This window comes from Janthinobacterium sp. NKUCC08_JDC, assembly GCF_019345575.1.
GTDB classification, from domain to species: domain Bacteria; phylum Pseudomonadota; class Gammaproteobacteria; order Burkholderiales; family Burkholderiaceae_D; genus Janthinobacterium; species Janthinobacterium aestuarii.
Genome location: NZ_JAHKQW010000011.1, coordinates 1 through 56,252 on the forward strand (window position 1 = coordinate 1; position 56,252 = coordinate 56,252).

Genomic DNA, 56,252 nt, shown 5'->3' on the forward strand with positions numbered 1-56,252 from the left:
CTCGGCCTTGATTTCGCCATAAAAATAGTCGCGCGGGATGTTCAGTTGCGTCGGGCCCATTTCCGACATGGCGCGGTCAAAGCAGCGTCCCGTGAATTCCGCCATGCGGGCAGGATTCGTCACGTGGCCCTGGTATTTCGTGAATTCCTCGAACATCGGCAGCTGGTTCGCTTCCTGGAAGCCGCCCAGGCCCATGCTCATGGTGCCCGTCTCCGGCGTGATGATGACCACTGGCGTATGCGCCCAGTAGGCGGCGGCAATGGCTGTCACGCAATTGCTGATGCCGGGACCGTTCTGGCCGATGACGACGCCATGGCGGCCCGAGACACGGGCGTAACCGTCAGCCATGTGGCCGGCGCCCTGCTCGTGCACGACGGGGATCAAGCGGATGCCGGCCGGGGCAAAGATATCCATCGGGTCCATGAAGGCCGAGCCCATGATGCCGAACATGTCGGTCACGCCATTGGCGGCCAGGGTTTCCACGAACGCTTCGGAGGGCGTCATCTTTTGCGGGCCAACAGGTATCGCGGCTGCGGCGGCTTTTTGGTCGGACAAATCGGTCATGGCTCAGTCTCCTTACGGTTTTATGAAAAATCGGTATATTTTGTTCCGATATTTGAAATACGTGTTCAATTTAACGGTTGCGAAATGCGCTGTCAATGAAAATTCATGAAAAATCGGACTGTTTCATTCCTGAATCCGGAATCCATGCATGTGCACCGCTGCTGAAACAACAATGGCGGCTTATCCGCAACAGACAAGCCGCCATCGTTCCCTGCCCCGCCGTGCTTAGAACTTCAAACGCATGCCGGCCGTGAAGGCGCTCGAGTTATGCCCAGGCAAAGGCACGCTGCCGCCGCTCGATGCGTCGCCGACGAAATTGGTGCCCGCGCCATCGTTGTTGATGCGGCCGTACGAGGTGTACAGATTCGTGCGCTTGGACAAGGCATAGGTGTAGCCGATGGCCAGCTGGCGCCCGCCGCGGCGCGCATTCGTGCGGTCATCCTTCTTGATGTAGGACGCCATCACGCTGCCCGCCGCGCCCACGGGGGCCGACGCGCCCAGCATGTAGCTGCGGAAATCCGTGCCCGCGTCATCCTTGTCCGTCTCATACGCGGCGTGCAGCTTGGCGGGGCCGAAGTCGTAGGTGCCGCCCAGCAAGGTGACTTTGGCCGTGTTCAGCGCCGTATCCTTGCGGTTGTCATGGGCGAGGGTCAGCACCAGCGGGCCGTTGGCGTAATCGATGGAAAAGTCGATGGTGCGGCCCAGGGTGTTGCTGTCCGGCTTTTCGCCGAGGCCAACCATCACGGCGGCCGACAAGCCGTTTACCTTCGGCGTCTCGTACATGATCGAGTTTTTCGTGCGCAGGCTGGCCACGCTCATCAGGTTGATCGAGGCGCCCGTCATGCCCGTCTCGAACGGGTCGATATTGTCCAGCGCGGTAAACAGCGGGTTGTGCTGCAAGCCCAGGTTCACGGCGCCGAAGCCGCCCGACAGGCCCACGTAAGCCTTGCGCCCGAACAGGGCGCCCTGACGGTTGGCGCCCGTATCCACGTCGAGGCCATTTTCCAGCAAGAAGTTGGCTTTCAGGTTGTTGCCCAGGTCTTCCGTGCCCTTGAAGCCGATGCGGCTGCCCGACTGCACGCCGGTGGCCAGCTTGGTGACGGAACCGTCCGCGCCGCCGTGTTCGGACGTCAGGCCCGCGTCGAGCAAGCCGTACACGGTGACGGACGATTGGGCGCTGGCGTTGCCGGCGAAGGAGGCCAGGATGGCTGCCGCTACGAGTGTGTGTTTCATGTCATCTCCAGGTATTGTGGTTTTTATAAACGCTTGAAACGATAATCAACTGCCTTGCTACAAATCGGGCTCAGGCGATCAGCCCGGCCATCGGCGACGAGGGTGAGGCGCTCATGACGCCCGCTCTCCGGGGGATGCGTCCGGCCAGATAGGCCTCGCGTCCGCCCTGCACTGCCAGTTTCATGGCGCGCGCCATGCGGACCGGTTCGCGCGCCGCCGCGATGGCGGTATTCATCAGGATGCCGTCGCAACCGAGTTCCATGGCGATGGCCGCGTCCGACGCCGTGCCGACACCGGCGTCGACCAGCACGGGCACACGGGCTTGCTCGATGATCAGGGACAGATTCCACGGATTCAGAATGCCCATGCCCGAGCCGATCAGGGACGCCAGCGGCATGACGGCGATGCAGCCGATGTCTTCCAGCATGCGCGCCTGGATGGGGTCGTCGCTGCAATACACCATCACCTGGAAGCCGTCGCGCACCAGTTCCTGCGCCGCCTTTAACGTTTCCGGCATGTTCGGGAACAGGGTCTTTTCATCGCCGAGCACTTCCAGCTTGCACAGCTGGTGCCCGCCCAGCAGCTCGCGCGCCAGCTGCAAGGTATAGACGGCGTCGCGCGCGTTGTAGCAGCCGCCCGTGTTGGGCAGGATCGTGTATTTCGATGGCGGTATGAAATCGAGCAGGTTCGGCTCACCCTTTTCCTGGCCGATATTCACGCGCCGGATGGTGACGGTGACAATCTCGGCGCCGCTCTCTTCGATGGCCAATCGCGTTTCCTCGAAATCCTTGTATTTACCCGTGCCCACCAGCAGGCGCGACTGGTAGGTGGTACCGGCCAGGGTCAGCCCGGCCGGTGGCTGGCTGGGGGTGGCGTCGTCTCTCATCGTGGTGCTCTCCTAAGTTAAAGCTGGGGTCAGACCCGGCGGGTCTGACCCCGGAATGCCTCTGCCGCAGACTGCGGTGCCAAACGTTGCCCGCAAAACGCAAAATCGACTTCCGGCCGCCGCCCCGACACAAGGTCGGCGATCGCCCTGCCCGCGCCGCAGCCCATGGTCCAGCCCAGGGTGCCGTGGCCCGTGTTGAGGAACAGCTGGCGGTAGCGCGTGGTGCCGATGTACGGCACGTTCGATGGCGTCAGGGGACGCAAGCCGGCCCAGTAGACGGGGTCGCTGTAATCGCAGGCATCAGGGAACAGCGCCTGCACTCTGCGCGTGATGGCGGCGCAACGCACGGGGTTCAGTTCGCGCGTGTAGCCGCTCAGCTCGCACGTGCCGGCCACGCGCAGGCGCTCGCCCAGGCGCGAAAACACCAGTTTGTGGCCATCGTCCGTCAGCGACACGGACGGTGCGCTGGCGGGGTCACGTATCGGATATGTGGCGGAATAACCTTTGCCCGGATACAGCATCAGGCGGATACCGAGCGGCTGCAGCAGCGGTGCGGAAAAGCTGCCCATGGCCACCACCACGGCATCCGCGTATTCCAGGCGGTGGCGGCCTTGCGCATCGATGCATTCCACGCCCGTGATGCGTTCGCCATCCGCCAGCAAGCGCGTCACCGTCGTGCCGTACTGAAAATCCACGCCGGCCGCAGCCGCGCGGGCCGCCAGCGCCGTGGTAAACAAATGCACGTCGCCTGACTCGTCGCTGGCCGTGAAATCGCCGCCGACGATCTGGCTGCGCGCATGGCGCAGGGCCGGTTCCAGCCGGATCACTTCATCGGCGCTGACGGTGTTGCGCGGGCAGCCCAGTTCGCGCAAGAGCGCGGCGCCCGACTGCGATTTATCGAACTCCTGCTGGTCCGTATAGAAATGCAATATCCCCCGCTCGAGGTGGTCATACGCGATGCCCGTTTCGCGCCGGAGGGCTTGCAGACTCTGGCGGCTGTACTCGGCCAGCGCGACGATCTGGCGCATATTGCGCGACACACGCGATGGCAGACATTCGCGCAGATAATGCAGCGCCCACTGCCATTGCAGCGTATCGAGGCGGGGACGGAACAGCAACGGCGCATCGTCCTTGCCCAGCCAGCGCACGACCTTGCACAGGGTGGCGGGATTGGCCCACGGCTCCGCGTGCGAGACGGAAATCTGCCCGCCATTGCCGAAGCTCGTTTCCTGCGCGGCGCCCGCCTGGCGCTCGAGCACGCGCACATCGTGGCCCGCCTGGCGCAAGTACCAGGCCGATGCCGTGCCGACCACGCCGGCGCCGAGGACAAGGATCTTCATGGCGGGCTCGGCTCGCTTAACGGGTCAGCAGGACGGCGATGGCGACAAAGGCGGCGATCCACACGGTTTCCATCACCAGCATGATCACGGGGCGCCAGCCCAGCGAGGCCAGCGACTGGAACGACGTTTTGACGCCCAGCGCGGCAATGGCGATGACGAGGCAGGCGCGCGAAGCATTGTTGATCCAGCCATTCACTTCCTGCGGAATCAGGCCCAGGCTGTTGGTAATGACGAGCCAGACAAAACCGATCAGGAAAAAGGGCACGAGCGGCGGCGCATCGACTTCGCTTTTGCCTTCCTTGCGCTTGAACATGATCGACAGGCCCAGCACGACAGGCACGAGGCAAGCCACGCGCGTCAGTTTGACGAAGGTGGCGACGTCGCCCGTATGGTTGCTGACCAGGTAGCCGGCCCCCACCACTTGCGCCACGTCATGGATGGTGCCGCCGATAAACACGCCCGCTTCCGTCGGGTCAAAGCCCAGCAGCTTGACCAGCAGCGGGTAAACGATCATGGCCAGGGTGGACAAGGTCGTCACGCCGACCACCGTCAGCAGGGTGAATTTTTCGTTTTCCTTAGTTTGCGGCAGCACGGCGGAAATGGCCAGCGCGGCCGACGCGCCGCAGATGGCGACCGAGCCGCCGGACAATATCCCTTCCGTGATGGGGCGTTTCAGCCACTTGGCCAGCAAGTAGCCAAAGCCCAAAGTCGCCACCAGGCCGCCGACGACGATCAGCAACGGCGTCACACCGACCGAGGCGATCTGGTTGAAGGTGATACGCGCGCCCAGCAGGGCCACGCCCGTGCGCAGCAGCACCTTGCTGCAAAACTCGATGCCGGGCTTGCAGGTGGGGTCCGACGCGAGGAAGTGAAAAGCCAGGCCGAAGAACAGCGCGTACAGCAGTTGCGGGCCCCCGTAATTGCTGGAAATAAAGGTGGCCGACAGGGCGATCACCAGTGCGATGGCCACGCCGGGCCAGCTGCGCAGCACGGCGCGGGGACGCCAGATGGCAACGGCGGAAGACAGGTAGGGAATGTTCTTGTCGACAACGCGTGTTATCGCTGAGGAGTTGGTTTTCATGCGGGTCCGCTCATAATGTTTTAAAAATTGGGACATTTCATCTCGTTTTTTAATAATACACGATGAGCTAGCGAAGTCCATGCTTTTCCATGAAAATCGAAACCGGATGTTCCGGAAACTGACGTTTTAATGATGCCAGTACCGTAAACGACAAGCGGCGCGGCCCTTCGCAGGGACGCGCCGCTCGCTACTGACGAGTTAAACTTTACTTTTTGTTCAGGCGGGTGATCAGGCTGGATGTATCGTAACGGTTGCCGCCCGCTTGCTGCACTTCGGCATAAAACTGGTCCGTCAAAGTGGTCACGGGCAAGTCGCTGCCGTTGCGCTTGGCTTCGGCGAGGCAGATGCCAAGGTCCTTGCGCATCAGGTCGACGGCGAAACCGAAGTCGAACTTGCGTTCGATCATGGTCTTGCCCCGGTTTTCCAGCTGCCACGACTGCGCCGCGCCCTTGGAAATCACGTCGACCACCAGCGCCGCGTCGAGGCCAGCGTTTTCCGCAAAGGCGATGCCTTCGCTCAAGGCTTGCACGAGACCGGCGATGCAGATCTGGTTGACCATTTTTGTGAGCTGGCCGGAACCGGAGGCGCCCATATAGGTGACGGCGCGCGAGAACAAGGCGATGACGGGCTCGGCGCGCGCATACGCTTCCGCGTCGCCACCCACCATCACGGTCAGCTTGCCGTTTTCCGCGCCAGCCTGGCCGCCGGACACGGGCGCGTCGAGGAAGAACACGCCCTTTTCTTTTGCCGCCGCGTGGATGGTGCGCGCCGCTTCGGCCGAGGCCGTCGTATGGTCGATCAGGATGCTGCCCGGCGCCATGGCGGACAGCAGGCCGCCCTCTTCCAGGATCACTTGATACAGGTCGTTATCGTTGCCGATGCAGGTGAAGACGAACTCGGCGCCCGCAGCGGCGGCGGCCGGCGTGGCGGCGCTGCTGCCCTTGTATTGCTCCAGCCAGGCGGCCGCACGGGCCGGATTGCGGTTGTACACGGTGACGTCGTGCCCGCCCGCCGCCAGATGGCCTGCCATAGGGAAACCCATGACGCCCAAACCGATGAATGCCACTTTTGCCATATTGTCCGTCCTGTCGATGTGTGAATCCGATTATTGTTGCACAAATGGCCCGCGCCAGCAGCATCGTGCCGCCAGACGCCAACTCAGACCGCCAGGCATTAGCAATTGGCAAACATCAGCGATTTACATATGCAAGATCAAAATTATCATAAATAATTTATGTTGTATTTTTTTCTATTTAATATTACATTGAACTGGCATTACAAATAAGGAAACTTTTTGCCGCATCCTTTTCCCAACCCTCGTTAAGGAGTCGATCTTGCAAACCTCACTCACCCGCATGAAAATCATCAGCGCCGCCGCCCTGCTGTTCGCCGCCAGCGCCGCACACGCCGACATCACGGTCTTTACCAGCCAGTCCGCCTATCTGGCAGCGGCCGGCAATACCGGCGTCGATACCTTTGATGATTTGCCCATCGATGCACTCGATGGTCCGCTGTTCCGCAGCGCCGGCAGCTATGCCTACACGGCAAGCAGCGTTGGCGTCTCGCCCATCCTGTACGGCGCAGGCACGGGCAGCGACAACTGGCTGAGCACCAATAACCGTGACGACAGCGTGGTGTTCTCCAACTTTTCCAGTGCCGTACGCGGTGTGGGGGGATTCTTCTTCGGATCGAACTTTTCCGGCGAATATGCCAGTGCCCAGAGCATCACGCTGACCGCGCGCAATGCGCTGGGCGAGCTGCTCACCTACGAACTGGTATTGCCGACACAGGCATCGTTTGTCGGCTTCCTGTCGACGGGCGCCTTCTCGGACCTGGCCGTCAGCACGGCCGGACAGATCGGCATCTGGCCGACCATCAATAATCTGTCCGTGTCGGCCGTACCGGAGCCAGCCACCTACGGCATGCTGCTGGGCGGCCTGGGCTTGCTGGGCTTCATGTCGCGCCGCCGCCGGGCCAGCCAGCAGTAAGCAAAGTGGTACCTGATACGGCTGCCGGCAGCCGTATCAGGCCTGCCATCCAGGACACGATCTCGCGCCAGATTGAATGCTTTTCCATACCGCCCATCCTGCTGCCGCTTGCATCCATTGATTGACGCGCAAATGGCCGTGCATGACGGGACGCCTGCCAGCGCCCGATGCGCCTAAAGCGCCTGCCGGCGCAGGCGGCGCAAGCGGCTGACGGTGCGCCAGATCAGGTATGACATGGGCAAGAGCATGATTGCCTGCACGCCCGTCAGCACCATCCGCAACATATCCATCTGGCGGTCGCGGCTGCCCAGCAGATTGAATATCAACAGCAAACTGGTCAAGCCGAAATACATCAGCAAGCGCTGTTGCCTGGCGATCTTCGATGCCGTATCCGTGTAAATCTCATTCGGCTGGCCGTCTGCCGCAGGCTTGCGCCAGCAATAACTACCCCACCAGTAAAACACCAGCTCCCAGCCGGCATCCTGGCACAGCTGGTCATACTCGGCGCTGCGCTTCCATGCAGGAAAGGAGTCGAAACGGTAGACCTCATCGGCGGGTTCGCCCCGGACAAACGTAAACCGGCAAGGCATGCGAAAGCCCGTCAAATGCCAGCCTGCCAGGGCTTGCGAACGCAGCCATTGCTCGATCTCGCCATCATCAAGCTCGATGAACCATTTATAGACATGCGACCGTTGCTCACTCATCCTGTTTCACCTCAGTATTTTGCTAAAAAGGGCGCACTCGCCTCGCCCACGCGCACCATCACCCGCAAGCGCCGCAATTGCGCCAGCAGCACATGGCGCCCCATGTCCGTCATGGTGTAGACCTTGCGCCGCTCGGCTTCCCTCACCATCACGATCAAGCCCTGCTTTTCCAGGTTGGCAAACGCCCCGTACATGGTGCCTGGCCCGATCTTGACGGCGCCCTCGCTGATGGCCTCGACTTGCTGCATGATGGCGTAGCCATGCGCCGGCTCGTTCAAGGCCAGCAAAATGTAATATGTGGCTTCCGACAAGGGCAGCAGCTTGTCTATCGATGCATCCATATTCCTCCCCAAAGGCAATAGCCGATATAGCGTAAATCGTTATATCGTCATCTGATATATCGATAAGTGATATAGCGACTTACGCCATAGTAGCACGGCAGGCTGAAATGTCTGCACTTTTTGATAAGTTCGGAAAGAATTGGCGCCACCGCCGCTATGGGCAGTGGCCGCTACAAAAGAAAAAAATTACACCAGGGCACGCAGGGCCGTCATCAGGGCCGCGCACTCGCCCACGTTGCCGATGCTGATGCGCAGATACTGATTGATACGCGGTGCATTGAAATGGCGCACGATCACGGAACGGGCACGCAAGCCTGCGGCCAGTTGCGCCGCGTCATGCTGCGGGTGGCGCGCAAAGACAAAGTTGGCCACCGACGGCAGCACCTCGAAACCCAGCGCCGCCAGATCCGCCGTCAGCTGTTCGCGGCTGGCGATCACGGCCTGGCGCGTCTGCTGGAAATACGCTTCGTCGTGCAGCGAGGCAACGGCACCGGCCAGCGCCAGCCGGTCCAGCGGATACGAGTTGAAACTGTTCTTCACTCTTTCCAGCGCCTCGATAAGATCAGGATGCCCGAAGGCACAGCCGACGCGCAAGCCGGCCAGCGAGCGCGATTTCGAGAACGTCTGCACCACTAGCAAGTTCGGATACCGTTCGACCAGGGTCACGGCGCTCTCGCCGCCGAAATCCACATACGCTTCATCGACCACCACCACGGCGTCAGGATGATCACGCAGCAGGGTTTCCACATCGGCCAGCGGCAAGTCGACGCCTGTCGGCGCGTTGGGATTGGGGAAGATGATGGCGCCGCACGGCCCCTGGTAGTCTTGCGGGCGGATGCGCATGGCATCGTCGAGTGCTACCGTGCGGTAATCGATACCGTACAGCTTGCAATACACGGGATAGAAGCTGTAGCTGATGTCGGGGAACAGCAGCGGCGCATCGTGCTTGAGCAAGGCCATGAAGGCCAGCGCCAGCACTTCATCGGAACCGTTGCCGACGAACACCTGCGCGCTGTTCAAGCCGTGGTAGTCGGCCAGGGTTTGCTTCAGTTCGCTGGCGGAGGGATCGGGATACAGGCGCAGGCTGTCGTTACTGGCTTCGTGCAGTGCGGCCAGGACTTGCGGCGATGGGCCGTAGGGGTTTTCGTTGGTGTTGAGTTTGACCAGGTCGGGCAGTTTCGGTTGCTCGCCAGGGATATAGGGGGTCAGCTCGCTGACGATGTTGCTCCAGAATCGGCTCATTGCTTTTATTGGTGGGGTCGGGATGGGAGGGGGTAGATTACCATAGGCTGAGCGGGGTCAAGGTGGGTGGCGACGGCGAGGGGTAGCGTGGACGGCATCGGCCGAAGCTGAAGAGGACGCAGCATGAATAGCATGCACAAACTGAGCGATCCGTGGCTGCGGCCTGACGCGCTGGAGCGACAGACACGCCAGCGCAAGATCAATGCATGGCTGCAGGTTGCCGCCAGCCTCAGCAAACAAATCGCTGCCGAATTGCAGACTGCAACAGACCAGCTACAGGGCGAAGGAATGGCCGACCTGCAACGCGCGATGGCACTGGCGCAACGCTTGGCGAGGAATAGCAAGGCCATGCACGATACCCTCGGGACACTGTTTGACAGGGGTGAAAAATGCGAGGAGCATCGAGTGAAAAGCATGGAGGATTGCACCATGGACGAGCAGGTCAATACACTGGCAAAAGACATGGCTGGTGTGAAACTGGACGTTGCTGATTTGAAGGTGGATGTGGCTGGCATCAAGGTGGATGTGGCCGGTCTGAAAACGGATGTGGCTGGCCTCAAGGTGGATGTGGCAGACCTGAAAACGGATGTCGCCGGCCTGAAAACGGATGTCACTGTCCTCACGACGGATGTCAGCAGCTTGAAACTGGACTTGGCGGTGGTGCGCTCCAATTATGCGACCAGATCTGATGTGGCTGAGGCGAAGTCGACTGTCATCCTATCATGCGTGGGGACGATGATTGCGCTGGCAGGTGTGGCGTTTGCGGTGGCGCGGCTGGTGCACTAGCTTGCGTTGGTGGGGGTGCTGGCATTCAAAGCTGAATGGAGGAAAAAACGCCTTGCGCTGCGCGCTTTGGGCGGTTTTTCTACCTGCATTGATACGTCGCAGGCTTTTTTGCATCACTAATAAAAAAAGCTCCCTTGCGGGAGCTTCTCTTATGTATTCTGGCGGAGAGGGTGGGATTCGAACCCACGGTACGATTTAACGTACGCTTGATTTCGAGTCAAGTACATTCGACCACTCTGCCACCTCTCCGTTTACTGCGGTCTATTCATTCAAACTGGCGTGCCGGTTTGAACGAGGCGCTATTTTAGCATGGGTGTTGTTGGGTTGGGTAGGGGTTTATTGGTGATTTGCAATTGAGGGCTGGCATTTAGAACCAAACCCAATTTGACGATTCGGGGAGCCTCGCGCAAGTACGCGCTCGTCTTCGAATCCCACGCGTACGCCCCGCAGGGGGCGTACTCCTTTCCGCCGCCACAAATAAAAAAAGCTCCCTTTCGGGAGCTTTCTCTATTTGTTCTGGCGGAGAGGGTGGGATTCGAACCCACGGTACGATTTAACGTACGCTTGATTTCGAGTCAAGTACATTCGACCACTCTGCCACCTCTCCATTTGCTGCGGTCTTTCCCGCATTGCTGCGAGAAGGCAAGATTATAGCAGCCCGCAGCGAAAAGAAAAGGACTATTTTAGGCCTTCAGATGCGTCAGGCCACCCATGTACGGGCGCAGCACGGCCGGGATCTCGACGCTGCCGTCCGCTTGCTGATAGTTTTCCAGCACGGCCACCAGGGTGCGGCCTACTGCCAGGCCGGAGCCGTTCAGGGTGTGCGCCAGTTCCGGCTTGCCGGCGGCGTTGCGGAAACGCGCTTGCATGCGGCGGGACTGGAAGGCTTCACAGTTCGACAGCGACGAAATTTCGCGGTAGGTGTTTTGCGCCGGCAGCCACACTTCCAGGTCGAAGGTCTTGGTGGCGCCGAAACCCATGTCGCCCGTGCACAGCGACATCACGCGGTATGGCAGGCCCAGGCGTTGCAGAATCGTTTCCGCGTGGCCGACCATTTCATCGAGCACCTGGTACGAGGTGTCCGGATGCACCACTTGCACCATTTCCACCTTGTCGAACTGGTGCTGGCGGATCATGCCGCGCGTGTCGCGGCCATAGCTGCCCGCTTCCGAACGGAAGCATGGCGTATGGGCCGTCATTTTCAGCGGCAACTGGTCGAGCGCGAGGATTTCATCGCGCGCGATATTCGTCAGCGATACTTCCGACGTCGGGATCAGGTAGAAGGTCTCGCCCTCGCCTTCCGCGCCGCCTTTTTTCACCGAGAACAGATCAGCTTCGAATTTCGGCAGCTGGCCCGTGCCGCGCAAGGAATCGGCATTGACCATGTACGGCGTATAGCATTCCGTGTAGCCGTGCTCGTCCACGTGCGTGTTGAGCATGAATTGCGCCAGCGCGCGGTGCAGACGGGCGATGCCGCCCTTCATGACGGAAAAGCGCGAACCGGTCAGTTTGGTAGCCACTTCGAAATCGAGGCCCAGCGGGCCGCCCACGTCGACGTGATCCTTGACTTCAAAGTCAAAAGTGCGTGGCGTGCCGACCTTGCGCACTTCCACGTTGCCCGACTCGTCCATGCCCACAGGCGACGATTCGTGCGGCAAATTCGGCACGGCCATGATGAAATCGCTCAGCTTGGCTTGCACCACGGTCAGGGCCGCTTCATCGGCTTTCAGCTCATCGCCCAGGCCGGCCACTTGCGCCATCACGGCCGAGGTGTCTTCCCCCTTGCCTTTCAGCATGCCGATTTGCTTGGACAGCGCATTGCGCTTGCCCTGCAGCTCTTCGGTGCGCGTTTGGATCGCCTTGCGTTCGGCTTCGAGGGCGGTAAAACCTGCCACGTCGAGCTGGAATTTGCGCGTCGCCAGGCGTTCTGCGACGGTGGCGATGTCTTTACGGAGAAGTTGGATATCTATCATGGGTGGATGGCGGTGCCGATGTATCGAAAGCACTCATTGTACCAAGACCCGTTCAGTTCTTTATGAGTTTTGCACATGGCTGGCCATCGTCATGGCGGCATGGCTGGGCACTCGCGCCCGCTTTACAACCGGCGCTTAGATAAAGGCGGCTTTTTCGGCAGCGGTCAGGCGGCGGGCGCTGACGGTGACGACAGGCATCGTGCTGTCGGCAGCCTGGGCAATCACGGTGCTGCTGGCGCTCACTTCCACGGTGTTCGCGCCGGCGGTGGCGAAGCTGGCGCCGATGGCGATGATGGCGGCGGCGACAAAGGTGATTTCCATGTTTTTCAGTGCGTGCATGATGTGACTCCTGGTTAGTTTGTTTCGTTGACTGCTGCTGGTATGGTGCTACTTTAGCCAACGGCCACAAACAACGCCACCGGCTTGCGACCAGCGGCGAAAAACAGGGAGCGAACGGTGAAAAACGGGGACTGAAGCGTGGAGAATAGTTACAAGGCGTCCTTGACCAGGCGACCGAGACGGTCAATCGCCTGCTCAATGCGCGGCATCCACGGATTGCCGCAATTGAGGCGCAGATAATTGCCGAACTTGCCCGAGGCCGAGAACAACTGGCCAGGCATGTACGCCACACCTTCCGCGATGGCTGGGCCATGCAAGGCCAGCGCATCGATTTGCGGCGGCATCTGCACCCACAGCACGAAACCGCCCTGCGGCTCGGACAGCATGCAGTCCGCCGGAAAGCTGGCCGCCACGGCGTCGGACATGCGGGCGATGCGCTGCACCAGGGTGCGTCGCATCTTGCGCAGTTGCTGGTCGTAGCTGCTGCCTTCCAGAAAATCGGCCAGCACGGCCTGGAAGAAATGGCTGGTGGCGCCGCTCGACACGGTTTTCAGCAAAGCCACTTCCTGCGCGAAGCGGCCGGCCAGCACGTAACCGACACGCGACGCAGGAGTAATCGCCTTGGAAAACGAAGAGCACAGCAGCACATTGCCGCTCGTATCGTAGGCTTTCACGGGCCACGGCCGCTGCGGGGCAAAGCACAAATCTCCATATACATCGTCTTCCACCAGCGGAATATTGAATTCCGACAGCAGCCCCGCCAGCCGCTTCTTGTTTTCTTCCGGCATGACGCAACCGAGCGGGTTGTTGGCGTTCGGCACGAACAAACACGCTTGCACGAGACCGGCGCGCAAGGCAAGCTCCAGCGCGTCGAGCGACGGTCCCGTCTTCGGGTCGGTGGGAATTTCCAGCGCCTTCATGCCCAGGCTTTCGATCATCTGCAGCAGCACGAAATACGTCGCCGACTCGATGGCAATCGTGTCGCCCGGTTTGGCGACGGCACGCAGGCACAGGCTGATTGCTTCCGTGCAGGAATTCGTCACGACGATCTCGTGCGGGTCCAGCTTGCCCCAGTCCAGCGCGCGGCGCGTCACCTGGCGCAGGAAATTGCTTTCGCTGACGTCGTAGCAGCTGACCTTGCTCAATAAAGCGGGCTCGCGCCGCGCCACGGCGCTGATGGTGCGCTGCATGCGATTGATGGGCAGTATCTCGTCGGGCGGCCAGGCCGTGCCCAGCTGTACGATATCGGGCGCCTCGTTTTCCTTCAGCACGCGCATCAACAGGTTGTTGATGCCGACAAAGGCCGGCTCCTTCAAATGCTGGGCGTCCGCGCTGCACGGGCGGCGCGGCGCGCGGTGGCGCACGAAATAGCCGGACTGGGGCCGCGCATCGACTTGCCCCCGGTCTTCCATCAGGCGCAAGGCTTGCATCACCGTGCTGACGGAAATGCGCTTTTGCTGCGCCAGGTGGCGGATCGATGGCAGGCGGTCGCCGGGCGCGAACACGCGCGAGTCGATCAAGGCGCCCAGCTCGTTGGCCAGGTGCTCGTACAGATTCAAATGCGCGCTCATGTTCATCCCTTCAGTATGCGGCTCGCGCACGTGGCCGGCACAGATACAGTTGCCGAGTTTTTTGACAAGCACAGTGTACGACAAGGGACACTGTATTCATCACAATTTCGTTTTCCTGCATCTGTCATGGTTCACCACAAGGGCCTAAGCTGTTCCTGTCAGCACAACAGGAGCGATGCCATGCATACCGACCACGAATTACGCAGCGAACGGCCTTTGCGCCTGGAAAAAGCGCACGCCAGGGTCATCGAATGCCTGTCCGGCACGGCGTGGATCACGGCCTACGCCCAGTTCGAGGATTGCGTGCTGCGCAGCGGCGAACGCTATACGATACCGAATGACGGCCTGGTGCTCGTCGAAGCCGTGGGTAGCGGACACATCCGTGTGCATGGGACGGCCGCACCGCGCCCCGCCCTGCTGCGCTGGCTGAACCTGGCACTGCCTCACACACTGATCACAAGGAATACATGAGTCAAGCAACACTACATCAAGCACCACTGCGCGTCCTCGTCACGGGCGCCGCCGGCATCATCGGCACCGCTTTCTGGAAGCGCCGGCACGGGGAATTCTCCCTGCGCCTGGCCGACCTGCACACAGGCAAACTGGCCGAAGCGCCCTGCCCGGCCATTGATCTTGACGTCGCCGACTATGCCGCCTGCCTGGCCGCCTGCACCGGCGTCGACGTGGTGTTGCACCTGGCCGGCGTGCCGCACGCCGGTGCCGATTTCGATGCGCAACTGCTGCAGCCGAACATCGTCGGCACGCACAACATCTTCCGCGCGGCGCAGGCGCAGGGGGTGAAGAGAGTCGTGCTTGCCAGCAGCGCGCAAGCCATCGAAGGCTATCCGCTGGACGTGCAAGTGCAGGAAAGCATGCCGGCGCGCCCCGCGAACATGTATGGCGCCAGCAAGGCGTTTGGCGAAGGCGTGGCCTCGGCCTTTGCGCACCAGCACGGCATGACGGCGATCGCCGTGCGCATCGCCAACGTGGCCCACTTTGCGCCAGGTCAACAGCACAGCGCACGCGACATCGCCGCCTTCATCAGCGAGCGTGACGTGGTGCAACTGCTGGCCCGCTGCGTGACGGCGGACGTGCCGGCCGGCTACCACGTCGTGCATGGCGTGTCGGACAACCGCTATAAACGCTTGTCGATCGCAGCGACGCGCCAGCTGGTCGGCTATGCGCCGCAGGATGACGGTTTTACCCTGCTGGGGCTGTAACCTCAGCCCTTGCCCGCTGGTTTTCCTGCTTTTCTGTCCAGCTCGCGCAGCCACGCCAATTTATCGGCGATCTTGCTTTCCAGACCGCGCGGCACGGGCTGGTACCAGCCCGGTTCGGCCATGCCGTCCGGGAAGTAGGTTTCGCCAGCAGCATACGCATCGGGCTCGTCGTGCGCGTAGCGGTAGGCATGGCCGTAGCCGAGTTCCTTCATCAGCTTCGTCGGCGCATTGCGCAAATGCACGGGCACTTCCTTCGACTTGTCTTTCTTGACAAACGCCATCGCCGTATTGAACGCGTTATAGCCGGCATTGCTTTTCGCGGCAATCGCCAGGTAGATCACGGCCTGGCCCAAGGCCAGTTCGCCTTCGGGCGAACCGAGGCGCTCATACGTTTCCGCCGCGTCATTGACCATGGTCAAGGCACGCGGGTCGGCCAGGCCGATGTCTTCCCAGGCCATGCGTACGATGCGCCGCGAAAGATAGCGGGGATCGGCGCCGCCGTCGATCATGCGGCAAAACCAGTACAGGGCAGCATCGGGGTTGGAGCCACGCACGGACTTGTGCAACGCGGAAATCTGGTCATAGAAATTGTCGCCGCCCTTGTCAAAGCGGCGCGAATTGAGGGTCAGCGCATTGTCGACGAAGGCCGCGTCGATCTTGGTCGTGCCCGTCGAGCTGGCCGCCGTCTCGGCCTGTTCCAGCAAATTCAGGAAACGCCGCGCATCGCCATCCGCATAGCCGATCAGGGTGTCGGCGGCAGCCTCGTCGAAGGTCAGGTGCGTCAGGGCCGTGGACTGCGCCTTGGCCAGCAACTGCTTCATCTCGTCTTCGTTGAGCGATTTCAACACATACACTTGCGCGCGCGACAGCAGTGCCGAGTTCACTTCAAAGCTGGGGTTTTCCGTGGTGGCGCCGATGAACGTCACCAGGCCCGATTCGACAAACGGCAGCAAGGCGTCCTGCTGCGACTTGTTGAATCTGTGAATCTCGTCGACGAACAATAAAGTGTGCTTACCGAACTGGTCCAGGCTGTGGCGTGCCTGATCCATGGCCGCGCGGATATCTTTTACGCCGGCGAACACGGCCGACAGGGCGATGAATTCGCTGTCGAAGGCGTTCGCCATCAGCCGCGCCAGGGTCGTCTTGCCCACGCCAGGCGGCCCCCATAAGATCATCGAATGGGCCTTGCCCGCCTCGAACGCGAGGCGCAGCGGCTTGCCCACGCCCAGCAGATGCGTCTGGCCGATGACTTCGTTCAGGGTGGCTGGCCGCAAGGCTTCGGCCAAGGGCTGGCGCGGTGCGGTGGAAAAGAGATCCGCCATATTGAGTTACCTAATAAGAATGCAAAGGCCCCGCATTGCTGCGAGGCCGGCTCATACGCAAGGCGCGACAGTCTTAATTGTTGATGACGTCGGCGCCCTTGGGCATGACAAATTTAAAGTGATCGGCAGATAAGGCGGGATTCTTCTGGAAGTTCTTGAACGCCAGTACCGACGTCTGGCCGAACGAATCGCGCAACTCCATCGCTTCCGGCACGCCATTGCGCAGGCCGATGGTGATTTCGTCGAACGTCGTGTCCTTGGCTTTCGGTGTCGCCTTCAGCCATTCCAGGCCATCGCGCGTGCCCGCTTCGGCCAAGGTGAAATTCTTTTCCAGGTCATTGCTGCCGAACAGGATGGCTGCTGGCGAGGAACCGAGCGCGTCGCCCAGTTTCTTGACCGTCACCTGGCTCAAGTCCTTGTCGTAGATGTACAGCTTGTCGCCATCGGCTTGCAGCAGCTGCTCGTACGGCTTCAGATAGGTCCAGATGAACTTGCCTGGGCGGGCGAATTCAAACGTGCCGCTGGCTGGCGTCGACACTTTGGCCTTGCCGCTGGCGTCCGCCTTCTTGACCTGGCGCTGCACGAACTCGCCCTTAGCCGACTTGGTGCCGGCCGCAAAGCTCTTGAATTGCTCAAGCGCGCTGGCCGAGGCGCTGGCCGCAAACAGCAGGCTGCAGGCAACGCTGGCCGCGCCGATCATCATTTTTGCTGCGAAAGTCGTGTTCTTCATTCTGTTTACCCTTGTTCACTACTGGCCGCCGGCACCAGGATTTCCCGGTTGCCATTGGATTGCATGGTTGATACCACCCCGCTCTGCTCCATCTGCTCGAGCAGACGGGCGGCGCGGTTGTAGCCGATGCGCAAATGACGCTGCACCAGCGAAATCGAGGCGCGGCGGTTTTTCAGCACCACCGCCACCGCCTGGTCGTACAGGGCATCGGCCTCGCCGCCGCCCTCGCCCGGCACGCCGCCTTCGGCGCCGTCGCCTTCCAGGGTGCCGCCTTCGAGGATGCCCTCGATGTAATTCGGTTCGCCCTGCAGCTTGAGATGGCTGACAACGCGGTGGACTTCTTCATCGGACACGAACGCGCCGTGCACGCGCATCGGCAAACCGGTGCCGGGCGGCATGTACAGCATGTCGCCCATGCCCAGCAGGGTTTCCGCGCCCATCTGGTCGAGAATGGTGCGCGAGTCGATCTTCGACGACACCTGGAACGCGATACGCGTGGGGATGTTCGCCTTGATCAAGCCCGTGATCACGTCTACAGATGGGCGCTGCGTGGCCAGAATCAAGTGCAGACCGGCGGCGCGTGCCTTTTGCGCGATACGCGCGATCAATTCCTCGACTTTTTTACCCACCACCATCATCAAGTCGGCCAGCTCGTCGATGATGATGACGATGGTCGGCAGTTTTTCCAGCGGCTCCGGCGAATCCGGCGTCAGGCTGAACGGATTCGGGATGTGTTCTTCGCGCTTTTTCGCGTCTGCAATCTTCGCGTTGTAGCCAGCCAGGTTACGCACGCCCATCTTGCTCATCAGCTTGTAGCGGCGTTCCATCTCGTTCACGGCCCAGTTCAGCGCGTGGCCAGCCTGGCGCATGTCGGTCACGACGGGCGCCAGCAAGTGCGGGATGCCTTCGTAGACGGACATTTCCAGCATCTTCGGATCGATCAGAATCAGCCGTACGTCGAGCGGGTCCGATTTGTACAGCAGCGAGAGAATCGTCGCGTTGATGCCCACGGATTTACCGGAACCGGTCGTACCGGCCACCAGCAAGTGGGGCATCTTCGCCAGATCTGCCACGACGGGTTTACCCGCGATATCCTTGCCCAGCGCAATCGTCAGGCTGGACACGCCATCGTTGTAGACCTTGGAGCCGAGGATTTCCGTCAGGCGCACGATCTGGCGCTTGCTGTTCGGCAGTTCCAGCGCCATGTAATTCTTGCCGGGAATGGTTTCCACCACCCTGATCGACGTCAAGGACAGTGAACGGGCCAGGTCGCGCGCCAGGCCCACGATTTGGCTACCTTTCACGCCCGTCGCCGGCTCGATTTCATAGCGCGTGACGACGGGGCCGGGGTAAGCGGCCACTACCTTGGCATCCACGCCAAAGTCCGACAATTTCTTTTCGATCAGGCGGCTCGTAAATTCCAGCGTTTCCACGGAAACCGTTTCCACCACGGGCGGCGCTTCATCGAGCAAGGACAACGGCGGCAACTTGCCATCGCCCAGGTTCTCGAACAGATGGGCCTGGCGCTCCTTTTCCACGCGCTCCGATTTCACGACCGTCACCACCTGCGGCTCGATCTTGACAGGCGGCGCGGCCACATGCTTCTCCACGTGCTTGGCACGCTCGATGACCACCACTTCGTCGCGACGCACGGCGGCCACTTCACCCTGGCGGCGGTCTTCGCGGTCCTGGTAGCGCAGCACGAACCAGTTGACGGCGTCTTCGATGGCGCCGCCGATGCGTTCGGCCACTTGCAGCCAGGATACGTGGAAGAACAAGCTGAAACCGAGGCCGAACAGCAGCAACAGCAGCAAGGTCGCGCCCGTAAAGCCAAAAGCCACGTGGGCCGAGTGCCCGACCAGCTGGCCCAGCACGCCGCCCGGATCGCGCGGCAGCTGCACGTGCAAGCTTTTTGCCATGCGCAGGAATTCGAGTCCCATGCTGCCGATCAGCATGATGGAGAAGCCGACGATGCGGATCAGCATCTCGACATGGTGCTCGCGCTCCACCTCTTCCTCTTCCAGCAGGAAGCGCTTACTCAGGCGGCGATAGCCATGCCATACCGTGCGCAGCAGCCACACGCACCACCACCAGGCGGAAAAGCCGAAGATATACAGCAGCAAATCGGAAAAGGTCGCACCGAGCTTGCCGCCCAGGTTGGCCACCTTGTCGACATTGGTGGCGTGCGACCAGCCGGGGTCGAGCTTGTTGAAGCTGGCCAGGATCAGCACGAAATACAAGGCAAACGCGGCCAGCGCGAACCAGCGCGCCTCGGACAGCAGCCGCACCAGCCGGTTGGGCAGCGGGCGGCGTTCGACCGGTTTTCGGGTGTAGCTATTTTGATTGGCCTGGGCTGGTTTAGTCATTCTGGGAAGCGCTGCAAGGTGAAAAATGTTTCTGAAAGGGAATTTCCCATAATAAGGAAGTATTCTAAGCCATATATGCCCCGGACGGCCCCACGATTCGTCGCTACAGGCGGCTTGGTCTATAATCGTGGATTGCTTGCGCAAGCGCAATACGCCCTTGTTCTTCGCGCGTATGCCCCCAATTCGGATAGACCCCACTCATAGAGAAGCCTCCCATGACCACTACCAAACACGCCCGCGTTTTGATCCTCGGCTCCGGCCCAGCCGGCTACAGCGCCGCCGTCTACGCCGCCCGCGCCAACCTGAACCCGATGCTGGTCACCGGCGTGGAACAAGGCGGCCAGTTGATGACCACCACCGACGTGGAAAACTGGCCTGGCGACCCGATGGGCGTGCAAGGCCCGGACCTGATGCAGCGCTTGCTGCAGCACGCCGAGCGTTTCAATACGGAAATCGTGTTTGACCACATCCACACCACTTTCCTGAATGAAAAACCGATCCGCCTGAAGGGCGACAGCCACGAATACACGTGCGACACGCTGATCATCGCCACGGGCGCATCCGCGCAATACCTGGGCCTGCCATCGGAAGCGGAATTCATGGGCAAGGGCGTGTCCGCCTGCGCCACCTGCGATGGTTTCTTCTACCGCAACCAGGAAGTGGCCGTCGTCGGCGGTGGCAACACGGCCGTCGAAGAAGCGCTGTACCTGTCGAACATCGCCAATAAAGTCACGCTGATCCACCGCCGCGACAAGTTCCGCGCGGAAGCGATTTTGATCGACCGCCTGAACGCCAAGGTTGCCGAAGGCAAGATTGTGTTGAAATATAACCACACTCTGGACGAAGTGACGGGCAACGAAGGCGGCGTGACGGGTCTGAACATCAAGTCGACCATCGACGGCAGGGTCGAAGCGCTCTCCGTGCATGGCGTGTTCATCGCCATCGGCCACAAACCGAACACGGGCATCTTCGAAGGCCAGCTGGACATGCACAACGGCTACATCAAGACCAAGACGGGCTTGGAAGGCATGGCCACCGCCACCAGCGCACCGGGCGTGTTTGCCGCCGGCGACGTGCAAGACCACATCTACCGCCAGGCCATCACCAGCGCCGGCACGGGTTGCATGGCAGCACTGGACGCCCAGCGCTACCTGGAAGGCCAGGAGTAAGCGTCGCATGGCGTCGATGAAAGACTTTGCCGACCTGAAAGCGGTCAGCAAGCAGCTCAAGGAGCAGGCCGACGCGCGCGCCCAGGCTGAAGCGGAGCGAGTCAAGCAGGTCAAGGTGCAGGCCGTGGAGAGCAATCTGTTCAAGGCCAGCATCGGCGGCGTCAAGCGCCTGCCCGAGTCGGACCGCTACGTGCCCAGCCTGCCCAAGGCGGGCGCCATGGCGGCCCAGCAGCCGGCGCGCAAGTTGTCTCCGGAAGAGGACGATGCGGCCGTGCTGCGCGAGTCGCTGTCGGACTTGTTCGAAGTCGACCATTACCTGGAAAACGATCCGGCCCTGAACTACGCCCGCCCCGGCGTGGGATCGGACGTGGTCAAGAAGATGCGCAAGGGCCACTGGCCCATCCAGGATGAGCTGGACTTGCACGGCTTGCGCCGCAACGAGGCGCGCGACGGCATCGGCGCCTTTTTGAACCAGGCGACGCGGCGCAAGCTGCGCTGCGTGCGGGTCATCCACGGCAAGGGTTTCGGCTCGAAAGGCCAGGAACCGGTCTTGAAATCGATGGTGCACAGCTGGCTCGTGCAAAAGGATGAAGTCATCGCCTTTTGCCAGGCGCGCCGCTCTGAAGGGGGCGATGGCGCGCTGGTCGTATTGCTTTCTTCCGCCCTGCAGCCCATCCGCTGAGCACCGCAGCAAGAAATTACAATTCAGTAACAAGTTAGCTCATGCGCACGGCCCCGTTTGTCACCATTCGGGGCCGTGTCATGTTAACCTGTGACAATTATTTCCTGCTTAGCGTCTCGTGCACGCGCTCCACCCATGATGCCACCCCAATTGCCGCCTGGCTCGCTGATCAAGATCATTGAGGTCATCGCCATCCTGGTGGGCGCGTTTTCCGGCTTCATCGAAGCGCGCCGCAAGCGCATGGACCTGGTCGGCGTGTTCGTCGTGGCCTTCATCACGGCATTTGGCGGGGGCACCTTGCGCGACATCCTGCTCGACAAGCGGCCATTGTTCTGGGTCTCGCACCAGGAATACGCGATTCTCATCTTCGTGCTGGCCCTGACGGCCGCGCCCTTGATCCAGCACTTGCGCCAGATCGTCTCGGAACGCCTGATCGTCATCGCCGACGCCATCGGCCTGGGCATGTTCGCCATCGCGGGCGTGGCCGAAGCGACGCGCGCCGGCATGCCGCTCTTCATCGCATCGATGATGGGGGTGATTACAGGGATTTTTGGCGGCGTGATGCGCGACATCGTCTGCAACGAAGTGCCGATGGTGTTTCGCGACGGCAAACCGTATGCGATCTGCGCGTTCTTCGGCTGCTGGGCTTATCTGCTGCAGATGCACTTCGGCGCCGAGCACGACTTCGCGCTGTGGACCAGCGCCAGCGGCATCACGATTCTGCGCCTGATTTGCTGGAAATTCGATATGCGGCTGGGGCGCTGAAGCGCCAACCGGCAACGTTATTCGCGGCGCGTGTCGGCTTACGCGCTGGCGCGCTAAGCCGACCTACGGCACGACACCCATTGCTACGCGTAGGTCGGATTAGGCTCAAAGAGCCGTAATCCGACAACATTGCTGGCCCAGACTTACACCGCGTCCGGGCCGGTTTCGCCCGTGCGGATGCGGATCACTTGCTCCACGTCGCGCACGAAGATCTTGCCATCGCCAATCTTGCCCGTGCGGGCTGCCTTGATGATGGCGTCGACCACCAGTTCCGACACGCTGTCGTCCACCACGACTTCGACTTTGACTTTCGGCAGGAAGTCGACCACGTACTCGGCGCCACGGTACAGCTCAGTATGGCCCTTCTGGCGGCCAAAGCCCTTCACTTCCGTCACGGTCAAGCCCGTCACGTTCACGTCGGCCAGCGCTTCGCGCACTTCGTCGAGCTTGAATGGTTTGATGATGGCGGTAATCTGTTTCATGGTTACTCCTTAAAATTGTTAGATTGTGGACAGATGGCTGCTTATTCGTAGAACTTCGACGTGATCGGATAACGCCAGTCGCGGCCAAAGCCACGGTGCGTGACGCGGATGCCCACTGGCGACTGGCGCCGCTTGTATTCATTGATCTTGATCAGGCGCGTGATTTTCGCCACGTCGGCCGGCGGGTAGCCAGCCTCGATAATCTCGGCGATCGGCCGGTTTTCTTCCATGTACAGCTGCATGATGCCGTCGAGTACGTCGTATGGCGGCAAGGAATCCTGGTCCAGCTGGTCGGCGCGCAATTCAGCCGACGGTCCGCGCGTCAGGATGCGCTCGGGTATCACGTCCGACACGCTGTTGCGGTACGCGCACAAACGGTAGACGAGGGTCTTCGCGATATCCTTGATCACGGCAAAGCCGCCCGCCATGTCGCCGTACAAAGTGCAATAACCGACAGCCATTTCGCTCTTGTTGCCCGTCGTTAGCACGATGCTGCCATGCTTGTTCGACAGGGCCATCAGCAAGGTGCCGCGGATGCGCGCCTGGATGTTTTCTTCCGTCGCATCTTCCGCCAGTCCGGCGAACTCGTCAGCCAGGGTGGCGCGGAAGGCGTCGAAGGTGTGCTTGATCGGAATTTCATCGTAGCGCACATTGAGGCGTTTTACCATGTCGCGCGAATCGATCCACGAGATATCGGCCGTGAATTGCGATGGCATCATGACGGCGCGCACCTTGTCGGCGCCCAGCGCATCGACGGCAATCGCCAGGGTCAGGGCGGAATCGACGCCGCCCGACATGCCGATCAGCACGCCAGGGAAACCGTTCTTGCCGATATAGTCGCGCACGCCCAGCACCAGCGCCTGGTACACCTGCGCCTCGGTGGTCAACGGCGCGGCCAGCGGCTGCGGCACGGGCGTGGCGCCGTCGAATTCGACCAGTTGCAAGTCTTCCTCGAAGTGGCGCAGCTGGGCGCACATCGTGCCGGCCGCATCCATCACGAACGAGTCGCCGTCGAAAATCAGTTCATCCTGGCCACCGACGAGGTTGGCATAGACGAGGGCCATGCCTTGCGCGCTGACATTCTTGCGCATGGTGTCATAGCGCAGATGCTGCTTGTTCATGTGGTATGGCGAGCCGTTCGGCACCAGCAGCACTTGCGCGCCGGCCGCGCGGGCGCGCATCGGTGCGTGCTCGAACCACGTGTCTTCGCAGATATTGATGCCGAAACGCACGCCCTTCACGCCAAACACGAAAGCCTGGTCCGACGACGTGAAGTAACGCTTTTCATCGAACACGGTCGTGTTCGGCAAGTCGTGCTTGCGGTAGGTGCCCAGTACTTCGCCGTTCAGCAGCACGGAGGCGGCGTTGTGGCGCACGCCCTTCTCGTCTTGCAGGGGCAAACCCACCACCACGTGCAGATCCTTGAACTGGGCCAGGTCGGCAGCCAGTCCCGCAAACGCTTCCTGCGTTTTTGCGTAGAATGCATTGCGCAGCAATAAGTCCTCGGGTGGGTAACCGACCAGCGACAGTTCCGGCGTGAGCACGATATCGGCACCCGCTTCAAAGGCGCGGCGGGAAAGGTCGAAGATCTTGGCACGGTTGCCGGCCAGATCGCCGACCGTACTATTCATTTGAGCAATTGCGACTTTGACTGTCATGATGATGATGGATATTTTCGTTCTATTAAACAAGACAGGGGCGCGCAGGCCGGTGGCGGCGCCCCGAGAGTGATGAATGCACACTACAACAATGAATTATCGCACGGCTATCGTCACTACCCTGGCTGAAATTGGCGAAGCGGCCTGGTCTGAACTGCTGGCACGCCAGGCGGAGGCCAATCCCTTCCTTTCCTACGCCTTCTTGCACGCGCTGCACGAGTCCGGCTGCGCCAGCGCGGATACGGGCTGGCAGCCGAATTACCTCGTGCTGTGGCAAGGCGAAACCCTGGCCGCCGCCCTGCCCCTGTACCTCAAAATGCACTCATATGGTGAATACGTGTTCGACTGGGCCTGGGCCGACGCCTATCGGCAACATGGCCTTGAATATTACCCGAAACTGCTGTCCGCGATTCCATTCACGCCCGTGAGCGGCACCCGCCTGCTGGCCCGCGATGGCGAGGCCCGCGCCGCCCTGCTGGCCTTTCTGCAGGCGCAGCAGCAAGCGGCCGACGTATCGTCCTGCCACATCCTGTTCCCGCCGGAAAGCGAAGCGCGCCAACTGGAGCAAGCTGGCTACCTGATGCGTAGTGGCGTGCAGTTTCACTGGCTCAATCCCGGCTACACGGATTTCGAGCAATTCCTCGCTACCCTCGAGCACAAGAAGCGCAAGAATATCCGCGCCGAGCGGCGCAAGGTGCGGGAAGCAGGCGTCACCATGCGCCAGGTACGCGGAACGGAGGCCACGGACGCGGACTGGAAACTGTTCCACCGCTGCTACAGCAATACCTATGCGGAACACCGCTCGTCGCCGTACTTAAGCCTGGAGTTCTTCCGGCGCATCGGTGCCAGCATGCCGCAGAACATCTTGTTGGTGATCGCCGAGCGCGAAGGCCGGGCCATTGCCGCCTCGCTGGTGATCCACACGGCTGACACCCTGTATGGCCGCTACTGGGGCGCGCTCGAGCACGTGCCCTGTCTGCATTTCGAGACGGCGTACTACCAACCGCTGGAGTTTTGCATCGCCAATGGCATCGCCACCTTCGAAGGGGGCGCCCAGGGCGAGCACAAGATGGCGCGCGGCTTCCTGCCGCAAAAGACGTGGTCCGCCCATTGGCTGGCGCACCCGGCCTTTGCCGACGCCGTGCAGCGCTTCCTCGAGCGTGAACGGGGCGGCATCGATGCCTACCTCGACGAGTTGAACGAACACAGTCCGTTTCGCGCATAAAAAAACGCTCCCGGCCATGACTGGCGGGGAGCGTTTTTCTTACTCGATGTTCTTAGGCTTTGGCGGCGTCGGCCTTGAACGCAGCGACGCCGTTCAGGATTTCTTCCTTGGCCACTTCCGGGCCATACCAGCCGTCGATCTTGACCCATTTGCCTTTTTCCAGATCCTTGTAGTGCTCAAAGAAATGCTGGATCTGGCGCAAGCGCAGTTCGTTCAAGTCTTCCGGCTTTTGCCAGTGGCTGTAGATCGACAGGACCTTGTCGACTGGCACGGCCAGCACTTTCGCGTCTTCGCCCGACTCGTCGGTCATTTTCAGCACGCCGATAGGACGGCAGCGCACAACCACGCCCGGGATCAGCGGGAACGGGGTGATGACCAGCACGTCAACCGGGTCGCCGTCCGGCGACAGGGTGTTCGGCACGTAGCCGTAGTTGCACGGGTAATGCATGGCGGTACCCATGAAGCGATCGACGAAGATCGCGCCGCTTTCCTTGTCGACTTCGTACTTGATCGGATCGGCATTCATCGGGATTTCGATGACGACGTTGAAATCGTTCGGCAGGTCGCGGCCGGAAGAGACGTTATTCAAACTCATGGGATTCCTCATTAGCGGGTGGTGTTTTAACCGCGCAATTATAGCGAAGTACAGGCCGCTTGTGCGACGCAGCAGCGGCCCGCCGGCGTTTTGCGCGTCCTGCCAGCAACAGTGACGCGCCCGGCCCGTTGGACTGCGCAGCCTGCCGTTGAGAGTATAAACAGGCCACCGAAAATAATAAGTAGAAACACTTAAGCATTACTACGGTCAGTCCCGAATTAATTCCGTCAATATCCGCCTATTTTCATTTCAATATCACCATGCGGCAAACATGGTTATTATATTTGATATTGCATTTTATGCAGCCAATTATAACAACAGCGCCAGTCTTATTCTCCCCACAATGCGGGCGCATGACGACGCAGCCGCTTCAATACCGCCCTCCAGCCCGGGAATCCCCTCTTCCAGCATAATATTTGCGCTTATTTGAAGCATTTATTTATTCAAATGGCGAACCTTCCAAAAAATGGCGCGACCAGAAGACAATCATCAATTCTGATAAACTGTCACATTCTGGTGTTTCCAAAACTTCGCATACTCTGCAAACAAAGCCTTCGCTAGATTCAATATGGCGCATCACGCGCCACCGATAAATCCTTGCAAAAAGGAATATGATGATTCCCTCTTTCCGGCCCGGGCCTTTATTAAAGGTCACCGGCGTTATTTTCATTCTGTTTGGCCTCGCCCTGCTGGGCGGCGGCATCTGGCTGGCCTCTCTGGGCGGCTCCTGGTACTACCTGCTGGCCGGTATCGGCATGCTCGTTGCCGGCGCGCTGGTGTTCCAGGGCAAGCGCAGCGCGCAACCGTTCATGGCCTTCCTGCTGATCGCCACTCTCATCTGGTCCGTCATTGAAGTGAAATTCGACTGGTGGCAATTGCTGCCGCGCCTCGACATCTGGTTTGCCGCCGCCGTCTGGCTGCTGCTACCCTTCGTCAACCGCCGCCTGGCGCCAGCCGCCGCGGCGAAACAGGGACAAGCGGGCAAGACGGCGCTTTCCGCCGCCGTGGCCCTGACCGTCATCGCCGGTGTCATCGCCCTGTTCCAGGACTACCATGACCTGCATGGCGACGTGCCTGCCGAAAACATGGCCGCCACGGCCACGGCCACGGGCGACCTGGCACCCGGCGTCGAGCACAATGACTGGTCCGCGTATGGCCGCTCCGGCTATGGCGACCGCTATGCCCCGGCCGCGCAAATCACGCCGGCGAATATTTCCGGCCTGAAAGAAGCCTGGACCTACCACACGGGCGACTTCAAGGGACCGAACGACCCGGGCGAGATCGCCAACGAAGTGACGCCGCTGAAGGTCAATGACATGCTGTATTTGTGCACGCCGCACAATATCGTCATCGCCCTGAACCCGGACACGGGCAAGGAAATCTGGCGCCACGATCCGAAGATCAACCGCGACGCGGCCAGCTACCAGCACATGATCTGCCGCGGCGTGGCGTACTGGGACGTGAACGCGGGCCGCGCGAAGAACAATCCAGCCCCCGAAGCTGCCGGCATGGAATGCCCGCGCCGCATCCTGGCGCCAACCATGGATGGCACCATGATCGCCGTCAACGCCGATACGGGCGAGTCGTGCAAGAGCTTTGGCAACAACGGCGTCGTCAACCTGTACAAGAACATGGCGATGATCAAGCGCGGTTTCCTGATGCCGACCTCGCCGCCGGCCGTGTCGCAGAAAATGGCCGTGATCGCCGCCAGCGTGACGGACAACCATTCGACGGAAGAGCCATCGGGCGTGATCCGCGGCTACGATCCCGTCACCGGCAAGCTGATGTGGAACTGGGACCCGGCCACGCCGGAAGATACGCAACCCTTCCCTGAAGGCAAGAACTACACCAACAACTCGCCGAACTCGTGGGGCGTGGCCAGCATCGATGAAAAGCTGGGCATGGTCTACATCCCGATGGGCAATGAAACGCCCGATACCTGGGGCGGCAACCGCAACAAGAATGGCGAGAAATTCAACAGCGCCATCGTCGCGCTGGACCTGGCAACGGGCAAGGTGCGCTGGGTCTACCAGACCGTGCACCACGATATCTGGGACATGGATATCGGCGGCCAGCCGAGCCTGGTCGACATCGACACGCCGAAAGGCAAAGTGCCATCCGTCGTGGCCACGACAAAACGCGGTGACATCTACGTGATCGACCGCCGCGATGGCAGCCTGGTCGTGCCGGCGCCGGAAAAACCCGTGCCGACGAGCAATCCTGCCGCCGGCGACACCCTGTCGCCCACGCAGCCATTCTCGGCCCTGACGTTCCTGCCAGAGCGCAATATCAGCGAAGCGGACATGTGGGGCACGACGCCGTTTGACCAGCTCGCCTGCCGCATCATCTTCAAGGAGCGCCGCTATGAAGGCCCGTTCACGCCGCAAACGGCTGGCAAGGGCGCCGTCATTTCCCCCGGCCCATTGGGTATCTTCGAATGGGGTGGCGCGGCCATCGATCCCGTGCGCCAGTTGTTGATCGTCAACCCTGACTACATGGGCTTCCTGGAAAAACTCGTACCGCGCGCGGAAACGACGGCCAAGGGCGGCACCGGTGGCGAAATGGGCTTGCAGCCGCAGACGGGCGTCCCGTTCGCCGTGGAAATCAAGGCCTTCTTGTCGCCGCTGGGCTTCCCGTGCCAGGCACCGCCGTGGGGCTATGTGGCCGCCGTCGACCTGCGCACGATGAAAAAAGTGTGGATGCACAAGAACGGCACCACGCGCGACAGCGGTCCCGTGCCGATCCCGCTACCACTGGGCGTGCCCAGCCTGGGCGGCATGGTCACCACCGGTGGCGGCGTGACCTTCCTCAGCAGCACGCTCGACTACTACATCCGCGGCTACGACGTCAGCAACGGCAAAGTGATCTGGAAAGCCCGCTTGCCAGCCGGTGGCCAGGCTACGCCGATGAGCTATGTGTCGAACAAGTCGGGACGCCAGTTCGTCGTCGTCATGGCCGGCGGCCACGGTTCGCTGGGCACGAAGATGAGCGATACCCTGGTCGCGTATGCCTTGCCCGAAGGTGCCGCCGTACCGAAAAAGTAAAGCGCGAAGAAGTAAAGTAGCAAGCTAGCAGCGCAAAAAAAAGCCGTTCAGTCTGCACTGAACGGCTTTTTTACGTCTGAAGAAACAAGTGGCTTACAGGATGGTTGCCAAGGCGCACTGCCGGTAATGGGCGGCAGCCTGTTCCGTCTGCTGCAAGGCGTCGTGCATCTGCGCCAGCTTCAGGTGGGCGTCGCGCACCATCTGCGGCTCGTTCGCGTCCGACAAGGCCTGCTCCAGGTGGCGCTGGGCCTTGCCCCACAGTTTTTGCTTGAGGCACAAAGTGCCCAGGGTCAGCGCCAGTTCCGCGTCGAGCGGACGCTGTTTCATCCATTGCTCGCAATGCTCGATCTGCAGCAGCAGGGCCGGCGTGCCGCTTGGCGCCGCCGCTTCGCGGTAGGCGCGCACAACGCGCTCGTCCCAGTCGGCGGCCAGCGACTCTTCGCACACGAGGCGCGCTTCATCGTGCAAGCCGCGCGCATTCAGGGCCGTGGCGGCGCGGCAGGCGATGTACGGCTTGACCCGGTCCGCGCTCGGCACGGTCGACCAGACGCGCATCAGCGATTCCGCGTCATGCGACGGGTCGGACAGCAAATGGTCGTATGCCAGCTCGCGCAGGCGCGACGACAGGGCCGGATGCAGGGCGCGGTGCTTGTCGAGCGAACGCACGAGGCGCAGCACTTCCGGCCAGTTCTTCGCCTGCTGTTCGGCCTTGAGCGACCATTGCAGCGCGTGGATGTGGCGCGTGCCGCTGGCATTGAGTTCGCGCACGGCGGCCAGGGCCGCTTCCGGCTGGTGGTCGTCGACCAGCAATTCCGTCACCGTCATCAACCGGGCCGTCTTCAGGCTGGCATCGCCTTCGACGCGGGACAGCCAGCTGTCGCGGCGTTCGGACTGGCGCATGCGGTGCGCGGCGCGCGCGCCGATCAGCGCGGCCAGGCCGGCGTTTTCTTCCAACTCGGCGGCGCGCAAGGCAGCTTTTTCCGCATGGCCGAAACGGCCTTCGAACAGGGCTTTCAAGGCTTCGCGCAAGCCTTTGTTGCCGTCACGCTCACGCTTGCGCTGGCGGTAGGCCGCCACTTGCGCCGGCATGCGCACGGTGGCGCGCACGGCGCGCACCAGCAGGTACAGCAGCACGAACAGCACGACCTGCAGCAGCAGGAAGAAGTTCAGCGACAAATCGATGCGGTACGGCGGATAGAACAGCACCACGTTGCCGGGGTTGAAACGGGCCGTCACGGCGATACCGATCGCCGCGGCCATCAGGGCGAGTAACCAGAGAAATAGACGCATGGGCTCAGGACTTCGCTTTGTAGTTGCGCACAGCCGTCAGACTGTCGGACAAGGTTGGCATTTCGATGGCCAGGTTGCTGCCCTGCACCTGGCGCAGCAGCGCTTGCGCCGTCTGCGTGCTCTTGGCACGGGTGTCGAAATACTTGGCCAGCGCATCCTGCGCAGCGATCAAGTCGTTACGGAAAGCCGTTTCATTGCGCGACAACAAGGCCATGCGGGCATTGAGCAGGCGCAGCTTGACGTTTTCGCGCAAGAAATACGATTGCGTCGGCGACAGCATCAGCGCTTCCGGCGTATCGACCCGGCGGATACGGATCAACTGACGCACGTCGGCCCACATGTCGCCGCTCCAGGTATTGAAGCCGTCGCGTACTTTTTGCAGCATCGGTTCCGGCGCAGGCGGACCCACCAGCTTGCCGGCGGCATCGCGCACGGGCTTGGCCTTGCCCGGTTTTTCCGGCGCGGCCGGCAAGGCCGGCGTTTCGTCGGACAGCATCGGCAAGGAATCGATCTGGGCGATCACGGCATCGAGGCGCAGGGCTACGCCCGTCGAATCGACGCTAGGCAGGGCCTTGAGTTTTTCCATGTCGCGCCCGATGGCGCGGCGGATGGTGATGAATTGCGGCTTGTCCGAGCGCGACAGGCTGCGGTCCGCGTTTTGCAGGGCGATCAGCGCGCCGGGCACGTTGCCGGCCAGTTGCAGTTGCTGGCTGGCCGTCGACAGCACTTGCTCGATTTCCGTCAGCGCCCACTCGTCGCGGTTCTTCGACAAGTCGTTATACAGTTGTTCCAGGGCCAGCTGCTGGCTTTGCGTTTCGCTCTGGCGGTTTTCCAGCGCGCCCACCTTGATTTCCAGCTCTTTCGTGCCTTCTTGCACGTTGCGCGCCAGCACGCCCGTTTCGGCATTGCTGACATCGCCCTTTTGCAGGCGCTTGGCCACTTCTTCGCGCAGGTTGCGGATCTGCTTGCTGGTCGACCAGCTTTGCGCAGCCAGCAGCACGGCCAGCACGATGACGGCGATGCTCATGGGCTTTTGCAGCTGTTCCAGCAAGGTCGGCGCGCGGCCGGCAGGTTGGTCGGCCGCCTGCGGCGCCGTCTTCACGGCGCTGCCAGGCGTTGCATTCGGTTCGGAGAGTGTAGGCATTTCGTTCATGGTCGTGATTGTAACGCGGCGAGCACTCCTGCGTCGCCTGATCCTGTCAGGGTGACACGGGCAAAACCCAGGGCCGCCGCCGTTTGTGCAATGCGGGCGTGCGGCACGATCAGATGCTGCTGTTGCATTTTCACAACAGCCGTCTTTTCAGCATCCAATTCCTCCAGCAGCGCCAGCAAACCGCGCAGCGCTTCCGAGCTGGTGATGATCCACTCATTATTATGCTGCAACAGCTTTTCCAGGGTCGCCCGCAAGGCCGGCGTCAGCGTCGGCACCTTGCGGCGGTAGGCCGTAACGAACTCGACTTCGGCGCCGGCCGCGCGCAAGCCGTCGGCCAGGTAATCGCGTCCGCCATCGCCGCGCACGATCAGCACGCGCTTGCCGCGCAGGGCCGGCAAGTCCAGCGCCAGCAATAAATGTTCGGAATCGCTGCGCGCCGTGTCAAACGGACTGGTGATGGCCGCGTTGGCCTGCGTGACGCCATGCGCTGCCAGGGCCATCCGGCTGCCCTCGCCCACCACGGCCAGCGGCACGCCTGGCGGCCAGGCGGGCAAGTGCGCAAAGACGCAATCGATGGCGTTTGGCGAGACGAAGGCCACCAGGTCATACTCGCGCAGGCGCGCCAGCACGGCTTGCAAGTGTGCGCATTCGTTCTCGCCCTCAAGCGCGTGGATTTCCAGCAGCGGCAGCAGCTGCACGGGCAAGCCCAGCGCCGCGATGTGGGCGGCCAGCGGCCCCGCTTGTTGCGCGGGCCGCGTGATCACCACGGTGTCAGGCATGCGGCGCCAAGCCTTCATGGTTGTCGGGCGTGACGGCGCACGAGGCGAGGATGCCGGCGGCGTCTTGCCCGCGCAGCAGTTCGGCCACTTGCTCGCCCAGCAGTTCCGGCGCGCTGGCCGGGCCTTCAAGCTCGGCGCTGGCCATGCGCGCGCCGTCCGGCGTGGCGACCATGGCGCGCAAACGCATCTGTTCGCCTTCGACTGTAGCGAACGCGGCCAAGGGGATCTGGCAGCTGCCGCCGAAAATCTTCGACACCTTGCGCTCGGCCGTGACGGCTTGCGCCGTGGCCGCGTGGTTCAGCGGCGCCAGCAGGCGCACGAGGTCGGCGCCGTCCGCGCGCCCGCTGCGGATCTCGATCGCCATGGCGCCCTGGCCTGCCGCCGGCAGGCTGTCTTCCGGCGCCAGCACGGCGCGGATGCGCGATTCGAGCCCCAGGCGCTTCAGGCCGGCGGCGGCCAGGATGATGGCCGCGTAATCGCCACGGTCCAGCTTGCCCAAACGCGTATCGAGGTTGCCGCGCAGGGGCAGTATCGTCAGGTGCGGATAACGGGCGGCGATCAGCGACTGGCGGCGCAGGCTGCTGGTGCCGACGACGGCGCCATGCGGCAGCTCGGCCAGGCTGGCGTAATCGTTCGACACGAACGCGTCGCGCGGGTCTTCGCGCTCGAGGATGGCGGCCAGGGCAAAGCCTTCAGGCAACTCCATCGGCACGTCTTTCAGCGAATGCACGGCCAGGTCGGCACGGCCCTCTTCCATCGCCACTTCCAGCTCCTTGACGAACAGGCCCTTGCCGCCTACCTTGGACAGGGCGCGGTCCAGAATCTGGTCGCCGCGTGTGGTCATGCCGAGAATTTCAACGCTACACTGCGGATACAGGGCGGCCAGGCGCGCACGCACGTGTTCAGCTTGCCACATAGCAAGACGACTCTCGCGCGTGGCGATCACCAGGCGGGCAGGAATATTCAATTCGTTCGGGGTCAATTCAGATGCTTTCAAAACAAGTTCTTTCGCTGTGGCTGTCGTTGTCATTATCGTTGCCATTTCGCCCGTCCGATATCAATTTGTATCGGAATGGCGCCTGGCGTCGCTATAATCGTTATCCCTTGGCCTAGAAGGCCAAGTCAGGCTAGCGTCCATGTTGAAGACCACAAATTTTATCATGCGCCCCCTTCCCTCTGCGGCCAAACGCCCGGTGCGATCCACATTCCCTTGCTTTTACACTTACTTTGGTTCTTTATTATGCTCAATGACGCAGTAGCACCAGAAATAGTTCCAGCGGCCGGCTCCGACAAGGACGCGCCACTGAAAGAAGACATCCGCCTGCTGGGCCGCCTGCTGGGCGACGTGCTGCGGGAACAGGAAGGCGACGCCGTCTTCAATGTGGTGGAAACCATACGCCAGACTTCCGTACGCTTCCGCCGCGAAGCGGACGCGGACGCGGCCCTGGAACTGGACGCCATGCTCAAGGAACTGAGCCGCGAACAGACGATTTCCGTCGTGCGCGCCTTTTCCTACTTTTCGCACCTGGCCAACATTGCCGAAGACCAGCACCACATCCGCCGCCGCCGCGCCCACCTGCTGGCCGGCTCGCCAGCGCAAAAGGGCAGCGTCAGCTTCGCGCTGAAAAAACTGCGCATGGCCGGCGTGCCGCGCAAGACCGTCGACACCTTCTTCCAGGACGCCCTGATCGCGCCCGTGCTGACGGCCCACCCGACGGAAGTGCAGCGCAAGAGCATTCTCGACGCCGAGCACGACATCGCCCGCCTGCTGGCCGAGCGCGACCTGCCGCAGACGCCGAAAGAACGGCAAGCCAACATGCAGCTGCTGCGCTCGCGTGTCGCCACCCTGTGGCAGACGCGCATGCTGCGCTACTCGAAGCTGACGGTGGCCGACGAGATCGAAAACGCCCTGTCCTACTACCGCATCACCTTTTTGCGCGAACTGCCAGGCCTGTATGACGATATCGAGGAAGACATCGCCGCCGAGTACCCGAACGGCGACGGCACCATCGAGCCGATCAATGCCGCCTACGTGCAGATGGGCAGCTGGATCGGCGGCGACCGCGACGGCAATCCAAACGTCAACGCGGGCACCATGCAGCACGCGCTGGCGCGCCACGCCACCACCATCCTCGATTTCTACCTCGACGAAGTGCACGCGCTGGGCGCGGAATTGTCCGTCTCGACCCTGATGGTGGGCGTGAGCGCCGAACTGCAGGCGCTGGCCGACCAGTCGCCGGACGCTTCGCCGCACCGCAGCGACGAACCATACCGCCGCGCCCTGATCGGCATCTATGCGCGCCTGGCCGCCACGGCCCGCGCGCTGGGCGCCACCAACATCCTGCGCAAGGAAGTGGGCGCGGCCGCCGCCTATCCTGACGCGGCCGCGTTTGTCGCCGACCTGCGCACCATCGTCGCCTCGCTCGAATCGCACCACGGCGCGGCCCTCGTGCGCCCGCGCCTGGCGACCCTGGCGCGCGCGGCCGACATCTTCGGCTTCCACCTGGCGTCGCTCGACATGCGCCAGACCTCGGACGTGCACGAGCGCGTGCTGGCCGACCTGTTCGCGAAAAGCGGCGTGGCCGCCGATTACACGTCCCTGTCCGAGGAAGACAAGCAAGCGCTGCTGCTGAACGAACTGGCCCAGCCGCGTTTGCTGTACTCGCCCTACATTGCCTACGCCACGGAAACGGATTCCGAGCTGGCGATCCTGCGCGCGGCGCGCGACATCCGCCAGCGCTACGGCGCGCGGGCCATCCGCAACTACATCATCTCGCACACGGAAACCGTGTCCGACTTGCTGGAAGTATTGCTGCTGCAAAAAGAAACAGGCTTGCTGCGCACCGACTGGAAGGCCGGAGGCGACGGCGACAGCACGTGCGAGCTGATGGTCATCCCCCTGTTCGAGACGATCCCCGACCTGCAGCGCGCGGCCGGCATCATGAGCCAGGTCATGGCCTTGCCCCTGGTAAAACAATTGATCGCCAAGCAGGGACAGCTGCAGGAAGTCATGCTCGGCTATTCCGATTCGAACAAGGATGGCGGCTTCCTCACGTCGAACTGGGAACTGTACAAGGCGGAACTGGCGCTCGTGTCCGACTTTCAAAAGGCCGGCGTCAAGCTGCGCCTGTTCCACGGCCGCGGCGGCACGGTGGGCCGTGGCGGCGGACCCAGCTACGAAGCCATCCTGGCCCAGCCGCCGGGCACCGTCAACGGCCAGATCCGCCTGACGGAACAAGGCGAGATCATCGCCTCGAAGTTTTCCAACGCGGAAATCGGCCGGCGCAACCTGGAATTGCTGGTCGCCGCCACCCTGGAAGCGAGCCTGGCGCCGCAGGAAGCCAATCCGGCCCGCAACAGCCAGCTGGCGCAGTTCGAAGCCGTGATGGCGCAGCTGTCGGACCTCGCCTATCACGCCTACCGCCACCTCGTGTATGAAACGCCGGGCTTTACGGAGTATTTCTTCTCGGCTACGCCGATTGCGGAAATCGCCGAGCTGAACCTCGGTTCGCGCCCCGCCTCGCGCAAGGCCAACCAGCGTATCGAAGACTTGCGCGCCATTCCCTGGGGCTTTTCCTGGGGCCAGTGCCGCTTGCTGCTGCCGGGCTGGTTCGGCTTCGGCAGCGCCATCGAAGCCTGGATCAATCAAGCCGACGGCGATGCGAAAGATGGCAGGATCGCCACCCTGCGCGCCATGTACGCCGAATGGCCGTTCTTTGCCACCCTGCTGTCGAACATGGACATGGTGCTGGCCAAGACCGACCTGGCGATCGCCTCGCGCTATGCGGAACTGGTGGCGGACCAGGGCTTGCGCGAACGCATCTACAAGCGCATCACGGACGAGCATGGCAACACCTTGCGCTGCCTGGAGCTGATCACCGGCAATACGGAACGGCTGGCGGGCAATCCGCTGCTGGCCCGCTCGATCCAGAACCGCTTCGCCTATCTCGATCCGCTGAACCACTTGCAGGTGGAATTGATCAAGCGCAACCGCACCCTGTCCAACGCCGGTAAAGTCGACGAACGGGTGCACCGCGGTATCCAGCTGTCGATCAATGGCGTGGCGGCAGGCTTGCGCAACACGGGCTGATCACGTCAAGCTGCCATCGGCAGGCAGGGGCCGGCACCGCAAGGGCCGGCCCTTTTGCTTGCCCAATGGAAAAATATTCTCAAGAAAGCAACATTTGGTATTACACTAGCGTGGAATATCTTCCCCCCACTCCGGCGCCAGGCGCACCGCAGCGGCCAACCACGACGCCAGGAATGCGGATGAGCAAATGGTCGATTGAAACGCTGGGTGCGGCATGCGCCGCCATCATCCTGGTCGTGCTGGGCTGGCTGGCGGGCGCGGCCTGGCAGGAACTCAACTTCTGGGAACATGTCTGGCTGTCGCTGCTGCTGGCGGCCGCTGGCGGCATCGCACTGTGGCTGCTGCGCGTGCTGCGCAACCACCTGGCCAGCACGCGACTGCAGCTCGACGCCAGCGTCATGCGCTACCGCGACCTGAGCGAGACGGCGCAGGACGGGATGTGGCAAACGGACGCGGAAGGCACGATATTGCATCTCAACCAGCGCCTGTGCGACATGCTGGGCATTCCGGCGGAAAAGCTGCTGGGCCACAAGATGAGCGAATTCCACGATGAAGCGACCTTGCTGCGCCTGTGCCCGCTGAGACGCACGCAGGAACACAGCTGCATGGGCGAACTGCAGTACTGGCACAGCGACGGATCGGAACGCTGGGCCATGATCAGCGGCCGCTGCCTGTACGACCAGCTGGGCACCTTGACAGGCGCGCTCGTGCTGGCCAACGACATCACGGAACACAAGCGGGCCGAACACGCGCTCAGCGTCGCCCATGCGGAGCTGGAAAGCCGCGTGGCCCTGCGCACGGCCCAGCTGCTCGACGTGAATCTCCAACTGTCCGCGGAAATCGCCATGCGCGCGCAAACGGAAGCGGCCCTGGCGCGCAGCGAGGAACGGCTGCAGGACATCATTTCCATGATGCCCCTGTCGCTGTTCCTCAAGGATGCCGATTCGCGCATCTTGCTGATGAACCAGGCCTGCGAACAGCAATGGGGCGTGCGCCAGCAGGACATCGCCGAAGGACGCGACCTGCAGCACTTTCCCAAGGAGCAGAACATGGGCTTCCACGCGGCGGACCGGGAAGCGTTTGCCAGCCGCAAGGTGGTGATCCGCGAAGAATTGGTATGGAACGCGCAGTTGCAGGAAAACCGCCTCGTGCAGACACACAAGAAACCCGTATTTGACGACGACGGCCGGCCGCAGATGATCATCGCCATGGCCATCGACATCACCGACAGCAAGCGCAACGAGGAAAACCTGGAACGCACCCTGGCCCAGCTGCGCGAATTGACCGACCACCAGCAAACCATCAAGGAAGAAGAGCGGCGCCGCATCGCGCTCGACATTCATGACGACCTGGGCCAGAACCTGATGGTGCTGCGCATCGATGTGTCGCTGCTGCACGCGCGCACGGCCAAGGGCCATCCGCGCCTGCACCGCCACGCGCAGCGCGTGCTCGACACCATCGATACCACCATCCGCTCCGTGCGCACCATCATCAATGACTTGCATCCCAGTACCCTCGAACTGGGACTGGGCCCGGCGGCCGAATGGCTGATCCGCCAGATGGAGGGCCGCGGCGCCATCCGCTACCGGCTCAAGCTCGACAGCGAGGCGCCGGACCTGGGCCTGGACCAGCGCCAGACGTCGGCCATCTTCCGCGTGCTGCAGGAATCGCTGTCGAACATCGTGCGCCACGCCCAGGCCAGCGAAGTGGAAGTGGCGCTGGCGCAGGACGCGGACGCCATCGTGCTGCGCATCAGCGACAACGGCATCGGCATGCAGCCGGGCGACCACGGAAAACGGGCCGCCTTCGGCCTGAAAAGCATACGCGAACGCGTCCACGCGCTGGGCGGCGAACTGCGTATCGACAGCCAGGCCGGCCAGGGCACGGTGCTGGCCATCCACCTGTCGCGGGCCAGGAAAGGCGCGCCAGTCAACCATGACGCAACACAAGAATTGGCAAAAACAGTAGAAAATTAAGTATGTATTTTCGACATTAAAAAGTATAGTAAGTTTTTTCTTTGAGGAAACTATCATGCCGCCAAGGTTCTCCCGCCTCCCCGCCCCACTGCTCGGCCTGTGCCTGCTGGCCGCCGTCTCCACCGCCAGCGCCACCATCTATGCCGAACGGGGCTTTGGTGAAAGGGATGGCAATGGCAGCATCGCGTCCGACCTGAACCCGGCGGGCCTGGTGGCCGGCATCATCATGGAGGAAGAAGGACGGCGCCGCGCCGTGACGTACCAGCATGGCCGCATCCGCGAGCTGGGCACCCTGGGCGGCGATGAAGGTTTCACCAAGGCCATCAATATCCATGGCGTGGTGGTCGGTTCGGCGCAGACGGCCAGCGGCGCCTGGCACGCCTTCCGCTACGATGCGGCGGGCGGCATGCGCGACCTGGGCACGCTGGGCGGCACCAGCAGCTACGCCACGGCCATCGCGCGCGGCGGCCAGGTGGCCGGCTATGCAGATACCAGCGGCGGCGATTTCCACGCCTTTGTGACGAAAGCCGACCACAGCCTGCAAGACCTGGGCACCCTGGGCGGCGCCAGCAGCTATGCCAGCGGGCTGAACAGCCATGGCGTGGTGGTGGGCACGGCCCAGCGCGACGATGGCTACCGTCGCGCCTTCGTCTACCGCCCCGGCGCGGGCATGCAGGAAATCGGCACCCTGCCCGGCGGACGCATCAGCTCGGCCACCGCCATCAACGACGCGGGCCTGATCGTTGGCGCCTCGGAAACGGAAAAGCGGCGCTGGCACGCGTTTGCCTGGGACGGCAAGCGCATGCTCGACCTGGGCGCCATGATCGGCCAGGGCGACAGCTACGCCACGGCGGTCAATGCGGCCGGACACGTGGTCGGCAGCGTCAACATCAACGGCTATGAACCGATGACCTTTGTCTACAAGGAAGGCGTGATGACGGTGCGCCGCCGCGACGACGGCCTGTACCTGACCAACAAGATCACGGACGCCGGGCTGGTGGTGGGCGCCATCTACACGGGGCATAAATTCCAGGCCTTCGCCGTGCCGTCGCAAGCGTCGCCGCCACCGCCGCGCCGCAACCCGCTGGACTGGCTGTTCCTCACCTTCATCCTCGGCGCCAGCGGCGTGGCGCTGTACAAGCTGCAGCACCATCACCGCGCCGGCCTGCCAGGCCAGCGCACGTATTTTATGTAAGCAACGCTGGGGATGGACGAAAAAAAGAGGCTTGCGCCTCTTTTTTTTGTGACTGCTTAGTTTTGCGTCAGGAAAGTTTTCAGCTTGTCCGAACGCGAAGGCTGGCGCAGCTTGCTCATGGCTTTCGCCTCGATCTGACGGATACGCTCGCGCGTCACGTCGAACTGCTTGCCCACTTCTTCCAAGGTGTGGTCGTTCGACATTTCCACGCCGTAACGCATGCGCAGCACTTTCGCTTCGCGCGGCGTCAAGGAGTCCAGCACTTCCTTGATCACGTTGCGCATCGATGCGTGCAGCGCGGCGTCCAGCGGCGCCAGGGTCGTGTTGTCTTCGATGAAGTCGCCCAGTTGCGAATCGCCATCTTCGCCCATCGGCGTTTCCATGGAAATCGGTTCTTTCGCGATCTTCATGATTTCGCGCACCTTGTTTTCCGGCATTTCCATCTTGACGGCCAGGGTCGCCAGGTCCGGCTCGCTGCCCGTTTCCTGCATGATCTGGCGCGAGATGCGGTTCATCTTGTTGATCGTTTCGATCATGTGCACCGGCACGCGGATGGTGCGGGCCATGTCGGCGATCGAACGCGTGATGGCCTGGCGGATCCACCAGGTGGCGTAGGTCGAAAACTTGTAGCCGCGGCGGTATTCGAACTTGTCGACGGCCTTCAGCAGCCCGATGTTGCCTTCCTGGATCAGATCGAGGAATTGCAAGCCGCGGTTGATGTATTTCTTGGCGATCGAAATGACCAGACGCAAGTTGGCGACCGTCATTTCGCGTTTCGCGTGACGCGCACGCTTTTCGCCGGCAGCCATCTGCTTGTTGATCTTGCGCAAGTCAGCCAGCGGCAAGGCCACGCGCGCTTGCAGGTCGATCATCTTCTTTTGCAGTTCCTTGACGGCAGGCACGTTGCGGCTGAGGATGGCGCTGTACGGATACTTGCAATCGACTTCGCGGTCGACCCATTCCAGGTCACATTCATTGCCCGGGAACACCTTGATGAAGTGGGCGCGCGGCATGCCGCATTTGTTCACGCACAGTTCCAGCACGGCGCGCTCGATGTGGCGCACTTCTTCCATCTGGCCGCGCAGGGTGTCGCACAGCTTTTCCACGACCTTGGCCGTGAAGCGGATACCCAGCAATTCCTGCGAAATGGCTTCCTGCGCCTTGATGTAGGCTTTCGAGTTGTAGCCCTCGGGCGCCTTGCGCATCTTGTCGTACTGCGTCGAAATGACGTTGAATTTCTCCAACGCATTCTTTTTCAGCTGCGCCAATTGTTCGCTCGAGAAGCCGGCCGCGCCGCCATTGGCGTCGCCGTCTTCTTCCTCGGCTTCTTCTTCCTCTTCCTCGTCGTCACCGCTGGCGGCGGCAGGCGCGGCGGCAGCGGCTGGTGCCGGGGCATTGCTTTCGTTCAGATCGACGAAGCCGTCGACCACTTCATCGACCTTGATTTCGTCGCGCGCGATTTTTTGCGACAGCGCAACGATTTCACCGATCGTGGTCGGGCAGGCGGAAATGGCCTGGATCATGTCTTTCAAGCCGCCTTCGATGCGCTTGGCGATCTCGATCTCGCCTTCGCGCGTCAGCAGCGCCACGGCGCCCATTTCACGCATGTACATGCGCACGGGGTCGGTGGTGCGGCCGAAGTCGGAGTCGACGGTCGACAAGGCGGTCGCGGCGGCCGCTTCCACTTCATCGTCGCTGGTGACGGTGGCGACGTTGTCAGTCAACAACAAGCTTTCCGCATCAGGGGCGCGCTCGTAGACGGCGATCCCCATGTCGTTGAAGGTGGCGATGATGCCTTCGATCGCTTCCGGATCGATGATGTTCTCCGGCAATTGGTCATTGATCTCGGCATAGGTGAGGAAACCGCGTTCCTTGCCCATGTTGATCAAGCCCGTGATCTGCTTGCGGCGGCGTTCCAGGTCCGCTGCCGAGGCTTCCGGATCGCCCAATGCGTCCGCCAGGCCGCCCTTGGCCTTGCGGTCGCGCGCTTTCGACACGGCCTTCAGTTCGGCGCGTTCGACGGCGTTCAGTGCTGCCACTTCATCGTTTTCCGGCGTGAATTCGCTTGGTTTGCGGCCACGGCGGCCTGGCACCTTGACGGTTGGCAGGAAGTAATTCGACGTATCGATGGCGGCCAGGGCATCGGCGTCCGTGGTCTTGCTGACCACTTGCGCGCCGGTGATGATGGTCACGGGCGCCGCTTCCGGCTTGGCGCGCACGACTTTCGAACGGGCTGCCGTCACCACTTTGTTCGTGGCGGCGCTTTCGCTGACCTTGCGCGGCGCGGCCGGAGCCTTAGCGCCAGGGGCGATCTTCACGCTTGGCGTCTTCGCCGGGGCGGCTTCAGCGGCCTCGGTCACGTCGGCAACAGCCTCGGCGGCTGGCGCGCTGACGGCCGCTTCCGCAGCCGTATCGGCCGGTGGCACGGCGGCCAGGCGCGAGCGGCTTTTCTTCACCACCGTGACGACGGTCGGCGCCGTCGTGACGGTGGCTTCCGGATTCGCTTGCGCATTATCGATGAAGTAAGATAAAGTCGTTTTGGGTACGGCAAGTGGTGCCGCGGCTGGGCGTGGCGCCTTGGCGGACAACGTTAAAGTTTTTGGCGTATTCTTCATGAGATATCTCTTAATGCGAGACCAGATGGTGTCGGCGCGAAGTGAATGATTCCACCTAAGCCTGCGAAACCGGACTCGATGGAGCGTATTGTTGCGGCTGCCGTGTTAACGGCAGCGGCGCCTGTCTATCGGGACGTTCAAAGCCCGCGCATCCGTCATGCGGAGCGGCGGGGCCGAAGCCGGGTCAGATAAATAAGCGATGTACATTGCGGAATGAAAAAAAGCCCGTACCAGAACGGGCTTGAATCTATTGTTGTTCAGTGAAGACACAGCGGAGAGCAAGATTATGCACGAAGGCCAGTTATCTGGATAATTGATAAGAGGAATATCCGATATCAAAAATACTAATAATTGGGATCCTGTACCGCACTGCTCCTATCCCCTGCACACCTGAGCCAGACCGTCAAAAACGGGGTCCAGTCATCAGCGCAAGCCGACATTATACACATTTCCCGCATTTCGCGCTGCGTCCGCTGTAGCGCGGACCCGCCTATCGCAGCGCAAGTTGAGCGCAAGTTGCCAAAAAAGACAATGCACTTGCCTGTGGCGCGTGCTATGCTCCCCTTTTATAGCCCAACCAATGATGTCGATGACCAGCTCCACGCCAGACCAGCAAGCCACCACTCCTGACACGCCAGTCGATGCAGCCCCAGCGGCGGCACCGGCCGCAGCGACCACGCCGGCGCCTGCCGGCCTGACCGCGCGCGCGCTGCTGAAGCAGTTCCAGGAGCAATTCCCGCCATTCCGCGATTGCCTGCCCTTGTCGATCGGTATCGACAAGCAGATCCTGGCACGCCTGCCGGACCTGGACCGCAAGCTGATGCGCACGGCGCTGGGCATCCACACGGGTTCGCTGCGCTACCTGCGCGTGATGGAAAAAGCCAAGGTACGCTACGACCTCGACGGCACGGCCGGCGCGGAAGTGACGCAAACCCACCGCGACCACGCCACGCAAGTATTGCAGCAGCGCTTCAAGAAGGAAGCCGAGCGCAAGAAAGCCGAGCGCGATGCAGCGGCCGCCGAAGAAGCAAACCGCTTGCGCCTGGAAAAACTGAATCAGCTGACCGCGAAATTCTCGCGCAAAGGCTGATCCGGTTTCATGGACACAGCTGCCGCACCGCCACTGCCCCCGTATCAAGGCATCGCCCTCGACCACGTCAAGCTGGTACGCACCAGCGATGATGCAAAAGCGGCCATGGCCGCCCTGCTGGCAGCGGACGCCATCGGCTTCGATACGGAATCGAAGCCGACGTTCGTCAAGGGCGAGTCTTCCACGGGCCCCCATCTGATCCAGCTGGCCACCGACGACATCGCCTACCTGTTCCAGGTGGGCAGCACGCCGGCGCCGGCCCTGGCCGAACTCAAAGCCATCCTCGAATCGACCACCACCCTGAAAGTGGGTTTTGGCCTGTCCGACGACGTCAAGCGCCTGCGCAACAAGCTCGGCATCGCGCCAGCCCAGGTGCTCGACCTGTCCGTCGCCCTGCGCGGCGGCCAACGCAACGACCTGGGCGCGAAGACGGCCGTGGCCAAGTTCTTCGGCCTGCACCTGCAGAAATCGAAAAAAATCTCGACCACCAACTGGGCCACCTCGCGCCTGACGGAAAAGCAGATCCTGTACGCGGCCGACGATGCGCAAGTGGCCCTGCGCGTGTACCGCCGCTGGATCGCCGAAGGCGGTAAAGTCACGCCGCAAAAAGCCCCGCGCGCCAGCACGCCACCAGCCACGCCGCCCGCTCCCGCCTGAAACTGGCGCCTTTCCGCAGCATGAACAAGAGCAAGTCCATCGGCACCACGCTTGAGGCGATCGCCGCCGCCGAACAGGCGCTGGAGCGAGCGCTGCCCGCGTCCTACGTGCAATGGTTATTGGAGAACAATGGCCGCGCGCTGGGCGCCTTGAGCATATTTCCCGTCTACGACGCGGCCAATGCGCGCAAGACGTGGGAATCAATCGAGCGCCACTACAACACGGGCTGGCAGGAATGGCTGAGGAATGTGGGTGGCGGCAACGAGGCCAGCGCCCTGCTGCCCTTCGCCCAGTTCGGCACGGGCGATTACTATTGTTTTGACTATGCGCAAACGGGGCCATCGGGCGAGCCCGTGGTCGTGCTGTGGTCGCATGAAACAGGCGCCACCAGCACGGTGGCACCCGACTTTGCGTCATTCCTCATACTGCCCGGCCGGCCGGGCTGAAACCCGGCGGCCGGCGCAGCCTTATTTGACCAGGCGCAAGGTCAGCGGATAGCGGTAAGTGATGCCATTGCTGGCCTTGACGGCCGCGACGATCGAGCACACCAGATTGGCCAGCGCCACGATCCAGAACAGGAACAGGCCGATCAGCACGAACGACAGGATGAAGCAGGCGAAATACCAGATGATCAGGGTGATCTGGAAATTGAGCGCTTCGCGGGCGTTCTCGGCCGAAAATTTATCCGCATCGTCTTTCTTGATCAGGTAAATGATCAGCGGCGCCACCCAGCTGGTGAACAGGCCGCCAACATGGGACAGAATGGCCATCGTCGTATCTTGCGTACGGCCCACTTCCGGCTGCGTGTTATCCATTATCATTCCCATCATTAGTTATAGATACATCAATATAGCAGCAATATTTCCTTTTGGAATGAAACACTTGCTGGTGCAAGGGACTTTTTTCATGTGCCGCTTGCCGCGGCCTGCGCCAGCCGCCCCAGGGTGGCGATGGCCTCTTCCAGCTGCGGACTCCACGGGTGGCCGTAATTGAGGCGAATACAGTGGCGAAACGCGCGCGTGGCGGAAAAGATGGGACCGGGCGCGATACTGATGCCGGCCGCCAGCGCGCTGCGGTGCAAGGCCAGCGCATCGATACCCACAGGCATTTCCACCCAGACAAAATAGCCGCCTTGCGGCCGCGTCACACGCGTGCCGGGCGGAAAATGCACGGCAATGGCTTGCAGCATGGTGTTTTGCTGCGCAGCCAGGGTCAGCCGCAGCTGGCGCAAATGGCGGTCGTAGCCGCCCTGCGCCAGGTACTCGGCCAGCGCCATCTGCAGCGGGATGGGCGCCGACAGGCTGGTCGTCAGTTTCAGGCGCTCGACCTGGCGCGCATAGCGGCCCGCCACGGCCCAGCCCAGCCGAAAACCGGGCGCCAGGGTCTTCGAAAACGAGCTGCAATGCATGACGAGACCCGCACTGTCGTGGCTTTTCGTCAGGCCGGGGCGCTGCTTGCCAAAGTACAGCTCGCCATACACGTCGTCCTCGATCAGCGGCACGCCGTGGCGCGCCAGCAGTTCAACCAGCGCGCGCTTCTTTTCCGGCGGCATCAGGCTACCCAGGGGATTCTGGAAACTCGTCATCAGCCAGCACGCCTTGGGCTGGTGGCGCTGCAACAGCTCTTCCAGCGCGGCCAGGTCGACGCCATCGCGGGGGCTGGTGGCAATTTCCACGGCCTTGAGTTCCAGCCGCTGCAGCGCCTGCAAACAGGCATAGAAGCTGGGCGACTCGATCAGCACCGTGTCGCCGGGCCGCGTGACGGCTTGCAGGCACAGGTTCAGCGCTTCCAGCGCGCCATTCGTGATGACGATGTCGTCGCTGGAAACGGGCACGCCGTCGAGCTGGTAGCGCAGGGCGATCTGGCGGCGCAGTTCCGCATTGCCCAGCGATAAATCCGTGACGGTGCTCCACGGGTCGAGACGGCGCATGCTGGCAGACACGGCCCGCGCCAGCCGTTCCATGGGAAACAGATGCGGGCTGGGAAACGCCGAGCCGAAGGGCACGATATCGCGCGCGCCCACGGCGCCCAGCACTTCGAACACGAGGTCGCTGACGTCAACCGTGGTGCTGGCGGCCAGCGGATGGGAACTGTCCGGCTCGGGCGCCAGCGCGGCGCGCTGCGGCGCCACGTAATAGCCGGAGCGGGGACGCGAGACGATCATGCCGCGCGCTTCGAGCAAATAATAGGCCTGGAACACCGTCGACGGGCTGACGCCCCTGCGCGCATGCTGCTGGCGCACGGACGGTAACTTATCGCCAGGCAGCAACATCTGCGCGCTGATCATGGCGGCGACTTCTTCCGCCAACTCCTCATATCGTTTCAACCCTGCTCCTCAAACTGATCCGTAGTTTTATTGCACAACTGATCCTGTCACAGTAACAGCACCCGGTATATGCTAGGCTCATAAAAATTAGCCGGGCAGCAACACCGGTACACAATATCGACCGACGAGACAGGCTATTTTCCATGCAACTCTCCATGCTACCGCATTCCCTCTCCATGCTGGCCCTGGCCCTCGTGCTGCCCGGCATGGCATTGGCCGCGCCCGATGCCATCTCCGCCAGCCACGACAGCCTGGAGCAACGCATCAAGGCGTGCACGTCCTGCCATGCGCAAGAGGAAAAGCACGACGCCTTCTTTCCCCGCATCGCCGGCAAGCCTGCCGGCTACCTGTACAACCAGTTGCTGAACTTTCGCGAGGGGCGGCGCCAGTATCCGCTGATGAACTACATGGTCGAACACTTGTCTGACGATTACCTGCGCGAAATTGCCGAGTATTTTGCGGCACAACACCCTGCCCCGCCGCCGGCCCAGCCCAGCGGCGCCGGCGCGGTCGCCCTGGCGCGGGGACAGCAACTGGTGCTGCGCGGTGACGCCGGCAAAAAGATTCCCGCCTGTATCGCCTGTCACGGCCAGCAGCTGGCCGGCGTGGCACCCGCCATCCCCGGCTTGCTGGGCTTGCCGCGCGACTATATCAATGCCCAGCTGGGCGCGTGGAAGAACGGCATCCGCCGCGCCCATGCGCCCGACTGCATGGCGCAAGTGGCGCAGCGCCTGTCCGACGCGGACGTGGGCGCCGTCTCGGCCTGGCTGGGCACGCAGGTGCCCAGCGCCGACGCGCGTCCCGCCAGCAGCATCACCGTGTCCTTGCCGCTGCATTGCGGCGGCGTGCCCGGTTCCAGCGCGCAGGTGGCGCCATGAAAAAATGGATGATCGCGGCCGCCATCGTGGCCATCGGCGCGGCCGGTGCCAGGTTTGTGCTGTACCCGGGCGACGACTCGGGCCCGCCCACCGTGGCCAGCACCCTAAGCCAGGAACAGCTGGTCGCGCGCGGCGCCTACCTGGCCAAGGCGGGCGACTGCATGGCTTGCCACACGACGCGCGGCGGCGTGCCCTACGCGGGCGGACGGGCCTTGCAGACGCCGTTCGGCAAGGTGCTCTCGCCCAACATCACGGCGGACAAGGAAACAGGCATCGGCAGCTGGACGGCCGACGATTTCTGGCGCGCCATCCACAACGGCAAGTCGAAGGATGGCCGCTTGCTGTATCCGGCCTTTCCCTACACCAGCTACACCAAGGTGCAGCGCGAAGACAGCGACGCCCTGTACGCGTATTTCCAGAGCGTGCCGCCGCACAAACAAGCGAACGCGCCGCACGCGCTGCGCTTTCCCTACAACCAGCAGATTGCGCTGGCCGCCTGGCGCGCCCTGTATTTCAAGCCGGGCGTGTATCAGCCGCTCACAAACAAAAGCATGGAATGGAACCGCGGCGCCTACCTGGTGCAGGGCCTGGGCCACTGCAGCGCCTGCCATAGCAGCCGCACGACCCTGGGCGGCAGCGACGACGGCCTGTCGGGCGGCCTGATCCCCGTGCTGGGCTGGTACGCGCCGTCGCTGACGTCGGATGCGGAAGCGGGTCTCGGCGACTGGGATACGGCGCATATCGTGGAATTGCTGCAAACGGGCGTGTCGCCGCGCGCCACCGTCTTCGGCCCCATGGCCGAAGTCGTGCGGCAAAGCTTGCAGCACATGAGCACGGCCGACGTGCAGGCGATGGCCGTCTACCTGAAAAGCCTGCCCGGTCCCGCGCAGCCCGCACAACGGGCACCGCGCGACACGTCGGAACAAGCGAGGCAGCAACTGGCGCTGGGCGCGAAACTGTATGAGGCGCAATGCGCGAGCTGCCACCAGGCCGACGGCAAGGGCGTGCCGCCCGGCTATCCGCCGCTGGCCGGCAACCGCGCGCTGACGACGCAGTCGGCCGTCAACGCCATCCGCCTCGTGCTCAATGGCGGCTTTGCGCCCGGCACCCGCGGCAACCCGCGCCCCTATGGCATGCCGCCGTTCGGCCCCGTCATGGATGACGCGGAAGTGGCAGCCGTGGTCACGTATCTGCGGGCGTCGTGGGGCAATGATGCGCCGGCCGTGTCGGCGCTGGAAGTCAATAAATACCGCAGCGTGCCGCTGGAATAGGAGACATGAAAAAGCCGGCTTGCGCCGGCTTTTTCATGAACCACAGCAATCCTCAACGGAACTTGCTCTTGTGCCCCGTCTTCAAGTCCAGCGCATAGCGCACGCCATTGTCCGTCAGCATGACTTCATCGGGCGGCTCTTCGCCGGCCAGGGCGCCGTCGATCAAAGGCAAGCCTTCGCCCTTGCGCATCAAGTCATCGCAGCGCTCGTACACGTTCGCGCAGCCCGTGGACGCCATCAGCGATTGCACGATGGCCACTTTCCACGCGTCGACGCCGCCCGCGTTGAATTCGCAGATCAGATAGCCTTGCACGCCGCCGAACAGCTGCACCACCAGGCCCGGCAAGCCCTCGTCCTCGCCCTTGATCAGGGTCAGCAGCTGGTTTTCGCCCGCCTTCTTGATGGCCGGCAGTTTTTTCTCGATGGCGGCCTTGACCCTGCGCTTGATCAGCGCGTGGTCGACCGGTTCGTCTTCCTTGAAGCTCCAGATGCGCGCGCGGATCTGCGACTTCGAATTGTAGGCGGCGCGGGCGATGAACTGCTTCGACGAGCTTTGCACGATGGCGGTCGAGCCGGGCTTCATTTTTTCCTGCGGCTTGCCTTCGACTTTTTCAATCGCGGATGCGTAAATCCACGATTGGCCCAGCAAGCTCTTTTCCTTGCCCTGTTTGATGGTGATGATCAGCATGTAATTCCAGTAGTGTGAGCGGCGCGTGCCGCTCGTCGTATGTCCCACCGACATAATACCTCATGCCATCCTGTCGCAGCCTCCTGCATTCCATGCCGCTGCTGGCGCAGTCTGTCGCAGGACGGTACGCAGACGCGGCCGGCTGGCATACCATGCTTTCATACCAATTCCAACAGGGAGCAAGAATGACACCGATACTTTTCCACCGCCGCCACGCCAGCGCCGCGGCCGCCCTGCTGCTGGCCGCCTGCGCGCTGGCCATTCCAGCCGCGCCGGCGCTGGCGTCGCCGCTCGACTGGATTTCCGGCAACAGCATCCAGGGCAGCGGCAAGCTGCAAAAGCAGACGCGCGACGTGGGCAGTTTCCATGCCGTGGCGCTGAACGTGCCGGGTACGGTCGAACTGCGCATCGGCAACACGGACAGCGTCACCATCGAAGCGGACGACAATATTCTGCCGCTGATCGATACGGCCGTGGAAAACGGCACCCTGCGCATCCGGCCCGCCAAGCGCAACGCCAACTTCCGCCAGAGCAGCCTGACCATCGTCATCCAGGCGCGCCAGGTGGAGCGCGTCAGCGTGGGCGGCTCGGGCAACATCACGGCAACGGGCTTGCGCGCCGAGAACCTGCGCTTCGACGTGGGCGGTTCCGGCTCCATCCACGCGCGCGACCTCGACAGCCGCCAGGTGTCCATCGCCATCGGCGGCAGCGGCAGCTTCAAGGCCAGCGGCAAGACGGAACAACTGACGGCATCGATCGGCGGCTCGGGCAATATCGAGGCGGGCCACCTGGCCGCGCGCGAAGTGCAGGTGAGCATCGGCGGCTCGGGCGAAGCCACCGTGTGGGCCAAGCAAGACTTGGCCATCAGCATCGGCGGTTCTGGCGAAGTGAGCTACTACGGCGACCCGCGCATCAGCCGCAGCATGCAGCGTTCGAGCAGCATCCGCCGCCTGGGCAGCGCGCCGAATTAATCAAGCGCAATGCAAAAAGCCCGGATCGCTCCGGGCTTTTTGCGTTTCAGACAGCCGACATCAGCGGGCCGGCTTGACCGGTTCGCGGTCGATCAAGACCGTGTTGACGCTGTCCGTCAGCCAGATCTGGCCATCCTGGATCGTGCATTGCAGTTGCATGTTGCGCTGCGCCAGCTTGCTCATGTCTTGCGCCGCCTCGGATGGCAGGTTGATCACGGTCAAGTTCTTCGCCCGTTCCAGTTTATTCGCGATCTGCTTCCACCAGATGTGGCTCGTTGCGCCATAGCTGTAGACGATGACCTGTTCCGAACGTCCGCACGCCTTGAGGATGCGCTTTTCGTCGGGCTGGCCCACTTCGATCCACAGCTGGATGGCGCCCGTCAAGTCTTTCTGCCACAGGTCGGGCTCTTCCGTGTCGAACAGGCCCTTGGTAAACGTCAGCGCCTCGTCGGCATGGATGGCGAACGCCAGCAGGCGCACCATCATGCGCTCGTCCGTTTCGGACGGGTGGCGCGCCAGGGTCAGCGCGTGATCCTGGTAGTAATTGCGGTCCATGTCGGCGATCTGCAGATCGGCTTTGAAAATTGTTGCTTTGAGGGCCATCGTGTTTCTGTCTCGGTAAAGTGAATAGTGAAGTCGGTATCAGCGGAAAACCACCGTCTTGTCGCCATTTTTCAGGATGCGGTGCTCGACGAACCATTTCACGGCGCGCGCCAGCACCACGCACTCGACGTCGCGGCCGATGGCCGTCAGGGTTTCCGCATCCATCGCATGGTCGACGCGCTCGACGTCCTGCTCGATGATCGGGCCTTCGTCCAGGTCGCCCGTGACGAAATGGGCCGTCGCGCCGATCAGCTTGACGCCGCGGTGATGCGCCTGCGCATACGGCTTGGCGCCCTTGAAGCTGGGCAGGAAGGAATGGTGGATATTGATGGCGCGGCCATCGAGCGCCTGGCACAGGCCCGGCGACAGGATTTGCATGTAGCGCGCCAGCACCACCAGGTCGATCTTGTGCGTGTCCATCAAGTCGATGATCTTCGCTTCCTGCGCCAGCTTGGCCGCTTCCGGCGCGCCGGCCGCCAGCGGCAGGTGGTGGAAGGGAATATTGTAGCTGGCCGCCAGCTGGTAGAACTCCATGTGGTTCGACACGATGGCGGGAATTTCCACGTTCAGCAAACCGCTCTTGTAGCGGAACAGCAAATCGTTCAGGCAATGGCCGATCTTCGACACCATCAGCATGACGCGCGGCTTGACGCGCGCATCGTGCAATTGGCCATGGAAAGCGCCGTTCAGCTGCATGGCTTGCGACAGGTCGGCGAAGTCGCTGCGCAACTGGGCGTCGCTGACGGCGCCGTCTTCCAGCGCGAAATGCACGCGCATGAAGAACAGCTGCGATTCCTGGTCGCCAAATTGGGCGGAATCGAGGATGTTGCAGCCGTGTTCGGCCAGGAAGCCGGAGACGCGGTGCACGATGCCGCGCTGGTCCAGGCAGGACAGGGTCAGGATGTATTCGGGATGCGTCATGGTCGCGGAATCAGGTAAAAAGTAAGGCTATGCTCGGCTCAGCCACGCGCGCCGGCCATCGGCTGCGCTGCCGCGAGCCGGCTATTGTCGCACGGCCGGGCCTGTAAACATGCATTTTCCACACAAGCGGCATGGCTGCCGACTGCGGCGACCTGATTGACGTTAATTTGATCTGGCACAAAGTGATCGCGTTTTTCCATCTGCCGGCCCCCATTCTCGCGCCAAACCGGCATCTGCCATGGAACCTGGCACGCCGTTGGGCGTCTATCTCTTTGCTTGTTTCACCATACGTCGCACCCGGTGCACCGGGTGTTTCCCGGATCAGTTTTTCATTGAGGTAGAACATGTTCACAAACAGTATTTCCCCCAGTCTCAGCCCCGCCCTGAAGTCCCATCTCGAGGCCCAGTGCAGTTTCGCCACGGAACTATCGCGCAAGATGTTCGATACGGTGCAGCAATTGAGCGAGCTGCATCTGCGGCTGGCGCAAGACCTGCTGCAGGAATGGAGCAACGCCAGCCAGCAACTGCTGTGCGCACGCGACACGGGCGAGTTCATGTCGATGGCCGCCGGCCAGTTGCAGCCAAGCGGCAACAAGCTGCGCCAGTACCAGCAGCAACTCGGCAATCTCGTCGCCAACGCCAATGTCGAAATGAACCGCACGGCAGAAAATCACCTGCCCGAAGCGCGCCGCACGGCCGTGGCCTTCGCTGACGAAGTGGTGCGCAAGACGGCGGAAGAAACGGAAAAAGCCGCGCAACGCCAGCGTGAAATGATTGAAAAAATGCATGCCACGGGCCACCGCGACGGCGCGGGCAGCCGCCGCGATACCAGCAGGCAATCCGAGCAGGCGCATTGAGCACCTGCATTGACCACTTGACCCCACTCGACAGCAAGGAGAGCGACATGGCTAGCAATCAAGGAAATGAACAGGGCAAAGGCGCTGGCAGCAGCCAGAAAACCAGCGAATCGGGCAGCGCCAAAGGCACGAGCAAACGCGGTTTCGCTGCCATGAATGAGGAGCAGCAACGCGAAATTGCCAGCAAGGGCGGCCAGGCAGCCCATCAAAAAGGCACGGCGCATGAATTCGACTCGGAAGAAGCACGCCGGGCCGGGCAGAAAGGCGGCGAAGCCGTCAGCCGCAACCGCGAACACATGGCGGAAATCGGCCGCAAAGGCGGCGAAAGCCGGCAATCGGCCCAGCGCGCCAATGAAAGCCGCAGCACGGCGGCGCGCAGCGGCGGCACTGGCCGGCAGGGCGGCAAGGACGAAGACGACAATGGCTGACCAGAGTTGACAGGACTGCCGGACTGAGCGGCTTGGCCCGGCAGCGCACGGCTTGACGCAGGAAGGCACGGGGCGGCCCTGGCGGCCCCATGCAAGGGCTGGCGCAGCGCCGGGGGCGGCGGTATGGTACATTCTCGCCTTACCGACACCTCCGCGCCACGTCCCGCCCTTCCCCACATGCAGCCATCCCTGAAATACCTGAGCGCCTATTCCGAACAAACGCAAGCGCAAGTGCAGCAACTGATCGCACAGGACAAGCTCGGCGACGTCCTGTTGAAACGCTATCCGAACGCGCACGATGTGCGCAACGACAAGGCTTTGTATCAGTATGTGCAGGACTTGAAGAATGAATTTCTGCGCAATGCCGAGCCCATCAACAAGGTGGCGTTCGACAGCAAGATCCATGTGATCCAGCATGCGCTGGGCTTGCATACCTCGATCTCGCGCGTGCAGGGCGGCAAGCTCAAGGCCAAGCATGAAATCCGCGTGGCCACCATGTTCAAGGAAGTGCCGCTGGAATTCCTGCGCATGATCGCCGTGCACGAACTGGCGCACGTCAAGGAAAAGCAGCACGACAAGTCGTTCTACAAGCTGTGCACGTATATGGAACCGCAATACCACCAGTACGAATTTGACGTGCGCCTGTACCTGACCCAGCTAGACCTGTCAGGCCAGCGCCTGTGGTCATGAAGTCCTGGTCATGACATCCACGTAAAAATGCCGCCCGGCATACAACTGGGCGGCATTTTTACTGATGCGCCGGCATGACCGGCGCCATGTTCAAGCTCAGGCGGCGCTCTTGCGGCGAAGCATGAAGCCCATCAGGCCCAGACCGCCCAGCAGCATGCCGTAGGTGGCCGGTTCCGGCACGGCGCTGACAGTGGCGGCGATATTGTCGACCTGGAAGGTGTGCAAGGCGCCTTCCTTCCACGTTGCCGACAGCAGATTGCTGAAACCTGTAAACGTGTAATCGGCAAAGGTGTGGCCGCCACCGAGGGTGAAGGTCTGGCTCACCGTGCCGCCGCCCACTTGGTGGCCAACGAACGTCACGTCAAAGGAACCGGGCAAGCTCACGAAGTCGGCCAGGCTGATCGAGCTCAGCGAGAAAGCGGCGCCATCGGCACGGCTCAGGGTGGTCGTCGACAGTGGGGTCGCGCCGAGACCGGCCGAGCCGGCATAGGCGAAGCTATCCTGGTGCGCCGAGCTCAGCAGGCCGAGGAAGCTGCTGTCGAAGTTGTAGCCGCCTTCGGAGTAGGAATTGAACACGGAACCGAAGTAGCCCGGTTGTTCCAGCGAATCAAAGCCGATGGTGGTGGTTTGTGCGTGGGCGCCGCCAGCAGTAGCGAGAACGGCGGCGACAGCGGTCGCTCGCAAGAGGGTCATTGGTTTCAAAATAGCATCCTTTCGAGATGATGAAGTAGCGTGGTTGTGGCAACTTGAAACGGCTCGGCACCTTTTTTGGGGAGTCTGTACAGCGCTCGTCGGTGTCCGATATTCCTAACTTTTGAACCCTGACAGTAGACCACAGCCATGATTAAAAATCATCTTCATTTTCAAAAAAACATGCCTCTAGAGCAATTTTATAGCCATATTTTTATTAATTAAGTCATTCAGCCCGATCAATTTTCCCGTGCAGAAATAAAAAAGCCATGCAGTGCGCACCGCATGGCTCTTTCAAGCGACATCAAAAATAGTTGATCAGCGGCGCCCGCACGGCCAGGCAAACATGGCCTTACGGCACGCACTCCTTCAGGCGCTGCACCAGCGCTGCCGGATCGGCGTCGGCATTGAGGAAGGCCGCGTGCTGCGGGCGGATGAAACCCTGTTCCTTGCCGTTTTGCACGAAAGCGATCAAGCCATCGTAGAAACGGTCGACATTGAGCAAGCCGATCGGCTTGGCGTGCAAGCCCAGCTGGGCCCACGTCAGCATCTCGAACAGTTCTTCCAGGGTGCCATAGCCGCCGGGCATGGCGATGAAGGCGTCGGACAGGCTGGCCATCATCGCCTTGCGCTCATGCATGTCCTTCACGATGAACTGGCGCGTCAAGCCCATGTGGCCCACTTCGCGTTCGACCAGCTGGGTGGGAATCACGCCCGTTACCTCGCCGCCCAGGCGCAGCACTTCATCGGCGATCACGCCCATCAGGCCCACCTTGCCGCCGCCATACACGAGCGAAATATTTTCCGCCACCAGCACGCGCGCCAGTTCGCGCGCCGCCACGGCATAGTCCGGCGAGACGCCCGCGTTGGCGCCACAGTACACACATAAAGCCTTGATCACAGTAATCCCTACCCTTTCAATTCATCGATGGCCGCCTCGACCTCGAGGCGTTCCTTGGCGTCCAGTGCCACGCACTCGGCCGCCTTTTCATACAGGGCCAGCGCTTCCGCCAGCTTTTTCTTTCCGTCGAGCATATTCAACGCGCGCGCATATTCGCTGTGCGCCAGCGCCGAATACGGCGTCAGGGCCAGCGCCGTCTTGAAGTGCTGGTAGCCGTCTTCCTTGTTGGCGCCGTAGGTCAGGCTGCCTATCATGGCGCCGACCTTGTCGATAATTTCCGTATGATAAATCCCAAACGCGATATGCGCTTCCGCATGCATGGGCGCTACCGTCATCGTGCGGTCCAGGCTGTTACGCACGCGCGCGCCCATGCCTTGCGCCAGAGCCTTGACGACGGACGTGCCCAGCGCGTAGCGGCCCAGGCTGTAGGCATGCCAGTAGTAGCCGGCCGGATTGTCCGGCTGCTCGCTCTGCTGGCGCTCGCAGCGCTCGGCCACTTCCTCGTACATGTCGAGTTTCTGGCTGTCGTTTCCTTCCAGGTGCGTGGCATAGATGCAGGTGGCCTTGTGCGCCACCGCATAGCCGGGCACGCCGACGGCCAGGCCCAGCTTCACGGCGCGCTCGAAGTCGCCCGCATGGAAAGCCAGCCAGGCTTGCAGCAGCGCAGGGTGCGTGGGAAACGGTTCCACATCGCCCGCATGCAGGCGCGGCCAGGCCGCTTCCAGGGTTTGCGGCGTGTAGACATATGCTTCGTCCGGATAGGGGAATTGTTTCCAAGCCATCTCTCTCTCCTGTAATTGACGACGTGGCGCCAGCAGCAGCGTCAGTCGTTCTTGAGTTTGGTCACATACTCTTCCGACAGTTTGCGAAACAGCAA

Annotated in this window: 53 protein-coding genes and 2 tRNA genes (1 of these 55 running past the window's edge); 21 read left to right on the forward strand and 34 right to left on the reverse strand. The window is 62.0% G+C overall.

From position 1 onward, the window contains the following. From KO538_RS21370 to KO538_RS21395, 6 genes are all read right to left on the reverse strand, one after another. Positions 1–564 (reverse strand): thiamine pyrophosphate-binding protein (locus KO538_RS21370; protein WP_257620486.1); only part of this gene is annotated, 564 nt, incomplete at its 3' end. Between the two features lie 225 nt (positions 565–789). Beyond that, a complete protein-coding gene (locus KO538_RS21375; RefSeq protein WP_219329582.1) occupies positions 790–1,797 on the reverse strand; it encodes a porin in 1,008 nt (335 codons plus the stop codon). Between the two features lie 70 nt (positions 1,798–1,867). Then, positions 1,868–2,683, reverse strand: coding sequence for a thiazole synthase (locus KO538_RS21380; RefSeq protein WP_219329583.1), 816 nt, complete (start codon positions 2,681–2,683; stop codon positions 1,868–1,870). Between the two features lie 29 nt (positions 2,684–2,712). Then, positions 2,713–4,023 (reverse strand): D-amino acid dehydrogenase, encoded by a 1,311-nt coding sequence (locus KO538_RS21385; protein WP_219329584.1) that lies wholly within the window; start codon positions 4,021–4,023, stop codon positions 2,713–2,715. A 16-nt stretch (positions 4,024–4,039) separates the two neighbouring features. Beyond that, positions 4,040–5,104, reverse strand: coding sequence for a YeiH family protein (locus tag KO538_RS21390; RefSeq protein ID WP_080698798.1), 1,065 nt, complete (start codon positions 5,102–5,104; stop codon positions 4,040–4,042). A gap of 205 nt (positions 5,105–5,309) precedes the next feature. After that, the gene (locus KO538_RS21395) at positions 5,310–6,179 is read right to left on the reverse strand and encodes an NAD(P)-dependent oxidoreductase (protein ID WP_219329585.1); all 870 of its coding nucleotides are present in this window, start codon (positions 6,177–6,179) and stop codon (positions 5,310–5,312) included. Between the two features lie 259 nt (positions 6,180–6,438). Here KO538_RS21395 and KO538_RS21400 point away from each other — a divergent pair, with 259 nt between their 5' ends. Then, a complete protein-coding gene (locus KO538_RS21400) occupies positions 6,439–7,092 on the forward strand; it encodes an FxDxF family PEP-CTERM protein (protein WP_257620487.1) in 654 nt (217 codons plus the stop codon). Positions 7,093–7,265: 173 nt separating this feature from the next. Here the strand turns inward: KO538_RS21400 and KO538_RS21405 are convergent, their stop codons facing one another. The 3 genes from KO538_RS21405 to hisC form a co-directional block, all read right to left on the reverse strand. Continuing rightward, on the reverse strand, positions 7,266–7,796 hold the full coding sequence (locus KO538_RS21405; RefSeq protein WP_219329586.1) for a DUF2812 domain-containing protein: 531 nt from the start codon (positions 7,794–7,796) through the stop codon (positions 7,266–7,268). A gap of 11 nt (positions 7,797–7,807) precedes the next feature. Further along, a complete protein-coding gene (locus KO538_RS21410; RefSeq protein ID WP_034758635.1) occupies positions 7,808–8,137 on the reverse strand; it encodes a PadR family transcriptional regulator in 330 nt (109 codons plus the stop codon). 186 nt (positions 8,138–8,323) lie between these two features. After that, positions 8,324–9,379: a histidinol-phosphate transaminase gene (hisC, locus tag KO538_RS21415; RefSeq protein WP_219329587.1), complete on the reverse strand. Its 1,056-nt coding sequence runs from the start codon at positions 9,377–9,379 to the stop codon at positions 8,324–8,326. A gap of 123 nt (positions 9,380–9,502) precedes the next feature. Here hisC and KO538_RS21420 point away from each other — a divergent pair, with 123 nt between their 5' ends. Continuing rightward, positions 9,503–10,165, forward strand: a complete 663-nt coding sequence (locus KO538_RS21420; RefSeq protein ID WP_219329588.1) for a hypothetical protein — start codon at positions 9,503–9,505, stop codon at positions 10,163–10,165. Positions 10,166–10,324: 159 nt separating this feature from the next. Here KO538_RS21420 and KO538_RS21425 read toward each other — a convergent pair. The 5 genes from KO538_RS21425 to KO538_RS21445 all read right to left on the reverse strand — a co-directional run bounded on the left by KO538_RS21425 (position 10,325) and on the right by KO538_RS21445 (position 14,048). Next, positions 10,325–10,414 (reverse strand) — tRNA-Ser (locus tag KO538_RS21425). Between the two features lie 268 nt (positions 10,415–10,682). Then, positions 10,683–10,772, reverse strand: a tRNA-Ser gene (locus tag KO538_RS21430). A gap of 76 nt (positions 10,773–10,848) precedes the next feature. Further along, complete coding sequence (gene serS, locus KO538_RS21435) at positions 10,849–12,138, reverse strand: serine--tRNA ligase (protein WP_219329589.1); 1,290 nt, start codon at positions 12,136–12,138, stop codon at positions 10,849–10,851. 135 nt (positions 12,139–12,273) lie between these two features. After that, positions 12,274–12,477, reverse strand: coding sequence for a hypothetical protein (locus KO538_RS21440; protein WP_131689149.1), 204 nt, complete (start codon positions 12,475–12,477; stop codon positions 12,274–12,276). A gap of 149 nt (positions 12,478–12,626) precedes the next feature. After that, a complete protein-coding gene (locus KO538_RS21445; protein ID WP_219329590.1) occupies positions 12,627–14,048 on the reverse strand; it encodes a PLP-dependent aminotransferase family protein in 1,422 nt (473 codons plus the stop codon). Positions 14,049–14,228: 180 nt separating this feature from the next. Between KO538_RS21445 and KO538_RS21450 the strand changes: the two genes are divergently transcribed. Then, entirely contained in the window at positions 14,229–14,519 is a 291-nt protein-coding gene (locus KO538_RS21450; protein WP_051991977.1) for a DUF2917 domain-containing protein, read from the forward strand. After that, on the forward strand, positions 14,516–15,268 hold the full coding sequence (locus KO538_RS21455) for an NAD(P)-dependent oxidoreductase (protein ID WP_219329591.1): 753 nt from the start codon (positions 14,516–14,518) through the stop codon (positions 15,266–15,268). The genes KO538_RS21450 and KO538_RS21455 overlap by 4 nt, the downstream gene beginning before the upstream one ends. Before the next feature lie 2 nt (positions 15,269–15,270). Here the strand turns inward: KO538_RS21455 and KO538_RS21460 are convergent, their stop codons facing one another. From KO538_RS21460 to KO538_RS21470, 3 genes are all read right to left on the reverse strand, one after another. Next, on the reverse strand, positions 15,271–16,590 hold the full coding sequence (locus KO538_RS21460; protein WP_034758659.1) for a replication-associated recombination protein A: 1,320 nt from the start codon (positions 16,588–16,590) through the stop codon (positions 15,271–15,273). A gap of 73 nt (positions 16,591–16,663) precedes the next feature. Beyond that, a complete protein-coding gene (lolA, locus tag KO538_RS21465) occupies positions 16,664–17,320 on the reverse strand; it encodes an outer membrane lipoprotein chaperone LolA (protein ID WP_257620488.1) in 657 nt (218 codons plus the stop codon). A gap of 5 nt (positions 17,321–17,325) precedes the next feature. Then, on the reverse strand, positions 17,326–19,686 hold the full coding sequence (locus KO538_RS21470; RefSeq protein ID WP_072454838.1) for a DNA translocase FtsK: 2,361 nt from the start codon (positions 19,684–19,686) through the stop codon (positions 17,326–17,328). A 215-nt stretch (positions 19,687–19,901) separates the two neighbouring features. Here KO538_RS21470 and trxB point away from each other — a divergent pair, with 215 nt between their 5' ends. The 3 genes from trxB to KO538_RS21485 all read left to right on the forward strand — a co-directional run bounded on the left by trxB (position 19,902) and on the right by KO538_RS21485 (position 22,302). Next, positions 19,902–20,855, forward strand: coding sequence for a thioredoxin-disulfide reductase (gene trxB, locus KO538_RS21475; protein WP_219329592.1), 954 nt, complete (start codon positions 19,902–19,904; stop codon positions 20,853–20,855). 7 nt (positions 20,856–20,862) lie between these two features. Then, positions 20,863–21,537 (forward strand): Smr/MutS family protein, encoded by a 675-nt coding sequence (locus KO538_RS21480; RefSeq protein WP_219329593.1) that lies wholly within the window; start codon positions 20,863–20,865, stop codon positions 21,535–21,537. Between the two features lie 135 nt (positions 21,538–21,672). Then, entirely contained in the window at positions 21,673–22,302 is a 630-nt protein-coding gene (locus tag KO538_RS21485) for a trimeric intracellular cation channel family protein (protein ID WP_034758680.1), read from the forward strand. A 143-nt stretch (positions 22,303–22,445) separates the two neighbouring features. On the opposite strand, the gene KO538_RS21490 is transcribed toward KO538_RS21485, so the two are convergent. Continuing rightward, positions 22,446–22,784 carry a P-II family nitrogen regulator gene (locus KO538_RS21490; protein WP_034758685.1) on the reverse strand — a complete coding sequence of 113 codons (339 nt, stop codon included), beginning with the start codon at positions 22,782–22,784 and terminating at the stop codon, positions 22,446–22,448. 41 nt (positions 22,785–22,825) lie between these two features. After that, the gene (locus tag KO538_RS21495) at positions 22,826–24,442 is read right to left on the reverse strand and encodes an NAD+ synthase (protein WP_072454839.1); all 1,617 of its coding nucleotides are present in this window, start codon (positions 24,440–24,442) and stop codon (positions 22,826–22,828) included. A 91-nt stretch (positions 24,443–24,533) separates the two neighbouring features. Between KO538_RS21495 and KO538_RS21500 the strand changes: the two genes are divergently transcribed. Continuing rightward, positions 24,534–25,667, forward strand: coding sequence for a GNAT family N-acetyltransferase (locus KO538_RS21500; protein ID WP_219329682.1), 1,134 nt, complete (start codon positions 24,534–24,536; stop codon positions 25,665–25,667). Positions 25,668–25,719: 52 nt separating this feature from the next. Here the strand turns inward: KO538_RS21500 and ppa are convergent, their stop codons facing one another. Further along, positions 25,720–26,262 (reverse strand): inorganic diphosphatase, encoded by a 543-nt coding sequence (ppa, locus tag KO538_RS21505; protein WP_034758697.1) that lies wholly within the window; start codon positions 26,260–26,262, stop codon positions 25,720–25,722. A 611-nt stretch (positions 26,263–26,873) separates the two neighbouring features. Between ppa and KO538_RS21510 the strand changes: the two genes are divergently transcribed. Beyond that, the gene (locus KO538_RS21510; RefSeq protein WP_257620489.1) at positions 26,874–29,306 is read left to right on the forward strand and encodes a membrane-bound PQQ-dependent dehydrogenase, glucose/quinate/shikimate family; all 2,433 of its coding nucleotides are present in this window, start codon (positions 26,874–26,876) and stop codon (positions 29,304–29,306) included. Between the two features lie 93 nt (positions 29,307–29,399). Here the strand turns inward: KO538_RS21510 and KO538_RS21515 are convergent, their stop codons facing one another. Genes KO538_RS21515 through hemC form a run of 4 tightly spaced genes read right to left on the reverse strand, consistent with a single transcriptional unit; the run spans position 29,400 to position 33,525 of the window. Next, positions 29,400–30,596: a heme biosynthesis protein HemY gene (locus KO538_RS21515; protein ID WP_071653290.1), complete on the reverse strand. Its 1,197-nt coding sequence runs from the start codon at positions 30,594–30,596 to the stop codon at positions 29,400–29,402. A 4-nt stretch (positions 30,597–30,600) separates the two neighbouring features. Beyond that, positions 30,601–31,749: a uroporphyrinogen-III C-methyltransferase gene (locus KO538_RS21520; RefSeq protein WP_058049383.1), complete on the reverse strand. Its 1,149-nt coding sequence runs from the start codon at positions 31,747–31,749 to the stop codon at positions 30,601–30,603. Beyond that, positions 31,746–32,528 carry a uroporphyrinogen-III synthase gene (locus tag KO538_RS21525; protein ID WP_219329594.1) on the reverse strand — a complete coding sequence of 261 codons (783 nt, stop codon included), beginning with the start codon at positions 32,526–32,528 and terminating at the stop codon, positions 31,746–31,748. Before KO538_RS21525 ends, KO538_RS21520 begins: the two co-directional genes overlap by 4 nt. Then, a complete protein-coding gene (gene hemC, locus KO538_RS21530; RefSeq protein ID WP_219329595.1) occupies positions 32,521–33,525 on the reverse strand; it encodes a hydroxymethylbilane synthase in 1,005 nt (334 codons plus the stop codon). The genes KO538_RS21525 and hemC overlap by 8 nt, the downstream gene beginning before the upstream one ends. A 243-nt stretch (positions 33,526–33,768) precedes the next feature. On the opposite strand from hemC, the gene ppc reads away from it, so the two are divergent. The 3 genes from ppc (at position 33,769) to KO538_RS21545 (ending at position 39,789) form a co-directional block, all read left to right on the forward strand. Then, a complete protein-coding gene (gene ppc / locus KO538_RS21535; protein ID WP_219329596.1) occupies positions 33,769–36,618 on the forward strand; it encodes a phosphoenolpyruvate carboxylase in 2,850 nt (949 codons plus the stop codon). Between the two features lie 179 nt (positions 36,619–36,797). Then, positions 36,798–38,594: a PAS domain S-box protein gene (locus KO538_RS21540; RefSeq protein ID WP_219329597.1), complete on the forward strand. Its 1,797-nt coding sequence runs from the start codon at positions 36,798–36,800 to the stop codon at positions 38,592–38,594. Between the two features lie 55 nt (positions 38,595–38,649). Next, the gene (locus tag KO538_RS21545; protein WP_219329598.1) at positions 38,650–39,789 is read left to right on the forward strand and encodes an HAF repeat-containing protein; all 1,140 of its coding nucleotides are present in this window, start codon (positions 38,650–38,652) and stop codon (positions 39,787–39,789) included. A 56-nt stretch (positions 39,790–39,845) separates the two neighbouring features. Here the strand turns inward: KO538_RS21545 and rpoD are convergent, their stop codons facing one another. After that, the gene (gene rpoD / locus KO538_RS21550; protein ID WP_034758711.1) at positions 39,846–42,404 is read right to left on the reverse strand and encodes an RNA polymerase sigma factor RpoD; all 2,559 of its coding nucleotides are present in this window, start codon (positions 42,402–42,404) and stop codon (positions 39,846–39,848) included. Positions 42,405–42,984: 580 nt separating this feature from the next. On the opposite strand from rpoD, the gene KO538_RS21555 reads away from it, so the two are divergent. The 3 genes from KO538_RS21555 to KO538_RS21565 are packed head-to-tail and all read left to right on the forward strand — an operon-like array spanning position 42,985 to position 44,597. Beyond that, positions 42,985–43,494, forward strand: coding sequence for a ProQ/FINO family protein (locus KO538_RS21555; RefSeq protein WP_034758713.1), 510 nt, complete (start codon positions 42,985–42,987; stop codon positions 43,492–43,494). Positions 43,495–43,503: 9 nt separating this feature from the next. After that, positions 43,504–44,151, forward strand: a complete 648-nt coding sequence (locus KO538_RS21560) for a 3'-5' exonuclease (protein ID WP_034758726.1) — start codon at positions 43,504–43,506, stop codon at positions 44,149–44,151. 20 nt (positions 44,152–44,171) lie between these two features. After that, positions 44,172–44,597: an SMI1/KNR4 family protein gene (locus tag KO538_RS21565; RefSeq protein ID WP_219329599.1), complete on the forward strand. Its 426-nt coding sequence runs from the start codon at positions 44,172–44,174 to the stop codon at positions 44,595–44,597. A gap of 21 nt (positions 44,598–44,618) precedes the next feature. Here the strand turns inward: KO538_RS21565 and KO538_RS21570 are convergent, their stop codons facing one another. Next, positions 44,619–44,966 carry a DUF4870 domain-containing protein gene (locus tag KO538_RS21570; RefSeq protein WP_034758731.1) on the reverse strand — a complete coding sequence of 116 codons (348 nt, stop codon included), beginning with the start codon at positions 44,964–44,966 and terminating at the stop codon, positions 44,619–44,621. Positions 44,967–45,055: 89 nt separating this feature from the next. Beyond that, entirely contained in the window at positions 45,056–46,477 is a 1,422-nt protein-coding gene (locus KO538_RS21575; protein WP_219329600.1) for a PLP-dependent aminotransferase family protein, read from the reverse strand. A gap of 155 nt (positions 46,478–46,632) precedes the next feature. On the opposite strand from KO538_RS21575, the gene KO538_RS21580 reads away from it, so the two are divergent. Both KO538_RS21580 and KO538_RS21585 read left to right on the forward strand, forming a co-directional pair. After that, complete coding sequence (locus tag KO538_RS21580; protein ID WP_219329601.1) at positions 46,633–47,355, forward strand: c-type cytochrome; 723 nt, start codon at positions 46,633–46,635, stop codon at positions 47,353–47,355. Continuing rightward, on the forward strand, positions 47,352–48,626 hold the full coding sequence (locus KO538_RS21585; protein WP_219329602.1) for a cytochrome c: 1,275 nt from the start codon (positions 47,352–47,354) through the stop codon (positions 48,624–48,626). The genes KO538_RS21580 and KO538_RS21585 overlap by 4 nt, the downstream gene beginning before the upstream one ends. A gap of 52 nt (positions 48,627–48,678) precedes the next feature. Here the strand turns inward: KO538_RS21585 and KO538_RS21590 are convergent, their stop codons facing one another. Next, positions 48,679–49,314, reverse strand: a complete 636-nt coding sequence (locus tag KO538_RS21590; protein ID WP_034758744.1) for an SAM-dependent methyltransferase — start codon at positions 49,312–49,314, stop codon at positions 48,679–48,681. Positions 49,315–49,499: 185 nt separating this feature from the next. On the opposite strand from KO538_RS21590, the gene KO538_RS21595 reads away from it, so the two are divergent. Continuing rightward, a complete protein-coding gene (locus KO538_RS21595; protein WP_070304057.1) occupies positions 49,500–50,285 on the forward strand; it encodes a head GIN domain-containing protein in 786 nt (261 codons plus the stop codon). A gap of 60 nt (positions 50,286–50,345) precedes the next feature. Here the strand turns inward: KO538_RS21595 and KO538_RS21600 are convergent, their stop codons facing one another. Together KO538_RS21600 and purU are read right to left on the reverse strand one after the other, a co-directional pair. Further along, positions 50,346–50,888, reverse strand: a complete 543-nt coding sequence (locus KO538_RS21600) for a YaeQ family protein (protein WP_034758748.1) — start codon at positions 50,886–50,888, stop codon at positions 50,346–50,348. Between the two features lie 39 nt (positions 50,889–50,927). Further along, a complete protein-coding gene (gene purU / locus KO538_RS21605; RefSeq protein ID WP_219329603.1) occupies positions 50,928–51,809 on the reverse strand; it encodes a formyltetrahydrofolate deformylase in 882 nt (293 codons plus the stop codon). 344 nt (positions 51,810–52,153) lie between these two features. Here purU and KO538_RS21610 point away from each other — a divergent pair, with 344 nt between their 5' ends. The 3 genes from KO538_RS21610 (at position 52,154) to KO538_RS21620 (ending at position 53,784) form a co-directional block, all read left to right on the forward strand. After that, positions 52,154–52,666, forward strand: coding sequence for a phasin family protein (locus KO538_RS21610; RefSeq protein WP_219329604.1), 513 nt, complete (start codon positions 52,154–52,156; stop codon positions 52,664–52,666). A gap of 47 nt (positions 52,667–52,713) precedes the next feature. Beyond that, complete coding sequence (locus KO538_RS21615; RefSeq protein WP_219329605.1) at positions 52,714–53,094, forward strand: KGG domain-containing protein; 381 nt, start codon at positions 52,714–52,716, stop codon at positions 53,092–53,094. Positions 53,095–53,271: 177 nt separating this feature from the next. Beyond that, on the forward strand, positions 53,272–53,784 hold the full coding sequence (locus tag KO538_RS21620) for a YgjP-like metallopeptidase domain-containing protein (RefSeq protein ID WP_219329606.1): 513 nt from the start codon (positions 53,272–53,274) through the stop codon (positions 53,782–53,784). Between the two features lie 96 nt (positions 53,785–53,880). On the opposite strand, the gene KO538_RS29465 is transcribed toward KO538_RS21620, so the two are convergent. The 4 genes from KO538_RS29465 to KO538_RS21640 all read right to left on the reverse strand — a co-directional run. Continuing rightward, the gene (locus KO538_RS29465) at positions 53,881–54,477 is read right to left on the reverse strand and encodes a PEP-CTERM sorting domain-containing protein (protein ID WP_070304062.1); all 597 of its coding nucleotides are present in this window, start codon (positions 54,475–54,477) and stop codon (positions 53,881–53,883) included. Between the two features lie 349 nt (positions 54,478–54,826). Continuing rightward, complete coding sequence (locus KO538_RS21630; protein ID WP_034759494.1) at positions 54,827–55,372, reverse strand: TIGR00730 family Rossman fold protein; 546 nt, start codon at positions 55,370–55,372, stop codon at positions 54,827–54,829. 11 nt (positions 55,373–55,383) lie between these two features. Continuing rightward, entirely contained in the window at positions 55,384–56,157 is a 774-nt protein-coding gene (locus KO538_RS21635; RefSeq protein WP_034758773.1) for a hypothetical protein, read from the reverse strand. 41 nt (positions 56,158–56,198) lie between these two features. Continuing rightward, on the reverse strand, positions 56,199–56,252 hold the end of the coding sequence (locus tag KO538_RS21640) for a TetR/AcrR family transcriptional regulator (protein WP_034758777.1). Its footprint extends 618 nt past the window's final position; only the last 54 of its 672 coding nucleotides appear in the window; its start codon lies beyond the right edge, outside the window; the stop codon is at positions 56,199–56,201.

What these genes read in the sequence shown, in the direction of transcription:
- KO538_RS21375 (WP_219329582.1), bottom strand. Translation starts at nt 1,797, where the DNA reads ATGAAACACACACTCGTAGCGGCAGCCATCCTGGCCTCCTTCGCCGGC.
- KO538_RS21380 (WP_219329583.1), bottom strand. Translation starts at nt 2,683, where the DNA reads ATGAGAGACGACGCCACCCCCAGCCAGCCACCGGCCGGGCTGACCCTG.
- KO538_RS21385 (WP_219329584.1), bottom strand. Translation starts at nt 4,023, where the DNA reads ATGAAGATCCTTGTCCTCGGCGCCGGCGTGGTCGGCACGGCATCGGCC.
- KO538_RS21390 (WP_080698798.1), bottom strand. Translation starts at nt 5,104, where the DNA reads ATGAAAACCAACTCCTCAGCGATAACACGCGTTGTCGACAAGAACATT.
- KO538_RS21395 (WP_219329585.1), bottom strand. Translation starts at nt 6,179, where the DNA reads ATGGCAAAAGTGGCATTCATCGGTTTGGGCGTCATGGGTTTCCCTATG.
- KO538_RS21405 (WP_219329586.1), bottom strand. Translation starts at nt 7,796, where the DNA reads ATGAGTGAGCAACGGTCGCATGTCTATAAATGGTTCATCGAGCTTGAT.
- KO538_RS21410 (WP_034758635.1), bottom strand. Translation starts at nt 8,137, where the DNA reads ATGGATGCATCGATAGACAAGCTGCTGCCCTTGTCGGAAGCCACATAT.
- hisC (WP_219329587.1), bottom strand. Translation starts at nt 9,379, where the DNA reads ATGAGCCGATTCTGGAGCAACATCGTCAGCGAGCTGACCCCCTATATC.
- KO538_RS21420 (WP_219329588.1), top strand. Translation starts at nt 9,503, where the DNA reads ATGAATAGCATGCACAAACTGAGCGATCCGTGGCTGCGGCCTGACGCG.
- serS (WP_219329589.1), bottom strand. Translation starts at nt 12,138, where the DNA reads ATGATAGATATCCAACTTCTCCGTAAAGACATCGCCACCGTCGCAGAA.
- KO538_RS21440 (WP_131689149.1), bottom strand. Translation starts at nt 12,477, where the DNA reads ATGCACGCACTGAAAAACATGGAAATCACCTTTGTCGCCGCCGCCATC.
- KO538_RS21445 (WP_219329590.1), bottom strand. Translation starts at nt 14,048, where the DNA reads ATGAGCGCGCATTTGAATCTGTACGAGCACCTGGCCAACGAGCTGGGC.
- KO538_RS21450 (WP_051991977.1), top strand. Translation starts at nt 14,229, where the DNA reads ATGCATACCGACCACGAATTACGCAGCGAACGGCCTTTGCGCCTGGAA.
- KO538_RS21455 (WP_219329591.1), top strand. Translation starts at nt 14,516, where the DNA reads ATGAGTCAAGCAACACTACATCAAGCACCACTGCGCGTCCTCGTCACG.
- KO538_RS21460 (WP_034758659.1), bottom strand. Translation starts at nt 16,590, where the DNA reads ATGGCGGATCTCTTTTCCACCGCACCGCGCCAGCCCTTGGCCGAAGCC.
- lolA (WP_257620488.1), bottom strand. Translation starts at nt 17,320, where the DNA reads ATGAAGAACACGACTTTCGCAGCAAAAATGATGATCGGCGCGGCCAGC.
- KO538_RS21470 (WP_072454838.1), bottom strand. Translation starts at nt 19,686, where the DNA reads ATGACTAAACCAGCCCAGGCCAATCAAAATAGCTACACCCGAAAACCG.
- trxB (WP_219329592.1), top strand. Translation starts at nt 19,902, where the DNA reads ATGACCACTACCAAACACGCCCGCGTTTTGATCCTCGGCTCCGGCCCA.
- KO538_RS21480 (WP_219329593.1), top strand. Translation starts at nt 20,863, where the DNA reads ATGGCGTCGATGAAAGACTTTGCCGACCTGAAAGCGGTCAGCAAGCAG.
- KO538_RS21485 (WP_034758680.1), top strand. Translation starts at nt 21,673, where the DNA reads ATGATGCCACCCCAATTGCCGCCTGGCTCGCTGATCAAGATCATTGAG.
- KO538_RS21490 (WP_034758685.1), bottom strand. Translation starts at nt 22,784, where the DNA reads ATGAAACAGATTACCGCCATCATCAAACCATTCAAGCTCGACGAAGTG.
- KO538_RS21495 (WP_072454839.1), bottom strand. Translation starts at nt 24,442, where the DNA reads ATGACAGTCAAAGTCGCAATTGCTCAAATGAATAGTACGGTCGGCGAT.
- KO538_RS21500 (WP_219329682.1), top strand. Translation starts at nt 24,534, where the DNA reads ATGAATTATCGCACGGCTATCGTCACTACCCTGGCTGAAATTGGCGAA.
- ppa (WP_034758697.1), bottom strand. Translation starts at nt 26,262, where the DNA reads ATGAGTTTGAATAACGTCTCTTCCGGCCGCGACCTGCCGAACGATTTC.
- KO538_RS21510 (WP_257620489.1), top strand. Translation starts at nt 26,874, where the DNA reads ATGATGATTCCCTCTTTCCGGCCCGGGCCTTTATTAAAGGTCACCGGC.
- KO538_RS21515 (WP_071653290.1), bottom strand. Translation starts at nt 30,596, where the DNA reads ATGCGTCTATTTCTCTGGTTACTCGCCCTGATGGCCGCGGCGATCGGT.
- KO538_RS21520 (WP_058049383.1), bottom strand. Translation starts at nt 31,749, where the DNA reads ATGAACGAAATGCCTACACTCTCCGAACCGAATGCAACGCCTGGCAGC.
- KO538_RS21525 (WP_219329594.1), bottom strand. Translation starts at nt 32,528, where the DNA reads ATGCCTGACACCGTGGTGATCACGCGGCCCGCGCAACAAGCGGGGCCG.
- ppc (WP_219329596.1), top strand. Translation starts at nt 33,769, where the DNA reads ATGCTCAATGACGCAGTAGCACCAGAAATAGTTCCAGCGGCCGGCTCC.
- KO538_RS21540 (WP_219329597.1), top strand. Translation starts at nt 36,798, where the DNA reads ATGAGCAAATGGTCGATTGAAACGCTGGGTGCGGCATGCGCCGCCATC.
- KO538_RS21545 (WP_219329598.1), top strand. Translation starts at nt 38,650, where the DNA reads ATGCCGCCAAGGTTCTCCCGCCTCCCCGCCCCACTGCTCGGCCTGTGC.
- rpoD (WP_034758711.1), bottom strand. Translation starts at nt 42,404, where the DNA reads ATGAAGAATACGCCAAAAACTTTAACGTTGTCCGCCAAGGCGCCACGC.
- KO538_RS21555 (WP_034758713.1), top strand. Translation starts at nt 42,985, where the DNA reads ATGATGTCGATGACCAGCTCCACGCCAGACCAGCAAGCCACCACTCCT.
- KO538_RS21560 (WP_034758726.1), top strand. Translation starts at nt 43,504, where the DNA reads ATGGACACAGCTGCCGCACCGCCACTGCCCCCGTATCAAGGCATCGCC.
- KO538_RS21565 (WP_219329599.1), top strand. Translation starts at nt 44,172, where the DNA reads ATGAACAAGAGCAAGTCCATCGGCACCACGCTTGAGGCGATCGCCGCC.
- KO538_RS21570 (WP_034758731.1), bottom strand. Translation starts at nt 44,966, where the DNA reads ATGGATAACACGCAGCCGGAAGTGGGCCGTACGCAAGATACGACGATG.
- KO538_RS21580 (WP_219329601.1), top strand. Translation starts at nt 46,633, where the DNA reads ATGCTACCGCATTCCCTCTCCATGCTGGCCCTGGCCCTCGTGCTGCCC.
- KO538_RS21585 (WP_219329602.1), top strand. Translation starts at nt 47,352, where the DNA reads ATGAAAAAATGGATGATCGCGGCCGCCATCGTGGCCATCGGCGCGGCC.
- KO538_RS21590 (WP_034758744.1), bottom strand. Translation starts at nt 49,314, where the DNA reads ATGCTGATCATCACCATCAAACAGGGCAAGGAAAAGAGCTTGCTGGGC.
- KO538_RS21595 (WP_070304057.1), top strand. Translation starts at nt 49,500, where the DNA reads ATGACACCGATACTTTTCCACCGCCGCCACGCCAGCGCCGCGGCCGCC.
- KO538_RS21600 (WP_034758748.1), bottom strand. Translation starts at nt 50,888, where the DNA reads ATGGCCCTCAAAGCAACAATTTTCAAAGCCGATCTGCAGATCGCCGAC.
- purU (WP_219329603.1), bottom strand. Translation starts at nt 51,809, where the DNA reads ATGACGCATCCCGAATACATCCTGACCCTGTCCTGCCTGGACCAGCGC.
- KO538_RS21610 (WP_219329604.1), top strand. Translation starts at nt 52,154, where the DNA reads ATGTTCACAAACAGTATTTCCCCCAGTCTCAGCCCCGCCCTGAAGTCC.
- KO538_RS21615 (WP_219329605.1), top strand. Translation starts at nt 52,714, where the DNA reads ATGGCTAGCAATCAAGGAAATGAACAGGGCAAAGGCGCTGGCAGCAGC.
- KO538_RS21620 (WP_219329606.1), top strand. Translation starts at nt 53,272, where the DNA reads ATGCAGCCATCCCTGAAATACCTGAGCGCCTATTCCGAACAAACGCAA.
- KO538_RS29465 (WP_070304062.1), bottom strand. Translation starts at nt 54,477, where the DNA reads ATGACCCTCTTGCGAGCGACCGCTGTCGCCGCCGTTCTCGCTACTGCT.
- KO538_RS21635 (WP_034758773.1), bottom strand. Translation starts at nt 56,157, where the DNA reads ATGGCTTGGAAACAATTCCCCTATCCGGACGAAGCATATGTCTACACG.